The organism is Streptomyces sp. NPDC023838 (assembly GCF_040639555.1).
Lineage (GTDB): Bacteria > Actinomycetota > Actinomycetes > Streptomycetales > Streptomycetaceae > Streptomyces.
In genome coordinates this window covers 1-56,720 of record NZ_JBFAAD010000030.1, presented here as the reverse complement: position 1 = coordinate 56,720, position 56,720 = coordinate 1, and the positions used below count along the sequence as shown (strand labels likewise).

The 56,720-nt window shown below is 72.5% G+C and carries 51 protein-coding genes and 1 riboswitch (1 of these 52 running past the window's edge); of the genes, 31 read left to right on the top strand and 20 right to left on the bottom strand.

The window, feature by feature from the left end:
- A protein-coding gene (locus AB0G17_RS28905) for a GDSL-type esterase/lipase family protein (protein ID WP_361389075.1) crosses the window boundary here: on the bottom strand, positions 1–620 show its 5' portion. It extends 364 nt beyond the left edge of the window; the window shows 620 of its 984 coding nt (coding positions 1–620); it begins with the start codon at positions 618–620; its stop codon lies beyond the left edge, outside the window.
- 357 nt (positions 621–977) lie between these two features.
- On the opposite strand from AB0G17_RS28905, the gene AB0G17_RS28900 reads away from it, so the two are divergent.
- From AB0G17_RS28900 to AB0G17_RS28885, 4 genes are all read left to right on the top strand, one after another.
- Positions 978–2,474 (top strand): amino acid permease, encoded by a 1,497-nt coding sequence (locus AB0G17_RS28900; protein WP_361389072.1) that lies wholly within the window; start codon positions 978–980, stop codon positions 2,472–2,474.
- 10 nt (positions 2,475–2,484) lie between these two features.
- Positions 2,485–2,940, top strand: coding sequence for an Lrp/AsnC family transcriptional regulator (locus AB0G17_RS28895; RefSeq protein WP_358835061.1), 456 nt, complete (start codon positions 2,485–2,487; stop codon positions 2,938–2,940).
- Positions 2,941–3,123: 183 nt separating this feature from the next.
- The gene (locus tag AB0G17_RS28890; protein WP_361389069.1) at positions 3,124–3,921 is read left to right on the top strand and encodes a carbon-nitrogen hydrolase family protein; all 798 of its coding nucleotides are present in this window, start codon (positions 3,124–3,126) and stop codon (positions 3,919–3,921) included.
- Positions 3,922–3,982: 61 nt separating this feature from the next.
- Positions 3,983–5,692 (top strand): NAD(P)/FAD-dependent oxidoreductase, encoded by a 1,710-nt coding sequence (locus AB0G17_RS28885; RefSeq protein WP_361389066.1) that lies wholly within the window; start codon positions 3,983–3,985, stop codon positions 5,690–5,692.
- Positions 5,693–5,750: 58 nt separating this feature from the next.
- On the opposite strand, the gene AB0G17_RS28880 is transcribed toward AB0G17_RS28885, so the two are convergent.
- Together AB0G17_RS28880 and AB0G17_RS28875 are read right to left on the bottom strand one after the other, a co-directional pair.
- Positions 5,751–6,680 carry an LLM class F420-dependent oxidoreductase gene (locus AB0G17_RS28880; protein WP_361389063.1) on the bottom strand — a complete coding sequence of 310 codons (930 nt, stop codon included), beginning with the start codon at positions 6,678–6,680 and terminating at the stop codon, positions 5,751–5,753.
- A complete protein-coding gene (locus AB0G17_RS28875) occupies positions 6,644–7,411 on the bottom strand; it encodes a DUF5995 family protein (RefSeq protein WP_361389060.1) in 768 nt (255 codons plus the stop codon). The genes AB0G17_RS28880 and AB0G17_RS28875 overlap by 37 nt, the downstream gene beginning before the upstream one ends.
- A gap of 207 nt (positions 7,412–7,618) precedes the next feature.
- Here AB0G17_RS28875 and AB0G17_RS28870 point away from each other — a divergent pair, with 207 nt between their 5' ends.
- Positions 7,619–8,722 carry a glycoside hydrolase family 6 protein gene (locus tag AB0G17_RS28870; protein WP_361389177.1) on the top strand — a complete coding sequence of 368 codons (1,104 nt, stop codon included), beginning with the start codon at positions 7,619–7,621 and terminating at the stop codon, positions 8,720–8,722.
- Here the strand turns inward: AB0G17_RS28870 and AB0G17_RS28865 are convergent.
- A complete protein-coding gene (locus AB0G17_RS28865) occupies positions 8,704–10,146 on the bottom strand; it encodes a solute carrier family 23 protein (protein ID WP_361389057.1) in 1,443 nt (480 codons plus the stop codon). The genes AB0G17_RS28870 and AB0G17_RS28865 overlap by 19 nt on opposite strands.
- A gap of 175 nt (positions 10,147–10,321) precedes the next feature.
- Positions 10,322–11,545, bottom strand: a complete 1,224-nt coding sequence (locus AB0G17_RS28860) for an MFS transporter (RefSeq protein ID WP_361389054.1) — start codon at positions 11,543–11,545, stop codon at positions 10,322–10,324.
- 157 nt (positions 11,546–11,702) lie between these two features.
- Here AB0G17_RS28860 and AB0G17_RS28855 point away from each other — a divergent pair, with 157 nt between their 5' ends.
- Positions 11,703–12,845 carry an ROK family transcriptional regulator gene (locus AB0G17_RS28855; RefSeq protein ID WP_361389051.1) on the top strand — a complete coding sequence of 381 codons (1,143 nt, stop codon included), beginning with the start codon at positions 11,703–11,705 and terminating at the stop codon, positions 12,843–12,845.
- Between the two features lie 144 nt (positions 12,846–12,989).
- Here the strand turns inward: AB0G17_RS28855 and AB0G17_RS28850 are convergent, their stop codons facing one another.
- On the bottom strand, positions 12,990–15,350 hold the full coding sequence (locus AB0G17_RS28850; protein WP_361389174.1) for a chitinase C-terminal domain-containing protein: 2,361 nt from the start codon (positions 15,348–15,350) through the stop codon (positions 12,990–12,992).
- Between the two features lie 299 nt (positions 15,351–15,649).
- A riboswitch (FMN riboswitch) is annotated at positions 15,650–15,780 on the top strand.
- Positions 15,781–15,940: 160 nt separating this feature from the next.
- Between AB0G17_RS28850 and ribD the strand changes: the two genes are divergently transcribed.
- From ribD to AB0G17_RS28800, 10 genes are all read left to right on the top strand, one after another.
- Positions 15,941–17,023, top strand: coding sequence for a bifunctional diaminohydroxyphosphoribosylaminopyrimidine deaminase/5-amino-6-(5-phosphoribosylamino)uracil reductase RibD (gene ribD / locus AB0G17_RS28845; RefSeq protein WP_361389048.1), 1,083 nt, complete (start codon positions 15,941–15,943; stop codon positions 17,021–17,023).
- Between the two features lie 2 nt (positions 17,024–17,025).
- Entirely contained in the window at positions 17,026–17,652 is a 627-nt protein-coding gene (locus AB0G17_RS28840) for a riboflavin synthase (RefSeq protein WP_361389045.1), read from the top strand.
- Positions 17,649–18,293 carry a nicotinamide mononucleotide transporter family protein gene (locus AB0G17_RS28835; protein ID WP_361389042.1) on the top strand — a complete coding sequence of 215 codons (645 nt, stop codon included), beginning with the start codon at positions 17,649–17,651 and terminating at the stop codon, positions 18,291–18,293. Before AB0G17_RS28840 ends, AB0G17_RS28835 begins: the two co-directional genes overlap by 4 nt.
- Positions 18,290–19,579: a bifunctional 3,4-dihydroxy-2-butanone-4-phosphate synthase/GTP cyclohydrolase II gene (locus AB0G17_RS28830; protein ID WP_361389039.1), complete on the top strand. Its 1,290-nt coding sequence runs from the start codon at positions 18,290–18,292 to the stop codon at positions 19,577–19,579. The genes AB0G17_RS28835 and AB0G17_RS28830 overlap by 4 nt, the downstream gene beginning before the upstream one ends.
- 72 nt (positions 19,580–19,651) lie before the next feature.
- A complete protein-coding gene (gene ribH, locus AB0G17_RS28825; RefSeq protein WP_101387336.1) occupies positions 19,652–20,137 on the top strand; it encodes a 6,7-dimethyl-8-ribityllumazine synthase in 486 nt (161 codons plus the stop codon).
- 35 nt (positions 20,138–20,172) lie between these two features.
- On the top strand, positions 20,173–20,454 hold the full coding sequence (locus AB0G17_RS28820; RefSeq protein ID WP_361389036.1) for a phosphoribosyl-ATP diphosphatase: 282 nt from the start codon (positions 20,173–20,175) through the stop codon (positions 20,452–20,454).
- 56 nt (positions 20,455–20,510) lie between these two features.
- Complete coding sequence (gene hisG, locus AB0G17_RS28815) at positions 20,511–21,359, top strand: ATP phosphoribosyltransferase (protein ID WP_361389171.1); 849 nt, start codon at positions 20,511–20,513, stop codon at positions 21,357–21,359.
- 60 nt (positions 21,360–21,419) lie between these two features.
- The gene (locus tag AB0G17_RS28810) at positions 21,420–21,875 is read left to right on the top strand and encodes a PH domain-containing protein (protein ID WP_361389168.1); all 456 of its coding nucleotides are present in this window, start codon (positions 21,420–21,422) and stop codon (positions 21,873–21,875) included.
- 204 nt (positions 21,876–22,079) lie between these two features.
- Positions 22,080–23,414 carry a hemolysin family protein gene (locus tag AB0G17_RS28805; protein ID WP_361389033.1) on the top strand — a complete coding sequence of 445 codons (1,335 nt, stop codon included), beginning with the start codon at positions 22,080–22,082 and terminating at the stop codon, positions 23,412–23,414.
- Positions 23,411–24,478, top strand: coding sequence for a hemolysin family protein (locus tag AB0G17_RS28800; protein ID WP_361389030.1), 1,068 nt, complete (start codon positions 23,411–23,413; stop codon positions 24,476–24,478). The genes AB0G17_RS28805 and AB0G17_RS28800 overlap by 4 nt, the downstream gene beginning before the upstream one ends.
- A gap of 262 nt (positions 24,479–24,740) precedes the next feature.
- Here the strand turns inward: AB0G17_RS28800 and AB0G17_RS28795 are convergent, their stop codons facing one another.
- Complete coding sequence (locus tag AB0G17_RS28795; protein ID WP_361389165.1) at positions 24,741–26,630, bottom strand: AAA family ATPase; 1,890 nt, start codon at positions 26,628–26,630, stop codon at positions 24,741–24,743.
- 364 nt (positions 26,631–26,994) lie between these two features.
- Positions 26,995–27,624, bottom strand: a complete 630-nt coding sequence (locus AB0G17_RS28790; protein ID WP_361389027.1) for a hypothetical protein — start codon at positions 27,622–27,624, stop codon at positions 26,995–26,997.
- A 188-nt stretch (positions 27,625–27,812) separates the two neighbouring features.
- Between AB0G17_RS28790 and AB0G17_RS28785 the strand changes: the two genes are divergently transcribed.
- Together AB0G17_RS28785 and AB0G17_RS28780 are read left to right on the top strand one after the other, a co-directional pair.
- The gene (locus AB0G17_RS28785; RefSeq protein WP_361389024.1) at positions 27,813–29,198 is read left to right on the top strand and encodes a peptidase C39 family protein; all 1,386 of its coding nucleotides are present in this window, start codon (positions 27,813–27,815) and stop codon (positions 29,196–29,198) included.
- Between the two features lie 107 nt (positions 29,199–29,305).
- Positions 29,306–29,467, top strand: coding sequence for an SCO1431 family membrane protein (locus AB0G17_RS28780; protein WP_361389021.1), 162 nt, complete (start codon positions 29,306–29,308; stop codon positions 29,465–29,467).
- A gap of 122 nt (positions 29,468–29,589) precedes the next feature.
- Here AB0G17_RS28780 and AB0G17_RS28775 read toward each other — a convergent pair whose 3' ends face one another.
- Entirely contained in the window at positions 29,590–29,715 is a 126-nt protein-coding gene (locus AB0G17_RS28775) for a hypothetical protein (RefSeq protein ID WP_361389018.1), read from the bottom strand.
- Between the two features lie 194 nt (positions 29,716–29,909).
- On the opposite strand from AB0G17_RS28775, the gene AB0G17_RS28770 reads away from it, so the two are divergent.
- The 4 genes from AB0G17_RS28770 (at position 29,910) to AB0G17_RS28755 (ending at position 34,453) form a co-directional block, all read left to right on the top strand.
- Positions 29,910–30,539: a TetR/AcrR family transcriptional regulator gene (locus tag AB0G17_RS28770; RefSeq protein ID WP_361389015.1), complete on the top strand. Its 630-nt coding sequence runs from the start codon at positions 29,910–29,912 to the stop codon at positions 30,537–30,539.
- Positions 30,540–30,885: 346 nt separating this feature from the next.
- Positions 30,886–32,058, top strand: a complete 1,173-nt coding sequence (locus AB0G17_RS28765; RefSeq protein WP_361389012.1) for an acyl-CoA dehydrogenase family protein — start codon at positions 30,886–30,888, stop codon at positions 32,056–32,058.
- Between the two features lie 147 nt (positions 32,059–32,205).
- Positions 32,206–33,327 (top strand): hypothetical protein, encoded by a 1,122-nt coding sequence (locus AB0G17_RS28760; RefSeq protein WP_361389009.1) that lies wholly within the window; start codon positions 32,206–32,208, stop codon positions 33,325–33,327.
- A 25-nt stretch (positions 33,328–33,352) separates the two neighbouring features.
- Positions 33,353–34,453 (top strand): phosphotransferase family protein, encoded by a 1,101-nt coding sequence (locus tag AB0G17_RS28755; protein WP_361389006.1) that lies wholly within the window; start codon positions 33,353–33,355, stop codon positions 34,451–34,453.
- Positions 34,454–34,466: 13 nt separating this feature from the next.
- Here AB0G17_RS28755 and AB0G17_RS28750 read toward each other — a convergent pair whose 3' ends face one another.
- Complete coding sequence (locus AB0G17_RS28750) at positions 34,467–34,907, bottom strand: hypothetical protein (RefSeq protein WP_361389003.1); 441 nt, start codon at positions 34,905–34,907, stop codon at positions 34,467–34,469.
- A 203-nt stretch (positions 34,908–35,110) separates the two neighbouring features.
- On the opposite strand from AB0G17_RS28750, the gene AB0G17_RS28745 reads away from it, so the two are divergent.
- The 4 genes from AB0G17_RS28745 (at position 35,111) to fxsA (ending at position 39,075) form a co-directional block, all read left to right on the top strand.
- Positions 35,111–35,551, top strand: coding sequence for an Lrp/AsnC family transcriptional regulator (locus AB0G17_RS28745; protein WP_067155585.1), 441 nt, complete (start codon positions 35,111–35,113; stop codon positions 35,549–35,551).
- Positions 35,552–35,560: 9 nt separating this feature from the next.
- Positions 35,561–37,240, top strand: coding sequence for an amidohydrolase (locus AB0G17_RS28740; RefSeq protein ID WP_361389000.1), 1,680 nt, complete (start codon positions 35,561–35,563; stop codon positions 37,238–37,240).
- 413 nt (positions 37,241–37,653) lie between these two features.
- Positions 37,654–38,421, top strand: a complete 768-nt coding sequence (locus AB0G17_RS28735; RefSeq protein ID WP_361388997.1) for a polyprenol monophosphomannose synthase — start codon at positions 37,654–37,656, stop codon at positions 38,419–38,421.
- Positions 38,422–38,487: 66 nt separating this feature from the next.
- Positions 38,488–39,075, top strand: a complete 588-nt coding sequence (fxsA, locus tag AB0G17_RS28730; protein ID WP_361388994.1) for an FxsA family membrane protein — start codon at positions 38,488–38,490, stop codon at positions 39,073–39,075.
- 155 nt (positions 39,076–39,230) lie between these two features.
- Here the strand turns inward: fxsA and AB0G17_RS28725 are convergent, their stop codons facing one another.
- The 4 genes from AB0G17_RS28725 to AB0G17_RS28710 all read right to left on the bottom strand — a co-directional run bounded on the left by AB0G17_RS28725 (position 39,231) and on the right by AB0G17_RS28710 (position 42,759).
- Positions 39,231–39,605, bottom strand: a complete 375-nt coding sequence (locus AB0G17_RS28725; protein ID WP_067155573.1) for an RNA polymerase-binding protein RbpA — start codon at positions 39,603–39,605, stop codon at positions 39,231–39,233.
- 254 nt (positions 39,606–39,859) lie between these two features.
- Positions 39,860–41,212 carry an MFS transporter gene (locus tag AB0G17_RS28720; RefSeq protein ID WP_361389162.1) on the bottom strand — a complete coding sequence of 451 codons (1,353 nt, stop codon included), beginning with the start codon at positions 41,210–41,212 and terminating at the stop codon, positions 39,860–39,862.
- 57 nt (positions 41,213–41,269) lie between these two features.
- Complete coding sequence (locus AB0G17_RS28715) at positions 41,270–42,034, bottom strand: glycerophosphodiester phosphodiesterase (RefSeq protein WP_361388991.1); 765 nt, start codon at positions 42,032–42,034, stop codon at positions 41,270–41,272.
- Positions 42,031–42,759, bottom strand: coding sequence for a hypothetical protein (locus tag AB0G17_RS28710; RefSeq protein WP_361388988.1), 729 nt, complete (start codon positions 42,757–42,759; stop codon positions 42,031–42,033). Before AB0G17_RS28710 ends, AB0G17_RS28715 begins: the two co-directional genes overlap by 4 nt.
- A gap of 64 nt (positions 42,760–42,823) precedes the next feature.
- On the opposite strand from AB0G17_RS28710, the gene AB0G17_RS28705 reads away from it, so the two are divergent.
- Positions 42,824–44,320 carry a PLP-dependent aminotransferase family protein gene (locus AB0G17_RS28705; RefSeq protein WP_361388985.1) on the top strand — a complete coding sequence of 499 codons (1,497 nt, stop codon included), beginning with the start codon at positions 42,824–42,826 and terminating at the stop codon, positions 44,318–44,320.
- Positions 44,321–44,336: 16 nt separating this feature from the next.
- Here the strand turns inward: AB0G17_RS28705 and AB0G17_RS28700 are convergent, their stop codons facing one another.
- Positions 44,337–45,890, bottom strand: a complete 1,554-nt coding sequence (locus AB0G17_RS28700) for an ATP-binding protein (protein ID WP_361388982.1) — start codon at positions 45,888–45,890, stop codon at positions 44,337–44,339.
- 39 nt (positions 45,891–45,929) lie between these two features.
- Positions 45,930–46,124 carry a hypothetical protein gene (locus tag AB0G17_RS28695; protein WP_067155558.1) on the bottom strand — a complete coding sequence of 65 codons (195 nt, stop codon included), beginning with the start codon at positions 46,122–46,124 and terminating at the stop codon, positions 45,930–45,932.
- A gap of 323 nt (positions 46,125–46,447) precedes the next feature.
- Between AB0G17_RS28695 and AB0G17_RS28690 the strand changes: the two genes are divergently transcribed.
- From AB0G17_RS28690 to AB0G17_RS28680, 3 genes are all read left to right on the top strand, one after another.
- A complete protein-coding gene (locus AB0G17_RS28690; protein WP_361388978.1) occupies positions 46,448–46,840 on the top strand; it encodes an ankyrin repeat domain-containing protein in 393 nt (130 codons plus the stop codon).
- 258 nt (positions 46,841–47,098) lie between these two features.
- Complete coding sequence (locus AB0G17_RS28685; protein ID WP_361388975.1) at positions 47,099–48,517, top strand: HEAT repeat domain-containing protein; 1,419 nt, start codon at positions 47,099–47,101, stop codon at positions 48,515–48,517.
- A 61-nt stretch (positions 48,518–48,578) separates the two neighbouring features.
- Entirely contained in the window at positions 48,579–52,154 is a 3,576-nt protein-coding gene (locus tag AB0G17_RS28680; RefSeq protein ID WP_361388972.1) for a hydantoinase B/oxoprolinase family protein, read from the top strand.
- On the opposite strand, the gene AB0G17_RS28675 is transcribed toward AB0G17_RS28680, so the two are convergent.
- Genes AB0G17_RS28675 through AB0G17_RS28660 form a run of 4 tightly spaced genes read right to left on the bottom strand, consistent with a single transcriptional unit; the run spans position 52,142 to position 55,756 of the window.
- Positions 52,142–53,035: a biotin-dependent carboxyltransferase family protein gene (locus tag AB0G17_RS28675; protein WP_361388969.1), complete on the bottom strand. Its 894-nt coding sequence runs from the start codon at positions 53,033–53,035 to the stop codon at positions 52,142–52,144. The two genes, AB0G17_RS28680 and AB0G17_RS28675, sit on opposite strands and share 13 nt — an antisense overlap.
- Entirely contained in the window at positions 53,032–53,652 is a 621-nt protein-coding gene (gene pxpB, locus AB0G17_RS28670; protein WP_361389159.1) for a 5-oxoprolinase subunit PxpB, read from the bottom strand. Before pxpB ends, AB0G17_RS28675 begins: the two co-directional genes overlap by 4 nt.
- Before the next feature lie 14 nt (positions 53,653–53,666).
- The gene (locus AB0G17_RS28665) at positions 53,667–54,431 is read right to left on the bottom strand and encodes a 5-oxoprolinase subunit PxpA (protein WP_361389156.1); all 765 of its coding nucleotides are present in this window, start codon (positions 54,429–54,431) and stop codon (positions 53,667–53,669) included.
- Between the two features lie 47 nt (positions 54,432–54,478).
- Positions 54,479–55,756, bottom strand: a complete 1,278-nt coding sequence (locus AB0G17_RS28660) for an MFS transporter (protein WP_361388966.1) — start codon at positions 55,754–55,756, stop codon at positions 54,479–54,481.
- A 173-nt stretch (positions 55,757–55,929) separates the two neighbouring features.
- On the opposite strand from AB0G17_RS28660, the gene AB0G17_RS28655 reads away from it, so the two are divergent.
- On the top strand, positions 55,930–56,634 hold the full coding sequence (locus AB0G17_RS28655; RefSeq protein ID WP_361388963.1) for a GntR family transcriptional regulator: 705 nt from the start codon (positions 55,930–55,932) through the stop codon (positions 56,632–56,634).
- Positions 56,635–56,720 lie beyond the last annotated feature (86 nt).

Sequence of the window (56,720 nt, the reverse complement as noted above, 5' to 3'; positions counted from 1 at the left end):
GCGAGCGTCAGGACGTCGGCGGGCAGGGAAGCGAGCTGTTCGGCGGTGGCGAGTTCGCCGCGCGCCGCTCCCGCGTAACCGAGGTTGACGGTGTCCAGGCCGAGCGCGCGCCCGGCCGCCGCGGGCCAGGCGTGGGCGGGGCGGGTCGACCACCAGCCCTCGGTGATCGAGTCGCCGTGGACCAGCCAGCGCGGCCCGCGCGGGGCGGGCGCCAACGTGCCGCCGACCCCGCGCAGGGCGAGGATCCGGGGCGAGCGGTCCTGCGGCGGATGGACCGTGAACGGGCCGCCGCCGGGCGGGAGTCGGAGCACCGCGACCGCCTCCTCGGCCGGTGTCACCGCCGTCTCGTGGACGCGGCGGCCGTCCGCCCACAGCGCGAAGGTGTGGGCGAGCGCGCGCATCCTCTCGGTGGGCGCGGGCACCTCGGCGCGGTAGCGGATCTCCACGGCTGACGCGCCGGCAGCGGTGAATTCGAGGCGCACCCCGATCGGCAGTCCGGCCCGTTCCGCGGTGTCCCAGGGCAGGCGGGCCAGGTCGGCCGGGTCGGCGCGCACCGGCCTCCCCTTGGCGTCCCGCCACGCCACTCCGCGCAGAAACGGTTCCGGGTCCAGCCAGGTCATCGGGCCTCCGATCGTGGGGGCGGGCGGGGTCTCGGGGAGGTGTCGGGGACCTCACTCCTACCCCGCCGCGAGAGGGTCGCGCACACCGTTGACGCACGGATCGAACGCTGATGCGCAACAAACACCCATCCGTCGCGGTTGTGCGCAATGATCATTCGGCGATGCGCAAGGTTGCTGCATTACGAGCGGGAAGCGGAACCCTTTACTCTTCTCGCGATACGTGGAGTGGCGGCGACCGCCTGCTCGGCGGTACCGGCCACGGTGTGCTCAGTCATGCCCGGATTGCCCCTTCGTACGGGAAGGGCCGGACCGTCGCGGTCGTCGGCTTCCGAAGGCAGCGACAAGGAGCCCACTGAAGTGTTGGACCACGGCACAGCGCCCCCCACCGCAGCAGCACCGGCCACCGGGGCGCAGCGCCCCGGCAACCCGCTGCTGCGGCGCAAGCCGGTAGAACTGCTGGTCGCCGAGGGTGGCCAGGGCGAGGGCGGCACTCTGCGCCGCACCCTCGGCGTGTGGCAGCTCACCATGATCAGCATCGGCGCCACGCTCGGCACCGGCATCTTCGTCGTCCTCGGCGCCGCCGTCCCCAAGGCCGGACCGGCGGTCACCCTGTCGTTCGTCCTCGCCGGGCTCACCGCGCTGTTCTCCGCGCTCTCCTACGCCGAGCTGGCGGGCTCCATCCCGGTCGCGGGTTCCTCGTACTCGTACGCGTACGCAACGCTGGGCGAACTCGTCGCCTGGGTCTGCGGCTGGTGTCTGATCCTCGAGTACGGCGTCTCGGTCGCGGCCGTGGCCGTCGGCTGGGGCCAGTACCTCAACGAGCTGCTCGACGGGACCATCGGCGTCACCATCCCGGACGCGCTCTCCGCGCCGCCCGGCGACGGCGGGATATTCAACCTGCCCGCGCTGATCGTCGTGCTGCTCGCGATGGTCTTCCTGCTCGGGGGCGCCCGTGAGTCGGCCCGCGCCAACACCATCATGGTGGCGGTGAAGATCGTCACCCTGGTGCTCTTCTGCTCCATCGGCATCATGGGCTTCAAGTCCGGCAACTACTCCGACTTCATGCCGCTCGGCATGGCCGGTGTCAGCGCCGCGGGCTCCTCGCTCTTCTTCTCCTACATCGGCTTCGACGCCGCCTCCACCGCCGGTGAGGAGGCCAAGAACCCGCAGCGCGACCTGCCGCGCGCGATCATGCTCTCGCTGATCATCGTCACCGCGCTGTACGTCCTGGTCGCCGCGGTCGCCGTGGGCGCCCGCCAGTGGAAGACCTTCGAGGGCAGCGAGGCGACCCTCGCCGCGATCATGAACGACGTCAGCGGCCAGACCTTCTGGGGCACGCTGCTCGCGGCCGGCGCCGTCATCTCCATCGCCAGCGTGGTGCTGACCGTGCTCTACGGCCAGACCCGCATCCTGTTCTCGATGTCCCGCGACGGCCTGGTCCCCAAGATCTTCGGCAAGGTCGACCCCAAGACCGGCACCCCCCGCGCCAACACGGTCATCGTGTCGCTCTTCTGCGGTGTGCTCGCCGCGGCCGTCCCGCTCGGCGACCTCGTCGACGCCACCAGCATCGGCACGCTCTTCGCCTTCGCGCTGGTCAACATCGCGGTCGTCGTGCTGCGCAGGACCCGCCCGGACATGCCGCGCACCTTCCGCGCCCCGCTCGGTTGGCTCTGCCCGATCCTCGGCTTCTTCTTCTGCGGCTACATGATGAAGGACCTCGGTACGTCGACCTGGACCGTGTTCGGAGTCTGGATGGCCATCGGTCTCGTGATCTACTTCGGATACGGCATCCGCCGCTCCCGACTGGCCACGGCCTCGGCCCCGGCCACGGAGACCGCATCCGCAGAGAAGTGATCCACCCGCAGTGCGACTCAATGACCTCGACGAGCGCATCGTCCACGCGCTCGCTGAAGACGCCCGCCGCTCCTACGCCGACATCGGCTCGCTGATCGGCCTCTCCGCGCCCGCCGTGAAGCGGCGCGTGGACCGGCTGCGCGCCGAGGGGGCCATCACCGGATTCACCGTCCGGGTGGACCCCGCGGCGCTCGGCTGGGAGACCGAGGGCTTCATTGAGCTCTACTGCCGCCGCAACACCTCGCCCGACGCCATCAAGCGCGGCCTGGAGCGGTACCCCGAGGTCGCGTCCGCCTCCACCGTCACCGGTGAGGCGGACGCGATCGTCCAGGTCTTCGCCTCGGACATGCGCCACTTCGAGCGCGTCCTGGAACGGATCGCGGGCGAGCCGTACGTGGAGCGCACCAAGTCGGTCCTCGTGCTCTCGCCCCTGCTCAGGCGCTTCTCCTCGGGCTCGCCCGCCTGATCCCCCGCCCGGGAAGCGGGGGCGTACGGGCCGCGTCCACCGGCGCGCAACGAATCGCCGCCGATGGCCCCCGACGCGCAACGAATCCTCCTCCGGCGCGCAACAGTCGTGCCTTGTCGGCGTCGAGCGGCGGAACGTACCGTCTAGGTGACCCCTTCAACCACTTTCGCCCCGAGGACCGCCATGCCCCCGCTGCGTACCGCCCTGCTCCAGAGCTCCGGCCGTCCGGGTGACGTCGCCGCGAACCTGAAGGTGCTGGACGAGGCGGCCGAGCGGGCCGCGGCGACCGGGGCGGGCCTGCTGGTCACCGCGGAGATGTTCCTCACCGGCTACGCCATCGGCGACGACGTGCCCAAGCTGGCCGAGGCCGCCGACGGGCCCGGGGCCCGGGCCGTCGCCGAGATCGCCGTGCGCCACGGCCTCGCGGTCCTCTACGGCTACCCGGAGCGGGACGGCGAGACTGTCTACAACTCGGCCCAGCTCGTCGCCGCCGACGGGCAGCGCCTGGCGAACTACCGCAAGACCCACCTCTTCGGCTGCTTCGAGCAGAAGTGGTTCACCCCCGGCGACCAGCAGGTCGTCCAGGCCGAGCTGAACGGACTGCGGCTGGGCATGATGATCTGCTACGACGTGGAGTTCCCCGAGAACGTCCGGGCGCACGCGCTGGCCGGCACCGACCTCCTCCTGGTGCCCACCGCGCAGATGCACCCCTTCCAGTTCGTCGCCGAGTCCGTGGTGCCGGTGCGCGCCTTCGAGAACCAGATGTACATCGCGTACGTCAACCGGACCGGCCCCGAGGGCGAGTTCGAGTTCGTCGGGCTGAGCTGCCTGGCCGGGCCCGACGGCACCGCCCGGGCCCGCGCGGGCCGCGAGGCCGAACTGGTCGTCGGTGACGCCGACCCCGAGTTCCTGGCCGCCTCGCGCGCGAACAACCCGTATCTGCGGGACCGCCGCCCCGGCCTCTACACCTCCCTCGTCTGACCCGGACCCCTTCCGGCCGCCCCCACCCCCCCCCTCGTACTGTGCAAGGAGTCCGTACCCCATGACGTCCACGGTGCCCACCGCCGTCCCGCACACCGACGGCCAGCCGCCGATCACCATGTTCGGTCCGGACTTCCCCTACGCGTACGACGACTTCCTGGCCCACCCGGCCGGGCTCGGCCAGATACCCGCGACCGAGCACGGCACCGAGGTCGCCGTCATCGGTGGCGGTCTGTCCGGCATCATCTCCGCGTACGAGCTGATGAAGATGGGCCTCAAGCCTGTCGTGTACGAGGCCGACCAGATCGGCGGACGGCTGCGCACCGTCGGCTTCGACGGCCCCGGCACGGACGGGCTGACCGCCGAGATGGGCGCGATGCGCTTCCCGCCCTCCTCGACGGCGCTTCAGCACTACATCGACCTGGTCGGCCTGGTCACCGAGCCGTTCCCGAACCCGCTCGCCGAGGCCACCCCCTCGACGGTGGTCGACCTCAAGGGCGAGACGCACTACGCCGAGACCATCGCCGACCTGCCGCAGGTCTACCGCGACGTGGCCGCCGCGTGGAACGCCTGCCTGGACGAGGGCGCCGACTTCTCGGACATGAACACCGCGATGCGCGAGCGCGACGTCCCGCGCATCCGCGAGATCTGGGCGAAGCTCGTCGAGAAGCTCGACAACCAGACCTTCTACGGCTTCCTCTGCGAGTCGGAGGCCTTCAAGTCCTTCCGCCACCGCGAGATCTTCGGCCAGGTCGGCTTCGGCACCGGCGGCTGGGACACCGACTTCCCCAACTCCATCCTGGAGATCCTTCGCGTCGTCTACACCGAGGCGGACGACCACCACCGCGGCATCGTCGGCGGCTCCCAGCAGCTGCCGCTGCGGCTGTGGGAGCGCGAGCCGGAGAAGATCGTGCACTGGGCGCAGGGCACCTCGCTCTCCTCGCTGCACGAGGGCGCGCCGCGCCCGGCGGTGACCCGTCTGACCCGCACGGCGGGCAACCGGATCACCGTGACCGACGCGTCCGGCGACATCCGCACCTACCGCGCGGCGATCTTCACCGCGCAGTCCTGGATGCTGCTCTCCAAGATCGAGTGCGACGACTCGCTCTTCCCGATCGACCACTGGACGGCGATCGAGCGCACCCACTACATGGAGTCCTCGAAGCTGTTCGTCCCGGTGGACCGGCCGTTCTGGCTGGACAAGGCCGTCGACGACAGGGGCAACCCGACGGGCCGTGACGTCATGTCGATGACGCTGACGGACCGGATGACGCGCGGCACCTACCTGCTGGACGACGGCCCGGACAAGCCGGCCGTGATCTGCCTCTCCTACACCTGGTGCGACGACAGCCTGAAGTGGCTGCCGCTCTCGGCGAAGGAGCGCATGGAGGTCATGCTCAAGTCGCTCGGCGAGATCTACCCGAAGGTCGACATCCGCAAGCACATCATCGGCAACCCGGTGACCGTGTCGTGGGAGAACGAGCCCTACTTCATGGGCGCGTTCAAGGCGAACCTGCCCGGGCACTACCGCTACCAGCGCCGTCTGTTCACGCACTTCATGCAGGACTCGCTGCCCGAGGACAAGCGGGGCATCTTCCTCGCGGGCGACGACATCTCCTGGACGGCCGGCTGGGCCGAGGGCGCGGTGCAGACCGCCCTGAACGCGGTGTGGGGCGTCATGCACCACCTCGGCGGCACGACGGACGGCACCAACCCCGGCCCGGGCGACCTGTACGACGAGATCGCGCCGGTCGAGCTGCCGGAGGACTGACCGGACCGCGGCACGGAGCGAGGAGGGCTCGGGGGCTTCTGCCCCCGGGCCCTTCCGTCTACAGCCCCGCCGCCCGCGCCAGCCCATACACCTCCGCCGCCACGTCCTTGAGCTCCTCCGCGTCGCGCGGGGTGCCCTGGAGGTCGAGCAGGAACTCGCCTATGCCCTCGTGGGCATGGGCCACCAGGTCCTCGACGATCTGGGCCGCGCTTCCGGCGAACGGGGGGCGCCCCTCGCCCTCGTACGGCTTCGGGGTGTATCGCGCGTTGACGCGCACGCAGACCTCTATCGCGCGCTCCCGGCCGCGCTCGGCGGCCGTTTCCCGCACCCCGGTCCACGCCCGGGCGAGCTGGGCCGCGCCCTGGGCCACCGGCATCCAGCCGTCCGCCCGGTCCACCACACGGCGCACCGCCTTCGGGCCCGCCGCCGCGAGGTACACCGGGATCGGCCGGGCCGGCTTGGGGCCGACCTCGGAGGGGGTGATGGTGGTCAACTCGCCCTCGTACGCGACCGGGTCCGGGCCCCAGACCGCCGCGCACACGTCCAGCGTCTCGTCGAGCACCTTGCCGCGCCGCTCGAACGGCGCCACGGCCGCCGCCGCGTACTCGTCGAGGGACCAGCCCGTGCCCATCCCCGCCAGAACCCGGCCGCCGCTCGCCGCGTCCAGCGAGGCGAGCGAACGGGCCAGCTGGAACGGCACGTGCAGCGGCGCCACGAGCACGCTCGTGCCCAGGCGTGCCCGCTCGGTGGACGCCGCCGCGAGCGTGAGGGAGACCAGCGGGTCGGCCACCGACCGGTAGGTGTCCGGCCAGGCCAGGCCCGGTATCCCGTACAGCCCCTGGGCCGCGGGGGTCGGGAAGATCACCCGCTCGAAGACCCACAGGCTCTCGTAGCCCACCTCCTCGGCGGCGCGCGCGACCGCGGGGATGTCTCGGCCGATGTCGTACTGCCTCATCTGCGGGAGGCCGAGTCCGAGCCGGATTGCCATGAGTGAACTCCTCGTGCGGAAGCAGGGCCTGCGTACGGCGTCAGCAGGCAGCGCCCCACCAGGCCGACACCCGCGTCCATCCGCTCCCTGAACTCCCGGGACAGGTCCGGAAGTTCCCGCAGCCTCCACAGCAACCGGGCCGACGACCAGGCCGCGTCGCGCGCCCGCTCCAGGCTCCACGACGCCAGCAGGTGCGTGAGCGGGTCCGCGACCTCCAGCAGGTCGGGCCCCGGCATCAGCTCCTCGCGCACCCGCTCCTCCAGCGCCACCAGCATGTCGCCGACCCGTTCGAAGTCCCGCTCCAGTTCGTCCGGTTCGCACTCCAGGGCGCGGCAGCTGTCCACGACGGCGAGCGCCAGGTCGTGCCCGATGTGGGCGTTGATGCCGCAGAGAGCGAACTGGAGGGGCCGCACGCCCGGGTGGCGCCGGTACTGGAAGAGCGGCCGCCAGCAGGCGGGCGGCCGCCGCCCCGCCGCCACCGCGTCGACCGCCCGCAGATAGCGCCCGGCGAACAGCACGTCCAGGGTCGCCGCCGCCCGTGGGTCCTCGAACGCGCCCCGGGTGAGGGACCGGTCGATCTCCTCGGTGACCGCCAGATAGACCCGGTTGAAGACGGCCAGCCCGTCCTTGGGCGGGAGGCTCGCGCGCAGCGCCCGCATCCGCGCCGCTACGGTGTCCACCGACACCTTGGCGAGCCCCGTGCCACCTGCCCGCTGTTCGATCCGCACCATGAGGGCAGCGTCCCAGCCCTACGCTTTCCGGGACGCCGCCGGGCCCGGGGCTTCCCCGGAACGGGTGAACACGAGGCCGTCGGGGCCGTGCGGGATCATGGGGGCTTTGGGGGAGGGGAGTTCACGGTGCCGGGAACACCGCCGTCACGCGCGCGTAGGCGCCGGGACGACAGAGCCGCGCGCCGCTCGGCCGCGCGGCGCGCCGCCATGGTGGCGCTGGCCTGCGCGGTCGTGGCCGCCGGCGTGGTCTCGGGCGCGGTGGCGGCCCTCGGGGGCGGGGGCGACGACGCCGCCCGGCCCACCGCGACCGCCTCGCCCGCCACGGTGACCCTGCCCGCCGTGCCCACCTCGGCGCCCACGGCCCCGTCCGCCACGCGCGCGACGCCACGCACGACCCCGCCGTCCCTCGCCCCCAAGCCCTCGGCCACCCCGTCGCCGTCGCGGGCGGCGGTCTCCGCGGCGCTCTACCGCTCGCCCGACTCCCAGGCCCTGGACTGGGTCCGGGACCACCCCGACGACCCCCGGCGGTCGCTGATAGAGCGGCGGATCGCGGACCAGCCGACGGCCGTCTGGTTCACGGAGTACGACCCCGGCACGATCACGCGCGAGGTGCGGGCGGTGACCTCGGCGGCGGCCGGAGAGGGCCGGGTGCCGGTGCTCGTCCCGTACGCGATTCCCGGCCGGGACTGCGGCGGCGCCTCGCAGGGCGGCGCGCCGAGCCTGGACGCGTACGACAGCTGGATCGGGAACTTCGCGGCGGGGCTCGGGCGTTCACCGGTCATCGTGGTCCTGGAGCCGGACGCGATCGCCCAGTCGGACTGCCTCTCCGAGGGCGAGCGCGCCGCCCGGTTCGCCTCGCTGGCCAGAGCGGGGCGGGCGATCCACGCCGCCGACGCCCGGGCCAGGGTGTACTTCGACGCGGGCCACTCCGGATGGCGCGGCGCCGAGGAGATGGCCGGTCTGCTGCGTGCGGCGGGCGCGGCCACCAGCGGCGACGGCATCTTCACCAACGTCTCCAACTTCCACCGCACGGCCGACGAAGTGGCGTACGCGCGGCGGGTGCTCACGGCGCTGGGCGGTCCCGCGCGGCTGGGCGCGGTGATCGACACCAGCCGCAACGGGAGGGGAGCGCCGCCCGGCGGGGAGTGGTGCGACCCGGCCGGGCGGGCGCTGGGCCGCGCCCCGACCACGAACACCGGGGAGGCGCGCATCGACGCCTATCTGTGGGTGAAGCTGCCCGGTGAGTCCGACGGCTGCCGGGGCGCGGCGGGCAGCTTCACCCCGGACTACGCCTACGACTTGGCGCGCTGAGCCCCGTCGGCCGCCTCGCGCTTGTCGCCGCCCTTGTCGCCGACCTCCGCGCCGCCGTCGTCGTACGACGACGTGCCCTCGTCGAGCAGCGGCTCCTGCTCCTTCATATGGGCCGGGGCGAAGGCGCGCAGCACGTGGTAGCCGGTGATGACCACGATGGTGCCGAGGGCGATCCCGCTGAGGCGGAAGTTGTCGGTGAACTTCAGGGTGACGCCGCCGATGCCGATGATGATGCCCGCGGCCGCCGGGACCAGGTTCAGCGGATTGCGCAGGTCCACCTTGGCGTTGATCCAGATCTGGGCGCCCAGGAGGCCGATCATGCCGTACAGGATGACCGTGATGCCGCCGAGGACGCCGCCGGGAATGGCCGCGACGATCGCGCCGAACTTGGGGCAGAGCCCGAAGAGCAGCGCGAATCCGGCGGCGGCCCAGTAGGCGGCGGTCGAGTAGACGCGGGTGGCGGCCATGACGCCGATGTTCTCGGAGTACGTGGTGTTGGGCGGGCCGCCGACGGCGGTGGAGAGCACGGAGGCGGCGCCGTCGGCGGCGATCGCGGTGCCCAGCTGGTCGTCGAGGTCGTCGCCGGTCATCTCGCCGACGGCCTTGACGTGTCCGGCGTTCTCGGCGATCAGCGCGATCACGACGGGGAGGGCGACCAGGATGGCGGACCACTCGAAGTGCGGGGCATGGAAGGAGGGCAGGCCGATCCAGTCCGCCCTGCCGACGCCGGAGAGGTCCAGGCGCCAGTGGTCGGTGGCCTCGCCCGCGCCCGGAATCGAGTGGATCTTGCCGAAGACGCGGTCGAAGAGCCAGGAGATGCCGTAGCCGAAGAGCAGGCCGAGGAAGATCGCGACCCGGGACCAGAAGCCGCGCAGACAGACCACGGCCAGCCCGGTGAAGAACATGACCAGGAGCGCGGTCCACTGGTCCTGCGGCCAGTAGGTGGCCGCGGTGACCGGCGCCAGGTTGAAGCCGATCAGCATGACCACCGCGCCGGTCACGATCGGCGGCATGGCGGCGTGGATGATCCGCGCGCCGAACCGCTGCACCGCGAGGCCCGCCGCGAACAGCGCGACGCCGACGACGAGGACGGCGCCGGTCACGGTGGCGCTGGTGCCGCCGGTGGCCCGGATCGCGGCCGCGACCCCGACGAAGGAGAGGGAACAGCCCAGATAGCTGGGCACCCGGCCCTTGGTGGCGAGCAGGAAGATGACCGTGGCGACGCCGGACATCATGATCGCGAGGTTGGGGTCGAGGCCCATGAGGACCGGCGCCACGAAGGACGCGCCGAACATGGCCACCACGTGCTGGGCGCCGAGGCCGATCGTCCGGGGCCAGGACAGCCGCTCGTCCGGACGGACGACGGCGCCGGGGGCGGGGGTCCGCCCGTCACCGTGCAGGGTCCAGCGCACGCCGAGGCCCATGAGTTCGCTCCAGTTCGTTCCGTGCTGAGAAGAATCAGCGCAATGGTAGTGGGGCCCGTGATCCCGGGTCCCATCCGTGAATCCTGCGCGAGGCATGGTCACCCGGAACTGCTGGCCCTACGCTCCAATCGCCTTATTCGTGAACTGAGTTCAGATATGTGAAGACTCTCGGCGGCTACTGGGCGGCGTCGGTGGACCGCACCGGCGCCGCCTCCGTCGCACCGCCGACGGCCCGGGCGCGCCCTCCCGTACGCAGCACGTCCGCCCCCGCCACCAGCCCCAGCGCCAACAGCGTGACCAGGCCGAACGACACCAGGAGCGAGGTCAGATCGGCGATGCCGCCGATCGTCGAGGGGGCGATGAGGCCCGAGGTGTAGGTGATGGTGGCGACGCCCGCGATGGCCTGGCTGGGGTTGGGGCCGCTGCGCCCGGCCGCCGCGAAGGCCAGCGGCACCACGACCGCCACGCCGAGGCCGATCAGGGCGAACCCGCCCACCGCCACCGCGGGTCCGGGCGCGAGGACCACCGCCAGCCCGCCCGCCGTGGCGAGGACGCCCCCGCAGCGGACCGTCCGTACCGCGCCGAACCTGTCCACGGCCTTGTCGCCCGCGATCCGCGCCACCGCCATGGTCAGCGTGAACGCGGTGGTCGAGGCGGCGGCGAGACCGGCGGAGGCGTCCATGGTGTCCCGCAGGTACACCGCCGACCAGTCCAGGCTCGCTCCCTCGGCGAACACCGCGCAGAACGCGACGAGCCCGATGACCAGCGCCGTCCTGGGCGGCCGGGCGAAGCGCGGCGGCGGGGCCTCGTCGGGCGCGCTGCGCAGGTCGAGTACGCCGCCACAGGCGAACGCGCCGAGCGCGGTGAGGACGCCCGCCGCGACGAGGTGGTGCACGCGCGCGTCGGTGCCGAGGTGCGCGGCCAGCGTGCCCGCGGAGGAGCCGATCAGGGCGCCCGCGCTCCACATGCCGTGCAGCCCGGACATGATGGACCGGCCGAGCCGGTCCTCGGTCTGTACGCCCAGCGCGTTCATGGCCACGTCCGACATGCCGGCCGTCGCCCCGAACACGAAGAGCGCGGCGCAGAGCGTGTAGAGGTTCGGTGCGAGCGCCGGGAGCGCGAGGGCGAGGGTCCACAGGGCGAGCAGCCCGCGCAGCGCCCGGCGGGCGCCGAAGCGGTGGGTGATCGCGCCGGAGAGCGGCATCAGCAGCGACGAGCCGATGGCGGGGAACGCCAGCGCCAGGCCGAGCAGGCCGGTGGAGATGCCGGTGTGGTCCTGGATCCACGGGACCCGGGTCGCGAAGTTCCCGGTGACCGTGCCGTGGACGCAGAACACGGCGGCGATCGCGATCCTGGCCCGCCTCAACTCCCGTATGACGTCGCCCGTTTCGTTCGCCATCAGCTCGGTCCTCCCCTGGATGCCGGTACGCGATGCCGGTATGCGATGCCTTGGTACGCGATACCGGGCGCGCGATAAGCTATCAGAACTATCAGGAACCCTGCCTGATAAATAATCCGCCGTCCACCGGGTCCCGGTCGTCTGGAAGGATCCCGGCATGCCCGCATCACCCAGCACCGCCCGGGTCATCAACGACCGCCTCGCCCTGCGCCTGCTCCAGGACGAGGGCCCGTTGACGGCGGGTCAGCTCAAGAAGCTCACCGGCCTGTCCCGCCCCACCGTCGCCGACCTGGTCGAACGGCTCCAGGACTCGGGGCTCGTCGAGGTCGTGGGGGAGTCCGGCGCCGAGCGGCGCGGCCCCAACGCCCGGCTGTACGGCATCGTCGCGGACCGGGCCCATCTCGCCGCCCTCGACGTGCGCACCGACAGCGTCACCGTGCTCGTGGCCGATCTGCTCGGTGCGCCCCTGGCGCAGGCCGCCCTCCCGATCGGAGCCGACGCCGGGACCGGCCCCGCCGTGGAGCAGGCGGTGGCGCTGCTGGAGCGGACCGCGAAGGAGGCGGGCGCCGAGCGGCTGCACAGCATCGGCGTCGGGGCGCCCGGCCTGATCGACCCGGCGACGGGCGAGCTGCGCGACAGCGCGGGGCTGCCCGCCTGGCACCGCGAGCTGGTCCCGGCCCTGCACCGGCGGCTGTCGGCCGCGGTCCTGGTGGAGAACGAGGTGAACCTGGCGGCGATGGCCGAGCACCGGCTCGGCGCCGCGCGCGGTCAGGACGACTTCGTGCTGTTCTGGCTCGGCCAGGGCGTGGGTGCGGCGGTCTTCCTGGACGGGAAGCTGCGCCGTGGGGCCTCCGGCGGCGCGGGCGAGATCGGCTTCCTGCCCGTCCCGGGCACCGGAGCGCTGCCGTCCGCGACCGGCTGTGAGGGAGGGTTCCACGCGCTCGCGGGCGCCGACGCGGTGGTGCGGCTCGCCGCCGAGCACGGACTGACGGGCAGCGCCGAGACCCTGGTGCGCGAGGCGACCGGCCCCTTCCTCGACGCGCTGGCCGAGCGGATCGCCATCGGCGCGGCGGCCGTGGTCTCCGTACTGGACCCGGGCCTGATCGTGCTCGGCGGCGAACTGGGCCACGCGGGCGGCGCGTTGCTCTCCGCCCGGGTGCTGAGCCGGCTCGCCGCCCTCACCCCGCTGGGTGCCGAGGTCCGGCCCAGCGAGCTCGGGGACCGGGCTGTGCTGCGCGGCGCGCTGCTCGCGGCGCGGGACGCGGCGCAGGACGAGCTCTTCGCGCCCCCCGCGCCCTGACAGACCGCGCCCCGACGCACCGAACGCTGACGCACCGCACCCCGGCCGGGAGGATCCGGCCGGGGTGCGGGCGCTTCACAGCAGGTGCCCGGCGGCTGCGGCAAGGGCCTGAGTCGCGCCGCCGGGCGTCTCGGGGGGCGGGGATCAACAGGCGCCGAGGTCCTGCCAGACGCCCCAGTCGCCGGTGGTTCCGGGCTCCTCGCCCTTCGTCCACCACTTCGACTTCCAGATGTGGGACTTGTACGAGACGGTCGTGGAGCCACCGTACTCGGCCGCGGCCGTCCAGGCGGGCGCGGTGCAGGAGCCGCCCCCTGTGGAGCCGCCCGTGGAACCGCCCGTCGTACCGCCGGACGGCGACGGGGACGGGGACGGCGGCGGGGTCCCGGTCTCCGGCTCGGTGACCGTCGCGCCCCGGGTGAGGTCCCCGGCCAGCGCATACGTACGGCCGCCGAAGGTCACCGTCCAGTTGGAGGGCGTCGACACCGGCAGGTAGTAGACGAAGTCCAGCGTCACCGAGGCGCCCGGGGCCAGCGACTGCCAGCCCGGGAGCTTCAGCGACACCCGGTTGTAGTCACCCTTCAGACCGCCCACGTTGCTGCCGCTGTGGTCGCTGCGCACGATCGTCGTGCCGAAGCCGGACTGGTCCTTGGCGTTCGCCGGGGCCGAGGTCCCGTAGTCGAACTGGAACTCCGTGCCGCCCGGCAGCGTCGCCCTGGTGTTGTTGGTGAGCGTCACCTTGGGGCTGATCGGGTAGTTGGAGTCGCCGAGCGGGAACCGCCCGAAGTCCACGCCGATGTCGAGCGCCTGGGTGGGCAGGGTGACGGAGGAGCGCCTGGCGCCGTACGGGGCGGCCGACTTGAACTTGTCGTACATCGCGGAGGTCAGTGTCGAGCCCGGCTCGTACTGGCCCTTGGCCGCGTTGTACTTGTAGTCGCCCGCGAGCTCCCAGACCATCGTGCCGCCGATGCCCTTGTCGACCACGTAGTCGGCCTTCGCGTTGACCGACTGCTCGTCCTCGGTGGACAGGAACACCTTCTTCTGATCGTTCCACAGCCAGGGCGCCACCAGCGTCGAGTCGTACTTGCGGGCATAGGCGCCGGTCAGCTTGGTGTCGGCGGGGAAGCCGTACTTGGTCACGTAGTCGCCGACGACGCCCTTCTCCAGGTTCTTGGCGTGCCACATCGGGTTGGAGCCCGCCGGGGCCTCCTTGCCGGTCTCGTCGAGGTCGTGCCAGAGGTTGTCGATGCCGGTCGCGCCGTCACCGCACTTGGTGAGCCCGGACCCGGCCGGGCAGGTGGTGGTCGCGGCCCTGCCCCACAGCCCGTCCGTGCCGCCCGTCACGTTCTGGAAGCCCCGGGTGTAGTACGGCAGGCCCATGTTGATGCGCCCGGCCGGCATCGAACCGCGGAAGTAGTGGTAGGCCCAGTCCGCGTTGAGATAGCCGATTCCGCCGTACTGCGAGGCCGAATAGACGCCCGCCGCCGCGAGTTCCGCGTCCTTGCCGTCGTCGAAGAGCGAGGCGTTCGGGCCCACGTATTCGTTCCAGGCGCCGTGCAGGTCGTACGACATGATGTTGACGTAGTCCAGGTACTTCTGGACCTGGAAGGTCTCCATGCCGCGCAGCAGATAGCCGGACGAAGGTGCGGCAACAGACAACAGATAGTGTTTTCCGTCAGCTGCTCCCGCGCGGTCCAGCTTCTCGCGCAGCGACTTCATCAGCGCGGCATAGCCCTTGACCAGGCCCGCCCGGCGCGCGTTGGACAGGCTCCAGTCCAGCGGGTTGCCCGCGTCCTTCATCGTCGTGGGGTACTCGTAGTCGATGTCGACGCCGTTGAACCCGTACTTCTTGATGAAGGCGACGGCCGAGTCCGCGAAGGTGTCGATGCCCGGCTGGTTCACCGAGCCGTCGGCGTTCGTGGCCATCGAGTAGAAGCCGCCCGAGGCGACCCGCTTTCCGTCGTCACCGAAAGAGCCGCCGGTCTCGGCCCAGCCGCCCACGGAGATCAGCGTCTTGACATTGGGGTGCTGCTTCTTGAACTTGTTCAGGAGGTTGAAGTGGCCCTTGTAGGGGAGCGCGGGATCCATCTCGGCCCCGGCCACGCCCGGCCAGGTCATTCCGGTCGCCGCGTTCTTCTCGCCGTCGGTGCCGACGGAGATCTTGTTGTCGGAACCGATGTGCGCGAAGGCGTAGTTGACGTGGGTGACCTTGTCCCACGGGATGTCGGAGGCCAGATAGGCGGGGGTCCCGTCCTGGCCGGTGCGCCAGCCGGTGAAGTACCCGATGACGCGGCGCTGGTGGTCGGCGCCCATCTTCTCGCGGCCGTCCGTGTCGTACACGGAGCAGTAGGGGACGTCGACGCCGGGCGTCCTGTAGAGCCCGTCGGGGCGACAGGACTCGGGGTCGGCGGCGTGCGAGACGCCCGCGGCGAGCGAGGAGAGCAGCAGCCCGGCGACCGCGGCACCGGTCGCGAACAGCGTGGCTCTCGTACGAGTGGGGGACAGCACCATTTGTTCCTCCTGGGGGAGGTCGGTGTGACACAGGACTGCGGGCGGTCGTGCGGCGGCCCAGGGCGTGCGCACACCGGCGGGCCTCACCTCGGAGGTGACACGGAGATTAAGAGGACTAGACCAGAGCGTCAATAGGTATGGACCAATGCCGGGCTCACGGCCTGATGCGCGGTGAAGTGGAGGATGGGCCTCCGCTACGGAGCGCGACGGCGCGGGGCTCGCACTGTGACCCAGGCCATAGACGTTCGCCCGTATGGCCGACGATCAGTCGTGGCACACTGACCCTGTACCAGCAGCAGCGCACTCCGGGGTCGGTGTAATTCCGAACCGGCGGTAATAGTCCGCGACCCGGCCGCATCCAGTGGCCGGTTGACCAGGTGGAATTCCTGGACCGACGGTGAAAGTCCGGATGGGAGGCAGTGCGCGGCGGGCGGGCCCTCAGGGCTCATGCCGGCCGTTCCGCTGATCGTCCCCCGCGACGATCGGCGTCCTTCGGCCATGCGTGAGCTGTATGTACGGCCCTGTTCCCGCTCTCTGTCGTTCATCGACAGCCCCGGAGTCCGTGCCCGAAGAGGCAGGAGGACCCGGTGGCCACCGCAGCCGACGCAGACGCGATGCGTCGAGCCATTGAGCTCGCCGCGCGCGGACTCGGCTTCACCAGCCCCAACCCGGTCGTCGGGTGTGTCATCACCGACGCCTCCGGCGCCGTCGTCGGCGAGGGCTTCCACCAGAAGGCCGGCGGCCCGCACGCCGAGGTCCACGCCCTGTCCGCCGCGGGCGAGCGGGCCCGGGGCGGCACCGCGTACGTCACCCTCGAACCCTGCAACCACACCGGTCGCACCGGCCCCTGCGCCCAGGCGCTCGTCGAAGCCGGGATCGCACGGGTCGTGTACGCGGTCGGCGACCCGAACCCGCAGGCCACCGGCGGCGCCGACACGCTGAGGGCGGCCGGGGTCGAGGTCGGGCAGGGACTGCTCGCCGAAGAGGCCGAGGCGGGCAACGCCGCCTGGCTCACCTCCGTGCGGCTCGGCCGCCCCTATGTCCTGTGGAAGTACGCGGCGACCCTGGACGGCCGGATCGCGGCCGAGGACGGCACCAGCCGCTGGATCACCTCGCCCGAGGCCCGCGCCGACGTCCACCGGCTGCGCGCCGAGGCAGACGCCGTGGTGGTCGGCTCCGGCACCGCCCGCACCGACGACCCCCACCTCGCCGCACGGGGGATCGAGGGCGCCGTCCAGCCGCTGCGGGTCGTCGTCGACACCGAGGCGAAGGCCGTGCGGCCCGGCGCCCGGGTCCTCGACGACGCCGCGCCGACCCTGGTCGCGGTCGCCGAGGACGCCGACGCCGCCCATCTGGCGGACACCGACGTCGTGCGCCTGCCGCGCGCCGCCACAGGTCTGGACATCCCGGCGCTGCTGGCCGCCCTGCACGGCCGGGGCGTCCGTTCCGTACTCCTCGAAGGCGGCCCGGCCCTCGCCGGGGCCTTCGTCGCCGCGGGCGCCGTCGACAAGGTCGTCGGCTACCTCGCGCCCGTCCTGCTCGGCGCGGGCCCGGCGGCTCTCACCGGCGCCGGAATCACCACGATCGCCGAAGCGTTGCGGCTCGAACTGACCGAGAGCGTCCGCATCGGCCCCGATCTCCGTATCAGTGCCACTCCCAAGGAGCGATAAGCGTGTTCACCGGAATCGTCGAAGAGCTGGGTGAGGTCACCGCCGTCGAGAAGCTCGGCGACTCCTCCCGCTTCCGCCTGCGCGGCCCCGTCGTCACCGAGGGCGCCCGGCACGGCGACTCGATCGCCGTCAACGGGGTCTGTCTGACCGTCGTGGAGACCGGCGACGGAGAGTTCACCGCCGACGTCATGCAGGAGACGCTCCTGCGCTCCAGCCTCGGCGCCCTCGACGTCGGCTCCCGCGTCAACCTGGAGCGGCCCATGGCCGTCGGCGGCCGCCTCGGCGGACACATCGTCCAGGGCCACGTCGACGGCACCGGCGCCGTCGTCGAGCGCACCCCCTCGGAGAACTGGGAGATCGTCAAGGTCTCGCTCCCCGCCGAGCTGACCCGCTACGTCGTCGAGAAGGGCTCGATCACCGTCGACGGCGTCAGCCTCACGGTCGTCGACGCGGGCCCCGACTACTTCACCATCAGCCTCATCCCCACCACCCTCGCGCTGACCACGCTCGGCCACAAGCAGCCCGGCGACCCGGTCAACCTGGAGGTCGACGTGATCGCCAAGTACGTCGAGCGGCTGCTCGGCGCGCGCGGCCAGGAGGGCCCCAGCGGCCAGGAGGACCCCAAGTGAACTGGCTCAACTCCGAGGCCTTCACCGCCTTCGACCAGCACATCATGTGGTCCGACATGATCGGCAACACGGTCGGTCTGGCCGCCCTCGCGCTCGGCTGGCGGCGCTCCATATGGACCTGGCCCGCCCAGTTCCTCTCCGGCGTCATCCTGCTGGCCGCGTTCACCACCGCCCACCTCTCCGGCAGCGCCGGCAAGCAGGTCGTGGTCATCGTGGTCGCCCTGTGGGGCTGGTACCAGTGGCGCGGCGGCAAGGGGCAGGGGCAGGACGGCTCGATCGCGGTGCGGTTCGCCACCTGGCGCGAGCGGGGCCTGCTCGTCGCGGGCGCGGCGCTCGGCACCCTCGCCGTCGGCGCCCTGTTCACCGCTTACCCGACGCTGTCGTGGGACCCGTGGCCGGACGCGTACATCTTCGTCGGCACGATCGTCGCCATGTACGCCCAGGCGCGCGGCATGGTCGAGTTCTGGCTCGCCTGGCTGCTCGTCGACGCCGTCGGCGTGCCGCTCAACTTCGCCAACGGCTTCGCCTTCTCCGGCTTCGTCTACGTCATCTACGGCGCAATCGTCCTGTGGGGCCTGCGCGACTGGTGGCTGCGCTCCCGTACGAGCGCGCAGCCCGTCCTGGAAGGAGCGGCGGCATGAGCGCCACCACACCCACCTGGTACTCCACCGACAATCGCGAGGACCTCTCCCTCGACCCCGTCGAGCAGGCGATCCGCGACATCGCGGCCGGCCGGCCGGTCGTGGTCGTGGACGACGAGGACCGCGAGAACGAGGGCGACCTCGTCATCGCCGCCGAGAAGGCGACCCCCGAGATCGTCGCCTTCATGATGAGCGAGTGCCGCGGGTTGATCTGCGCGCCCATGGAGGGCGAGGCGCTCGACCGGCTCCAGCTGCCCCAGATGGTCGACCACAACACCGAGTCCATGAAGACCGCGTTCACCGTCTCGGTCGACGCCTCCGCCGCGCACGGCGTCTCCACCGGCATCTCCGCCGCCGACCGCGCCACCACGCTGCGGCTGCTGGCCGACGGGCACTCCGAGGCCGGGGACTTCGTCCGCCCCGGGCACATCTTCCCGCTGCGCGCCAAGCCCGGCGGCGTCCTCGTCCGCAACGGCCACACCGAGGCCGCGGTCGACCTCGCCCGGCTCGCCGGGCTCGCCCCGGCCGGCGCGATCGTGGAGATCGCGGGCGAGGACGGCGTGATGCTGCGGCTGCCCGAGCTCATTCCGTTCGCCCGCAAGCACGGCCTGACGATCATCTCCATCGAGGACCTGATCGCCTACCGCCGTTCCTCCGAGCCCACCGTGCGCCGCGAGGCCGAGGTCCACCTCCCCACCTCCTTCGGGGAGTTCACCGCCTACGGCTACCGCTCCACCGTCGACGGCGTCGAGCACGTGGCCCTGGTCCACGGCGAGATCGGTGACGGCGAGGACGTGCTGGTGCGCGTCCACTCCGAGTGCCTGACCGGCGACATCTTCCACTCGCTGCGCTGCGACTGCGGCCCCCAGCTGCAGGCCTCCATGGAGCGCATCACCGAGGCGGGCCGCGGCGTCGTCGTCTATCTGCGCGGCCACGAGGGGCGCGGCATCGGACTGCTCTCCAAGCTGCGCGCCTACGAGCTCCAGGAGCAGGGGCGCGACACGCTCGACGCCAACCTGGAGCTGGGGCTGCCGGCCGACGCCCGCGACTACGCGGCCGGCGCGCAGATCCTGGAGAACCTGGGCGTGCGCAGCGTGCGGCTGATGACCAACAACCCGGAGAAGACCACCGCGCTGGTCCGCCACGGCCTCAAGGTCAGCGGCCGCGAGCCGATGCCCGTCCAGGCGGGCGAGCACAATCTGCGGTACCTGCGCACCAAGCGCGACCGGATGGGACACGACCTGCCCTGGCTGGACGCGACCGCGTCGGCCTGCGGCAACCAGTAGCGACACCGGTAACCAGCGACACCCGTAACCAGCGACACCCGTAGCAGCTGAAAGAGCACCGAGGAGTAGCACGTGAGTGGCAAGGGCGCACCCGAACTGTCCGTACGCAACTGCGCAGACCTCCGGGTCGCGGTCATCGCGGCGCAGTGGCACGAGAAGGTCATGGACGGACTCGTCGACGGCGCCCTGCGCGCCCTGCACGAGCTCGGCATCGACGAGCCGACGCTGCTGCGCGTCCCCGGCAGCTTCGAGCTGCCGGTCGTCGCCAAGGTGCTCGCGGGCCGCGGGTACGATGCGGTGGTCGCCCTCGGCGTCGTCATCAGGGGCGGTACGCCGCACTTCGATTACGTGTGCCAGGGTGTCACCAACGGTCTCACCCAGGTCAGCATCGACACCGGCGTACCCGTCGGCTTCGGCGTGCTGACCTGCGACACCGAGGAGCAGGCCCTGGACCGGGCCGGCCTCGAAGGGTCGAACGAGGACAAGGGCCACGAAGCGGTCACCGCCGCCGTCGCCACGGCCGCCACGCTGCGCACCGTCAGCGAACCCTGGCGCTGAGTGGCAGGGACGCACCCCTTACCCTGAGAAGCATCATGGCGAACAAACCCTCCAAGAGTTTCGAAGAGCTCTTCGCGGAGCTCCAGCTCAAGGCCGCCAACGGCGACCCGTCCACCTCCCGCACCGCCGAGCTGGTGGACAAGGGCGTGCATGCCATCGGCAAGAAGGTCGTCGAGGAGGCCGCCGAGGTCTGGATGGCCGCCGAGTACGAGAGCAAGGACGCCGCCGCCGAGGAGATCTCGCAGCTGCTCTACCACGTCCAGGTGATGATGGTCGCGCGCGGGATCTCGCTCGACGAGGTCTACAAGCACCTCTGAGCACACTCCCCGTACATCCCGCCCCCCGCATGTCCTCACGTAAGGAAGCCGACCTCATGCTGCGCATCGCCGTCCCCAACAAGGGTGCACTGTCCGGACCCGCGGCGGCGATGCTCCATGAGGCCGGCTACCAGATGCGCAAGGAGTCGAAGGAGCTCGTCCTCGTCGACCCCGCGAACGAGGTCGAGTTCTTCTACCTCCGCCCCAAGGACATCGCGATCTACGTCTCGGCGGGCAAGCTCGACATCGGCATCACCGGCCAGGACCTGCTGATCGACTCGGGCGCCGACGCCGAGGTGATCCTGCCGCTCGGCTTCGCCCGTTCCACGTTCCGGTTCGCGGCCAAGCCCGGCACCGTCTCGGGCATCGAGGGCCTGGCGGGCAAGACGATCGCCACCTCCTACGAGGGCATCGTCGCCAAGCACCTGGCCGAGTCCGGCGTCGACGCCTCCGTGGTGCACCTCGACGGGGCCGTGGAGACCGCCATCGAGCTGGGCGTCGCCCAGGTCATCGCGGACGTGGTGGAGACCGGCACCTCGCTGCGCAACGCCGGCCTCGAGGTCTTCGGCGAGCCGATCATGAAGTCCGAGGCCGTCGTCATCCGCCGCACCGGCGAAAACGGCGACGACCCCAAGGTGGCCCAGTTCCTGCGCCGCCTCCAGGGCGTCCTGGTCGCCCGCACCTACGTGATGATGGACTACGACTGCCGCGCCGAGCACCTGGAGAAGGCCGTCGCCCTCACCCCGGGCCTGGAGTCGCCGACGATCTCGCCGCTCCACAACGAGGGCTGGGTCGCCGTCCGCGCCATGGTCCCGGCCAAGGAGGCCCAGCGGATCATGGACGACCTGTACGAGCTGGGCGCCCGGGCCATCCTCACCACGGCCATCCACGCCTGCCGCCTCTGACCGACCGCCTCTGACCGACCCCTCCGGCTCCTTTACTCCCGTACGGAAGTGACGTACCCCGTGTCCGCCCCCGCGCCCCAACTCCCCGCTCTCCCGGTCACGTTCCGGCCGACCCGCACCCGGGCCGTGCTGCTGAGCGTCGGTGCCGTGATGTTCGCCGTGATCACCGGCGTCGCACTGCTCCTGGAGAACATGAGCGGGGGCGAGCGGGCCAGCTTCGTGTTCACCGCGGCCGTCTTCTTCGCGGTCCTCGCGCTGCTGAGCCGCCCCAAGGTCGTCGCCGACGACACGGGCGTCACGGTCGTCAACCTCACCCGGACCCGGCGGCTCGCCTGGGCGGAGATCCTGCGCGTCAACCTCCGCCCCGGCGACCCCTGGGTCTTCCTGGACCTCAGCGACGGCACCAGCCTGCCCGCGCTCGGCATCCAGCCCGGCATCGCCAAGGAGCGGGCCATTCGCGACGCCCGGGCGCTGCGCGCGCTCGCCGAGTCGCACGGCACCCGCCAGGACGGCTGACCCGCCCGTTTTCAGCACCGGGGCAAGCATTGCGGCGACGATCTCAATAGCTACCCTGGTGACGGTGGCGCTCACTGCGCCGGCCCCGCGCACAAGGCGGCACCATCGGCCTGCGGGGCACCAGCGACCCGAGGAGTGACTCCCTCCAGCAATGGACGGATCGTCCGGTAGTACATGCGCCGCCCCCGCGCACGAGGTGGCGGCATGACCATCCCGCTTCTGCTGCTCGCCGCGGCATTCCTTCTCATCCTCGCCAACGGGTTCTTCGTGGCCGCCGAATTCGGCCTGGTCACCGTGGAACGGCCGGACGCCGAGAAGGCCGCCGCCGACGGCGACCGCCGCGCCGGCACCGTCGTCGAGGCCCTGCGCGAGCTGTCCTTCCAGCTCTCCGGCACCCAGCTCGGCATCACCATCACCTCGCTCGTCGTCGGCATGCTCGCGGAGCCCGCGCTCGCCGGACTGCTCGACGGGCCGCTCACCGCGACCGGTCTGCCGGACGGGGTGGCGCCCGGGGTGAGCGTCGTCGTCGGCATGCTGCTCGCCTCCGCCGTCCAGATGGTGATCGGCGAACTCGTCCCCAAGAACTGGGCGGTGTCGCGGCCCCTCCAGGTCGCACGGTTCGTCGCCGGGCCGCAGAGCCGCTTCTCGCGGCTCTTCCGCCCGGTCATCTCGCTCCTGAACACCGTCGCCAACCGGCTGGTCCGGGCGCTCGGTGTGGAGCCCGCCGACGAGCTGGCCTCCGCCCGCACCCCGGGCGAACTGGTCTCGCTGGCCCGCCACTCGGCGCGGGCCGGAGCCATCGAACAGGACACCGCCGACCTCTTCGTACGCACCCTCGCGCTCGGGCGGCTCACCGCGGAGAACGTGATGACGCCGCGCGTGAAGGTCAGCGCGCTGCAGACCTCCGCGACCGCCGCCGACGTCCTCAACCTCACCCGGGCCACCGGGCTCTCCCGCTTCCCCGTCTACCGGGAGCGGATCGACGAGGTCGTCGGCATGGTCCACCTCAAGGACGCGCTGGCGGTACCGCCGCAGGAACGCCACCGCACGCCCGCCGCGCGCATCGCGGTGCCGCCGCTGCTGGTGCCCGAGACCCTGCCGGTGCAGCAGCTCCTGGAGCGGCTGCGCAGTGAGCAGCCGATAGCCGTGGTCGTCGACGAGTACGGCGGTACGGCCGGGGTCGTCACCCTGGAGGACATCGTCGAGGAGCTCGTGGGCGAGGTGCGCGACGAGCATGACGCCGAGGCCGACGCCGGGCCCGACCTCGCCGCCGTGCCGAGCGAGGACGGCCGCCCCGCGTGGGAGGCCGACGGCAGCTGCCGGGTGCTGAGCCTGCGCCGGATAGGGCTGGACGCGCCGGACGGGCCGTACGAGACGGTCGCCGGACTCGTCGCCGATCTGCTCGGCCGCATCCCGGTCCCCGGTGACCGCGCCGAGCTGCCCGGCTGGCGGATCCAGGTCCGCCGGGTCGAGCGGTACCGGGCGGAGCGGGTGCGCTTCGTCCGCACGGCGGACGTCTTGAGCGAGGCCGTGCGATGAGTGTGCTGCAACTCTTCTTCGCCCTGCTCCTGGTGCTGGCGAACGGCTTCTTCGTCGGGGCCGAGTTCGCCCTGGTCTCCGTGCGCCGCAGCCAGATCGAACCGCTCGCCGCCCAGTCGGCGCGGGCGCGGCAGGTGCTGCACGGTCTGGAGAACCTGCCGCAGATGATGGCGGCCGCGCAATTCGGCATCACCCTCTGCTCGTTGACGCTGGGCGCGGTGGCGGAGCCGACGGTGGCCCACCTCCTGGAGCCCGTCTTCGAGGCGGCCCGGGTTCCGGCGGGCCTGATCCACCCCCTCGGCTACACGATCGCGCTCGCCCTCGTCGTCTTCCTCCACCTCGTCATCGGCGAGATGGTCCCGAAGAACCTGGCGATGGCGGCGCCCGAGAAGACCGCGCTGTGGTTCAGCCCGGGGCTCGTCGCCTTCGCCCGGGTGTGCCGCCCGGTGACGGTCGCCCTCGGCGCGTGCGCGCGGCTGGTGCTGCGGGTGTTCCGGGTGGAGCCCAAGGACGAGGTCGAGGCGGTCTTCACCAGCGAGCAGCTCAACCGCCTGGTGGAGGACTCCGGGCAGGCGGGTCTGCTGGACCCGCGGGAGATGGAGCGCCTGGAGGACGCGCTGGAGCTGGGCAGCCGCCCGGTGACGGACGTCCTGCTCGACCGGGCGTCGCTGGTGACGGTGGGCTGTTCGGTGACGCCGCGGGAGGTGGAGGAGCTGACGGTCCGTACGGGCTACTCGCGCTTCCCCGTCTGCGCGGAGGGGGGCGCCTTCATGGGCTTCCTCCACGTCAAGGACGTGCTGGACCTGGAGGACCGGGAGCGGGCGGTGCCGCAGCAGGTGTGGCGGCCGCTGGTCACCCTGCGGGCGGAGCTGCCGCTGGATGACGCGCTCACGGTGATGCGGCGGGCCGCGGCGCACCTCGCTCAGGTGGCGGACGCGTCCGGACGTGTCCTCGGCCTGGTGGCCCTGGAGGACGTCCTGGAGAAGCTGGTGGGTGAGGTCCGCGACCCGTCCCACCGCCCGTTCCCGACGCAGCCGCGCGCGGAACAGGCGCTGGCGGGTTAGCCCACCGGGGTTCCGCCCCCACCCCGCCCCTTGCCGGCCGTGACATGTGCGGCTCCGCCGCGTGGCCTCCGGCGGGCGGCCGGGTGCGTCGTCCGCGGACCGTGGGTGGCTGGTCGCGCAGTTCCCCGCCCCTTACTACCTAGGGGCGCGGGGAACTGCGCGAGCGAGCCAGCACGGTCCGCAGACGAAAAGGCGGGGCGCGGGAGCCGCAGGCCCGCCCGGGGTCCGGGGCCGTAGCCCCGGGGAAACCGCCTTCCGCCGGCTAAAGCGGATCCACCGCCCCGCCCCGCCCCGACAAGACCTCCCCGTACGCCTGCATCAGATCCGGCAGCCGCAGCGTCGACAAATCGTCCCGCCCGGGCGTGCCGGGATACGTCGACAGGCGTAAGTCCCGGTACGCGCAGCTCTTCTCGTACAGTGTGCGCAGGAAGCGGCCGTTGCCCAGTTCGTCGATCCAGCCCTGGTCCACCACATGGCCGCTGATCGAGCGCAGCTCGTCCAGCGCCTCCTCGTCCCAGCAGTCGCCGTTCTCCGCCGCCAGGACCTCGCCGATCGCCGTCAGCTCCAGGGGGCGGTAGGACGGGAAGTCCACCCGGGTGGTGAAGCGGGAGGACAGGCCGGGGTTGGTGGCCAGGAGGCGGTCCATGCCCTCGGGGTAGCCGGCGAGGATGACCACCAGGTGGTCGCGGTTGTCCTCGGCGCGCTTGAGGAGGACCTGGAGCGCCTCGTCGCCGTACGCGTCTCCCTTGCTGTAGCCCGAGTTGGACAGGCTGTACGCCTCGTCCACGAACAGCACCCCGCCCAGCGCCGAGTCGATCAGCTCGTTCGCCTTGACCGCGGTCTGGCCCAGGAACTCGCCCACCAGGTCCGCCCGTTGGGCCTCCACCAAGTGGTCGCCGCCCAGCAGGCCGAGCGCGTAGAAGACGCGGCCCAGGATCCGTGCCACCGTGGTCTTGCCGGTGCCGCTGGGACCGGAGAAGACAAAGTGACGTTTCGGCGGCTGGACGGGCAGGCCCTGGCCGACCCGTAGACGGGCCATGTTGAGCTGGGCTGAGAGCGCCTTCACCTGGCGTTTCACCGGCTCCAGGCCCACCATCCGCTCCAGCTCCGCCAGCGCCTGGGCCAGCAGCGCCGAGTCCGTCGGGCCCGTCGGCACCGGCGGCGGGGACGGCTGGGCCGGAATGCCCGCCTTCTCCCGTACGCCGTCGGTCGGCGGCGGCACCACCACCGCCGGGCCGACGAGCGGCGCCCGCACCTCGCGGCCCTCCGGCGGTTCGAGGGACGTCGCCTCCGGCTCGGCGCCGTCCGCCGTGCCGTCCTGGCCGAACCCGGCCAGCGAGACGGCCGCCAGATCGGCCGGGTCGTCGGAGCCGTACGACCCGTCCAGGCCATCGGACTCGGTGATCGCGGCCAGCCGCGCCGAGGTGTCCATGAACGCCGGGTCGACCCGGTGCACCGCCCGGTACAGCGGCAGCGCGGCGGCTGAGCGGCCGGTGCCCTCGTGGGCGCGGGCCAGCCAGTAGCGCAGCTCCTTGCGCTGCGGCTGTTCGCTGCGGCAGCGCATCAGGGCCGCCGAGAGGAGCGGCTCGGCCTGCCCGAACATCTCCAGCCGCACCCGCGCCATCCCGCCGAAGAGCCCGGCCTCGATCCCGAGCAGCGGATCGCCCAGCAGCGGCTCGGTGTGCCGCACCAGCTGGTCCCAGTCCTTGACCAGATACGCCCGGCAGGCGTGCAGGAAACGGACCTGCGGGTCGGTGTCGACCGGTGACAGCCCCGCCAGCGCGCGGTCCAGCTCCGGCACATGGCGGCCGTCCAGCCAGTGCGAGGCGTGCGCGAGCAGCAGATCGCGCGGGCTCTCCAGCACCGGCTGCACCCACCAGCCCAGCCAGTACCAGGAGTTGAGGGTGCGCCGGTGCCGGGCTCGCTGTTCGCCGAAGCGCTCGCGGTGGCGGTACATGCGCAGCAGCGCGGTGGTGGTGTCCACCCGCAGCGCGTGCAGTCCCAGCCAGCCGTCCACCATGCCCGGATCCATCCGTACCGCGGCCCGGAACTCCTCCTCGGCCTGCGGATACGCGCCCATGGTGTACGCGTCGATGCCCCGCAGCCAGGCGAGATCGGCCGGGGCGTGCGCGCCCTGCGTGCCGAAGTCCATCACGTCCCCCACCACCGTGCCCCCGTGCCGAACCGCCAATTCGCCGATGACAGAACGGAATTGACGGGAATTGAACGCACCAGCTGCATCGTACCCGCGAGGGGGCCCCGGACCGAAGGGTGGCGCGAGGGGAGCGGGAGCACGACGTGGCCGGTGACCGAGGGTGAGCGAAAACCGGCGAAGAGGCACGGTGAGGGGGCCGGAGAGGGCCGGAAAGGCAGAACGAAGCCCCCGATCACGGGGGAACAACCGGGGGCTTCGCGTCTGCGGCGGCTCCGGAAAGCCGCACATTCAGAACGTAAGACCTGTACGGCCCCCGGGTCAAGCGGAGTTGGGGGACTCTGAGGGGTGGTTTTCCGACGGTTCAGCGCGGCGGGGGGAGCTCCTCACTGTCCGTGACCAAATGGTGTGCGAGGGGTGTGGAATGGCGCCTCGGGAGCCACTTGTATCCCTCCTGACACTGCCGTACCAGTGCATCCGCATACGGACGGGACGGATCCGCGGCGAAATGGCGCATCTCCGCCTCCGTCCACTCGTCCCAGAAGCCGGAAAGTGCCGCTCCGTCCCGTCGGCGCCCGCGCGCCCAGGACCCCTCGGCGTCCATTTCCATCCACAGCAGCAACGCCAGCCACGGCCGCACCTCGCGCCGGCCCGCCCCGACGCCCTCGATCAGCACCACGGGCGCGGGCTCCAGCACGCTCGGCGGGCCGAACCGGCGCTGGTTCCAGTCGTACGGTGTGACGCGCCCCGCCTCCCCGCGCGCCAGCGGCCCGATCACCTGCGCGCGCAGCCGGGGCGTCCAGGCGAAGAACTCCTCGTGCGTGGCCAGGTCGTCCAGGCGGACCACCGGCGCCCCGCCGAGTGCGTCGGCGAGCCGCCCGGCGAAGGTGGACTTGCCGGAGCCCGCGTGTCCGTCCACCGCGACCAGCCGGACCGGGCCGCAGGAGGGGGGCAGGGCGCGCACGGCGGCCGCGATTCGGTCGAGTTCTGCCATGCCCCCACCCTAGATCGACAGCGGGGCGGCCTCCGTGAGCGGTGGCGACGCAGGTCATGCCAGTGGTCCAGACCCATATTGGTCGCGCGGCACGGCGCGCATCACTGGCAGAAGTCGCCCGGGACCCGGGATAGTTGGCCCACTGTCGCGCCCGTCGCCCCATCCTCGTCCGACTGGGGGTCCCGATCATGACCAGCTCCACTCCGCGCAGAACCGTCCTGGCCGCCGCACTCGCCGCGGCGGCGGGCACGGCCGTCCCGGCCTCCGCCGCGGCCGCCCCCGCCCCGCAGGCCGCGCGGTCCGCCGCCGGCCGGCCCTCGAAAGGCATCCCCTCCCTGGTGGACAACCGCGCCTGGACCACGCACTCCGACTGGCGCTCGGGCGACGCCGCCGGGGTGCGGGCCGTGTTGCCGGGCCGCCGCCCCGGCCTGGCCATCGCCCGCCCGGCGGGCGTCACCGACTACACCGACCCGCACACCAAGAAGACGGCCGCCTGGGAGTACGCCACCTGGACCTCGCCGGAGCACCGCTCCGCGGTCCCGGCCACCGAGGTCATCGCCCACTGGAACGCGCACGCCCCCGCCGGGACCTGGCTCCAGGTCGAGCTCCTGGGCACCTACTCCGACGGCACGCCGACCCCGGCGTACGTGATGGGCCGCTGGACGGCGGGCGACGGCGACGGCGACATCCGGCGCACCTCGGTCGACGGCCAGAGCGACGGCAGGAGCACCGTCTACACCGACACCTTCGCCGTCGACCACGCGGCGAGCGGGCTGCGCCTGGCCTCCTACCGGCTGCGCCTGACCCTCTACCGCGCCCCGGGCACCCGTCTCACCCCGACGGTCTGGCGGCTCGGCGCGATGGCCTCCGACATCCCGGACCGCTTCACCGTGCCCGCCTCGACCCCGGCGTACGCGGGCGAGCTGCTCGTACCGCGCTACTCGCAGGAGATCCACAAGGGGCAGTACCCGCAGTACGACAACGGCGGCGAGGCCTGGTGCAGCCCGACCTCCTCGCAGATGATCGTCGAGTACTGGGGCCGCGAGCCGAGCGCCGCCGACCTCGCCTGGGTCGACCCCGCCTACGCCGACCCGCAGGTCTGCCACGCGGCCCGGTACACCTACGACTACCAGTACGGCGGCTGCGGCAACTGGCCCTTCAACGCCGCCTACGCCACCACCTACCGGGACATGAGCGCGGTGGTGACCCGGCTCCGGTCCCTGAACGACCTGGAGACGCTGATCCGGGCAGGCATCCCGGCCATCACCTCCCAGTCGTTCCTCAAGACCGAGCTGACCGGCGCCGGGTACGGCACCTCCGGCCACCTCATGACGGTGATCGGCTTCACCGCCGACGGCGACGTGATCGCCAACGACCCGGCCTCGCCCAGCGACCCGGAGGTGCGCCGCGTCTATCTGCGGCGCGAGTGGGAGAACATCTGGCTGCGCACCAAGCGGTACAACGCCGGCGGCAAGGTCGTCTCCGGAACGGGCGGGGTCTGCTATCTGTACTGGCCGGCGCACCCGAACGGGCGCCAACGCAGGGCCCTGGCCTCGGCGGGCGTGCGGGTGTGAGAGCCCGCCGCAGTGACCAACGTCTCCCCCTCCGGGGCCGCATCCCCTGGCACCCTGAAATGGCACCCGGGGGGACCGTCCACCGCCAGACGACCGAGTGAGTTCCCATGACCCTGCACGCCACCACCGCCGACGACCCGCGCGCCCTGGCCGAGCTCCGTGCCCGCACCGGCGGCCCCGACGACGGTCCCAAGATCCTTGAGCACTTCCTCGGGTGGACCCTCGTGGTCGTCCTGGCGATGCTGGTCACGCAGACCGGTCTGATCTGACTTCCAGGCCGGCCTTCCAGTGCCGGCCGGGCACGCCCACCAGGCTGTAGAGCCACCGCCGGGTGAGCAGCGTCACACCCGCGAGCGCCGCGCGAAGGCCGCGAGACCCAGCGGCCACCCCGTCAGGCGTACGGGGTGGTGGTGACGGTCGGCGGCACGCGCGGCACCTCCACGGCGCCGGGCGCACGGCCGGGCGCGGGGGCCCGCTCCACGGCCGCCGGTCCGCCCAGCGTCAGCAGCAGGGCCACCGGCAGCGCGCCGCCAGCGTGTGCGTGCCGCTCCGCTGTGGCAGCCCCGGCTCCGGTTCGCGCGCCGGGCTCCAGGTGAACCCCATGCCGCTGCCCGCGATGCCCAGCCCCATGCCGATCAGGTGCAGGGGGAGTGCGTGTACAGGTCTGCCATACTGCCGAGATCCTGTGGCAGTTGGAGACTAGGGTCGAATTTGAATAATAGTCAACAGCGAGGCGCGACCGAGAGATCCCAGGTCCGTCGCTCCGAACTCATCGCGACGGGGCGGAAGTTGTTCGCCGACACGTCGTACGACGCCTTGTCGATGGACGACATCGCCAAGCACGCGGGGGTCGCCAAAGGCCTCATCTACTACTACTTCAAGAGCAAACGCGGCTATTACCTGGCCATCGTCGAGGACTCGGTGGCCGACCTGGTCGCCCGGGCCGCGAGCGACACCGAGCTGCCGCGCGCCGACCGCGTCCACCGCACGATGGAGGGCTACCTGCTCTACGCCCAGCACCACCAGGCGGCCTACCGCACGATCGTGACCGGCGGCGTCGGCTTCGACACCCAGGTCCAGGCGATACGCGACGCCGTCCGCGAGGAGCTGATCGCCACCATCGCGGAGGGCGCCTACGGCAGGCGTGACATACCGGTGCTCGCCCGGCTCGCGCTGCTCGGCTGGATGGGCTGTGTGGAGAGCGTGGCCCTGGAGTGGCTGGGAACGCTGGAGCCGGACCGCGCGACCGTACGCGATCTGCTGGTGCGGATGCTGCGGCAGACCTTGGACACGATCGGCGAGCTCGAACCGGCCTGTCCCTCGCCCGAGCCGGACAGCTGACGCGAGAGGGGCGGCCGAGCCACACGAGCCGGCCGCCCCACCCATGGATGCCGGCGTGAACTCGGTGAAGCGGTCAGGGGAACGCCGGGAGGACCGGACCAGTCGGTCAATGGTTTGGACCAGCTTCGGAGCGGGCGGCTCCGGCGGTCCCGCCATGGCCGATTCGTGATCTTGGGCCCAGTGACGGGACGCGTCCGATCGGGCATACTCACAGCGCCACAGCCACCAGCCTGCAGCTTCCGTGATCCGGGAGGGTAGGCATCGGCTGTCAGCAGAGTCACCGGCGGCGCCGCCACACCCTGCGCGCGCGTCCGCCGTAGCGCCCGACAGGGAGGAGAGCGCCGCCATGCCCGACCGCGCCCCGCAGCCGGTGGACCGACAGCTGCCCACCGAGGAGTCCCGGGACCTCGTCGCGCTGGTACGCGACATCGTCCAGCGGGAGATCGCTCCTCATGCCGCCGAGCAGGAGGACGCCGGACGCTTTCCGCGCGAGGTCTTCTCGCTGCTGTCCGAGTCAGGGCTGCTCGGCCTTCCGTACGACTCCGCGTTCGGCGGCGGCGACCAGCCGTACGAGGTGTACCTCCAGGTCCTGGAAGAGCTCGCCGCCGGCCGCCTCACGGTCGGCCTCGGCGTCAGCGTCCACTCGCTGTCCTGTCACGCGATGGCGGGCTACGGCACCAAGCAGCAGCAGGCCGACCATCTGCCCGCCATGCTCGGCGGCGGGCTGCTCGGCGCGTACTGCCTCTCCGAGCCCTCCTCCGGCTCCGACGCGGCCTCCCTGCGCACCAAGGCCGTCCGGGACGGCGACGACTGGGTGATCACCGGGACCAAGGCCTGGATCACGCACGGTGGGATCGCGGACTTCTACACGGTCCTCGCCCGGACCGGCGGCGAGGGGGCCCGGGGCATCACCGCCTTCCTGGTCCCCGGCGACGCCGAGGGGCTGAGCGCGGCCGCGCCCGAGAAGAAGATGGGCATGAAGGGCTCGCCCACCGCCCAGCTGCACTTCGACGGGGTCCGGGTGCCCGACAGCCGTCGCATCGGCGAGGAGGGGCAGGGCTTCGCGATCGCGCTCTCCGCCCTGGACTCCGGCCGGCTCGGCATCGCCGCCTGCGCCATCGGCGTCGCCCAGGCCGCCCTGGACGAGGCGGTGGCGTACGCGACCGGGCGGCAGCAGTTCGGCCGGCCCATCGCCGACTTCCAGGGCCTGCGGTTCATGCTGGCGGACATGGCCACCCAGATCGAGGCGGGCCGGGCGCTGTACCTGTCGGCCGCGCGGCTGCGGGACGCCGGCCGGCCCTTCTCCAAGGAGGCCGCGATGGCGAAGCTGTTCTGCACGGACGCGGCGATGAAGGTCACCACCGACGCGGTCCAGGTGCTCGGCGGTTACGGCTACACCGCCGACTTCCCGGTCGAGCGCCTGATGCGCGAGGCCAAGGTCCTTCAGATCGTCGAGGGCACCAACCAGATCCAGCGGATGGTCGTCGCCCGCCACCTGGCGGGTCCGGAGAGCCGCTGACCTCTCGCAGGGGTCGTACGGGCCGGGGCGCGCGGGTCACCTCCGCGCGCCCCGGCCCGGCTGTGCCCGCGTCCCCCGTTTCACGGGGGCTTGTTTTTCACGGTTTCTGACGTACCGTCAACTTCCCTGTCGTCCAGGAGGTTCGCCGTGTCCCAGGACCGTCCGATCGCACTCGACGAATACCCGATCCACCAGGTCCCCCTCTCCCTGAAACACGTCGCCACCGGCGACCGCAACGCCTACGACCGCTGCATCTTCCACGTCTTCGACCACCACGGCCGGGCGCTGCTGATCGCCGGGCTCGGCGTCTACCCCAACACCGGGGTCATCGACGCCTACGCCACCCTGCGCCTCGGCGACCGGCTGCACGCCGTCCGCGCCAGCGACGCGCTCACCGACGACCGCATGAACCTCTCCGTCGGCCCGCTGCGCATCACCGTCGACGAGCCGCTGCGCCGCCTCACCCTGCACTGCGCCCCCGACCCCGCCGACCCGGCCTCGCTCTCGTACGAGGTCACCTGGCAGGCGGACTTCCCGGCCGTCTGGGAGCCGCACCACGTCCAGCGCCGTGGCGACCGCCTCACCCTCGAAGGCCGCCGCTTCGTCCAGGCGGGCCGCTGCACCGGTTCGATCCGGGTCGCCGGCGAGGAGATACCGGTGACGGCGGGGGAGTGGACCGGCACCCGGGACCGCAGCTGGGGGGTGCGCCCGATCCCCGGCGAGAGCGACGGGCGCGCCGAGGAGACGCGGCCCGAGGGGTTCCACTGGCTCTGGGTGCCGGTCCGCTTCGACGACCGCTTCCTGATGGTGATCGCCCAGGAGGACGCCGACGGCTACCGCACCCTCAACGAGGCCGTCCTCGTCCGCGAGGGCCACCCCGACGCCCAACTCGGCTGGCCCCAGGCCGACATCACCTACCGGCCCGGCACCCGCCACCCCGAACGCGCGGTCGTGCACCTCACCGACGCCGCCCGCAAGCCCCTCGAACTCGGCGTCGAGGTGCTCACCTCCTCGCCGCTGGCCGTCGGCGCCGGATATCCGCCCGCCGACGACTGGCAGCACGGCACCTGGCAGGGGCGCGGCTGGAGCGACCGCCGCGTCTACGACCTCTCCGACCCAGCCGCCCACCCGATGGCCGCCTACGGCGTCACCGACCACGCCGCCCGCTTCACGCTCGACGGGCGGACCGGGTACGGGATCTTCGAGCACGGCAGCTTCGGCCGCCACGACCCCAGCGGCTTCGCCACGTACACCTCCGTCGCGCCCTGACACCGTCTCCGGAAGGGAACCGCCCATGGCCACGGCGCCACGCCCCCGCACCACCACGCGCGACCCCCAGGAGCTCGGCCGCAGGCTCACCGGCTGGCTCGACGCACGGCTGCCCGGCGCCCGCGTCACCGGCGTCGAGGTCCCGTCCTCCAACGGCATGTCGAGCGAGACCCTGCTCTTCGGCCTCGACCACCCGGACGCGCCCGTGCGTGCCTGCGCCCTCAGGCTCGCCGCCGACCCGGCCGCGTACACCGTCTTCCCCGTCTACGACATGGCCCGCCAGCACCGCGTGATGCGCCTGGTCGCCGAGCACACCGACGTCCCGGTGCCCCGGGTGCTGTGGCTGGAAGAGGACCCCACCGCGCTGGGCGCCCCGTTCTTCGTGATGGAGCGCGCCGAGGGGCGCGTACCGCCCGACGTCATGCCCTATACGTACGAGGGGAACTGGCTGCACTCCGCGAGCGACGCCGAGCGGGCGCGGCTCGAGGAAGCCACGGTCGCGGTGCTCGCCAGGCTGCACGACCAGTTCCCGGCCGAGGAGGCCGCGTTCCTGCTCCCGGAGGGCGAGGGCTCACCGCTGCGGCGCCATGTGGAGGCCCAACGGGCCTACTACGCATGGGTGGTCGACGGTCTGGCGCGCTCCCCGCTCATCGAGTCCGCCTTCGACTGGCTCGACGCGCACTGGCCCGCCGACGAAGGCCCGGCGGTGCTCTGCTGGGGCGACGCGCGCATCGGCAACATCGTCTACGACGGGTTCGAGCCCGCCGCCGTCCTCGACTGGGAGATGGCGGCGCTCGGCCCGCGCGAACTCGACCTGGGCTGGACCGTCTATCTGCACCGCTTCTTCCAGGACCTGACGGTGAGTTTCGGCCAGCCGGGCCTGCCCGGCTTCCTGAGACGGGACCACATCGAGGCGCGCTACACCGAGCTGACCGGCCACCGGCCGCGCGCCATGGAGTTCCACACGCTCTACGCCGCCCTGCGACACGCGGTGGTGATGCTCAGGATCGCCTACCGCCAGCTGCACTTCGGCGAGGTCCGGGTCCCCGAGGACCCGGACACGCTGATCCTGCACCGGGCCAGCCTGGAGGCGATGGTGCGGGGAACGTACTGGAGCGGGGTCTAGGTCAGGACAGGCCCTAGGCGGCACGTCGCATGTGCGGTACCCGCATCGGACGTGAGCCCGGACCGCCGACGTGCGAGAAGGGCTGCGTCCGCCAGTCGAGGCCCTGGGGGAGCGTCAGGAGCAGCGCGGTGTCCTGCTCCTGGACGTCCTTGGAGATGTCCGCGGGCCTGCTCTGCGAGGCGGCGCGGCCGGTTCCGGCGCACACCGTCAGCACGAACGGGTTCCAGGGGCTCGGGCACAACGCGTGCTCCGGCAGCACCGTCTCGTCCGCGAGGAGCGCGATCGGCTGGGCGCAGTCCGGGCAGATCACCCGGTACATCTCGAAGGTGTCGTAGGCGTCCGCCGCCTCGTCGTCGGTGAGCTCGTCCTCGACGGTGCGATCAACGGGCTCCGGATCGGTGCGTTCGCCGGTGCGTTCATTCGACACACGTCCGCCGCGCTTCATGTTCTGCATTGGGATTCTCCCCCTCGGGTGGGCCGGCAAGGCGCCGTCGCCGCGACCACAGCAAGCAATTCCCGCCACGCACCGGCCGTAACCGCGCGGGCCCACGGCAGGTCGTCACAAACCTGTGGCATTCGTCACATGCCCGCCGCAGGTGCCACTTCCGGTTGCCGTCGACTGTGCCGGAGGGGACCCGGGGGAATAGGTTGATCCGCATGGAGGAGCTGGACCGTCAGATCGTGGATCTGCTCGTCAAGGACGGGCGGATGAGCTACACCGACCTGGGCAAGGCCACGGGCCTGTCCACCTCGGCCGTGCACCAGCGGGTACGCCGTCTGGAGCAGCGAGGAGTCATCCGCGGCTATGTCGCCGTCGTGGACCCCGAGGCGGTGGGGCTGCCGCTGACCGCGTTCATCTCGGTCAAGCCCTTCGACCCGAGCGCCCCCGACGACATCGCCGAACGGCTGGCCGACGTGCCGGAGATAGAGGCGTGCCACAGCGTCGCGGGGGATGAGAACTACATCCTCAAGGTGCGCGTGGCCACGCCCCTGGAGCTGGAGCACCTGCTGACCCGGATCCGCTCGCTGGCCGGTGTCTCCACCCGGACGACCGTCGTCCTCTCGACCCCGTACGAGGCACGGCCGCCGCGTATCTAGGCTGTTCCCATGAGTTCCGAGAGCGCCGCCGCCCTGCCGGCCCGAACCGTCGCCCCGCTGTCCACCGGCGAGCCCGACCACCGCACCGTCCTGCTGCGCGGCGGCGAGGTCCACAGCCCCGCCGACCCGTTCGCCACGGCGATGGTCGTTGAGCGCGGGCACGTCGCCTGGGTCGGCTCCGAGGGCGCGGCCGACGCCTTCGCGGCCGGGGTCGACGAGGTGATCGACCTCGAAGGGGCCCTGGTCACCCCGGCGTTCACCGATGCGCATGTGCACACCACAGCCACCGGCCTGGCGCTCACCGGCCTCGACCTGTCGTCCGCCCGCAGCGGCGCCGAGGCCCTGGCGGCGGTACGGGCGTACGCCGCGTCCCGCCCCGGTGACGACGTGCTGCTCGGTCACGGCTGGGACTGTGCCCGCTGGCCCGAGCGGACCCCGCCCACCCGCGCCGAGCTCGACGAGGCCACCGGCGGCCGCCCCCTCTACCTGCCGCGCATCGACGTCCACTCGGCCGTCGCGACCACCGCGCTCCTCGACCGCGTCCCGGGCGTGACCGGCCTCGACGGCTACCACCCGGACGCCCCGCTGACCGCCGCCGCCCACCACGCGGTACGGGCCGCCGCGCACGCGGCGATCACCCCGCGCCAGCGCGAGGAGGCCCAGCGGGCCGCGCTGCGCCGGGCGGCCTCCCTCGGCATCGGCGCCCTCCACGAGTGCGGCGGCCCCGAGATCTCCGACGAGGACGACTTCACCTCGCTCCTGGAGCTGGCCCGCGCCGAGGCGGGCCCGCGCGTCTTCGGCTACTGGGCCGAGCAGGTCACCGGCCCCAAGGACGCCGATCGCATCCGCGAACTCGGCGCGCTCGGCGCGGCCGGGGACCTCTTCGTCGACGGCGCGCTCGGCTCGCACACCGCCTGTCTGCACGAGCCGTACGCCGACGCCGCCCACACCGGCACCGCCCACCTGGACGCGGCCGACATCGCCGCCCATGTGGCCGCCTGCACCGAGGCCGGGCTCCAGGCCGGGTTCCACGCCATCGGGGACGCCGCCGTCACCGCGGTCGTCGAAGGCGTCCGGGCCGCCGCCGCCAAGGTGGGCCTGGCCCGGATCCGCGCCGCCCGCCACCGCGTCGAGCACGCCGAGATGCTCACCCCCGAGACCATCGCCGCCTTCGCCGAGCTCGGGCTCACCGCCTCCGTCCAGCCCGCCTTCGACGCGCTGTGGGGCGGCGAGGAGGGCATGTACGCCCAGCGGCTCGGCGCCGAGCGGGCCCGCACCCTCAACCCGTACGCGGCCCTGCTGCGCGCCGGGGTGCCGCTCGCCTTCGGCTCCGACTCGCCGGTCACCCCGCTCGACCCCTGGGGCACCGTCCGAGCGGCCGCCTTCCACCGCACCCCCGAGCACCGGGTCTCGGCCCGCGCCGCCTTCACCGCCCACACCCGGGGTGGCTGGCGCGCCATCGGCCGGGACGACGCGGGCACCCTGGTGCCGGGCGCGCCCGCCGACTACGCGGTGTGGCAGACCGACGAGCTCGTCGTGCAGGCGCCGGACGACCGGGTGGCCCGCTGGTCGACCGACCCGCGCTCGGGCACGCCGGGACTGCCGGACCTCAGCCCGGGGGCGGCGCTGCCGGTCTGCCTGCGCACGGTGGTGTTCGGACAAACGGTCTTCCTCCGGCCGAACGAGTGACGTAAGGACATTCCGTACGGCCGTCAGGCTGCCCTCCGGCCGCCCGCGCCACCTGCGGAGCTGCCGCCCTGACCTGCTGGTTTCGGTCGACGCCGCAGGTCAAACGACTGTTGACAGGGAGCGGCGGGGGGCCGGTAGGTTCGGCCGGGTCCACCACAGGACGTCCGGCCGACAGAAGGTTTCTGCCGTCCGGGGGGTCCCCCCTGCTCCGCGGGAGCTCGGGGGAGGGTGCGACCCGGATGGGGTCCGGACGTTCAGTAGACAACGGCTCCAGGCAACCCGCAGCCAGCGGGTCCCGAGGCCGGCCCGAAGGGCGCCGGGCCCCCATTCCGACACCCTGGGACCTCGACGTACGGCAGCGCTCCGGCCGCTCGCTATGGTGGTGCCCTGCGTACGGACAATAAGGGGCAGCAGTGAACGACGGCGGTCAGAGGCGGTACGGCCCGCTCGGCAGAGCCTTGGTGATCATCCCGACCTACAACGAGGCGGAGAACATCAAGCCGATCGTCTCCCGTGTCAGGGAGTCGGTCCCCGAGGCCCACGTCCTGATCGCCGACGACAACAGCCCCGACGGCACCGGCAAGATCGCCGACGAGCTGGCCGCCGAGGACGAGCACGTCCACGTGCTGCACCGCAAGGGCAAGGAGGGCCTGGGCGCCGCCTACCTCGCGGGCTTCCGCTGGGGCGTCGAGGAGGGCTACGGCGTCCTGGTCGAGATGGACGCCGACGGCTCCCACCAGCCCGAGGAGCTGCCCCGGCTGCTCACCGCGCTCAAGGGGGCCGACCTGGTCCTCGGCTCGCGCTGGGTGCCGGGCGGCCGGGTGGTGAACTGGCCCAAGCACCGCGAGTTCATCTCCCGCGGCGGCTCCACCTACTCCCGGCTGCTGCTCGGCGTGGACATCCGCGACGTCACCGGCGGCTTCCGGGCCTTTCGCCGCGAGACCCTCGAAGGCCTCGGCCTGGACGAGGTGGCCTCGCAGGGCTACTGCTTCCAGGTCGACCTGGCCCGCCGCGCCGTGGCTGCCGGCTACCACGTCGTCGAGGTGCCCATCACCTTCGTCGAGCGCGAGCGCGGCGACTCCAAGATGAGCAACGACATCATCGTCGAGGCGCTCTGGCGGGTCACCGCCTGGGGGGTTGGCTCGCGCGCCAACAAGCTCCTGGGCCGCAAGCCCTCCTGACCGCCCAGGCGGTGAGCCGACACGGCCCTTACGCCGTCCTGTCATGCTCCCAGGCACACTGGGAGCATGACGACCGGCACACAGCCTTCCGCCCCGCCCGAGCGCTCCCGTGCGCGCACCCTCGTCCCGCTGGGGATCGCCGCCTGGCTCCTCGTGGAGATCTGGCTGCTGATGATGGTGGCGAGCGCCGCCGGCGGGTTCACCGTGCTGGCCCTGCTGGTCGGCGGCGTCGTGCTCGGCGCGTATGTGATCAAGCGGGCCGGCCGCCGCGCCTTCCGCAACCTCACGGAAACGCTTCAGCAGCAGCAGTCCGGGACGGCCGCCCCGGGGGCCGGGCCCCAGCCCGGCAGTGAGGGCAACACGCTGACCATGCTGGGCGGCCTGCTCCTGATCGTCCCGGGCCTGATGTCGGACGTGCTGGGGCTGCTGTGCCTGGTCCCGCCGGTGCGCAAGGTCGCGACCAGGTTCGTCGAGCGCTCGCTGGAGAAGCGGATGCGCGCGGCCCGGCCCGGCAGTCTCGGCGACGCCTTCCAGCAGGCCCGTATGCGTCAGCCGGACGGCAAGGTGGTGCAGGGCGAGGTCATCCGCGACGACGGCCGGGCCTCGTCCCCGTACGGCGAGGACGGCGGCCCCCGGCCGCCGCTGACTCCCTGAGACCGCACGGCTGACTCCCTCCTGAGACCGCACGGCTGACTCCCTGAGACCGCACGGAAGAGCGGCCCGAGGAGCGGCACACAGCAGAGGGCCGGTCACACCGAAACGGTGTGACCGGCCCTCAACTCTTGCGATCCTCCTGAGCGCTGACGCGCCTAGGCGGACTTACGGCTGTCGCGCGGATGCACGGCAATGTTCATGGCGCCGGAACGCAGGACCTCCAGCCTCTCGGCCAGAACCTCCTCCAGCTCCTCGCGGGTGCGCCGCTCCATGAGCATGTCCCAGTGCGTACGCGCGGGCTTGCCCTTCTTCTCTTCAGGACCTTCGCCATCCACCAGGAGTGCCATGGCGCCACACGCCTTGCACTCCCACTCCGGCGGGATGTCCGCCTCCACCGAGAACGGCATCTCGAATCGATGTCCGTTCTCGCATGCGTACTCCACCGCCTGGCGCGGGGCCAGATCGATGCCGCGGTCGGTCTCGTAGCTGGTCACCACGAGGCGCGTGCCGCGAAGAGCTCGCTCACTCATGAATCGTGCCTCCCGGGCTTGTCGCCCACAGGACAGGTGTCGCTGTCGTCGTCATCCGGTCAACGTCCGGTCGGCGTTAAAGATTCCCGTTGTGGGTCATGTGTCGCCGTCGTGCCGCCCCTTGTTGTACCCACCAGTGCCCGGTTTGTCACATCTGGCAGCAGATGTCACCCAGCGTCTTCACTACTTGAGCACGCAGTAACGGTCCGCCTGGCAGGCCAAAGGCGTACACTACCGGCCTTTCACTTCAACGTCTAAATCCGCGCCGGAACAGGGTTCCCGGCGGCCGCCACCGCGGCCCGCACCGGCACCCGGGCGAGCAGCACGAAGCCCACCGCGAAGAAGATCACGAGAGAGATGATCGCATCCCGGTAGCTCCCGGTCAGCTGATACGCGAGCCCGAACACCAGTGGCCCCAGCCAGCTCAGCCCGCGGTCGCTCATCTCGTAGGCCGAGAAGTACTCGGCCTCCTTGCCGCTCGGCACCATGTGTGAGAAAAGCGACCGCGACAGCGCCTGGCTGCCGCCCAGGACCGTGCCGATCGCCGCGGCCAGCACGAAGAAGAGCGCGGGCGAGTGGGCGGGCAGGAAGTACCCGGTGCCCAGGATCAGTGCCCAGACCGCCAGCGAGCCGAGGATCGTGCGCTTGGCGCCGTACGTCTGCGCGAGCCGCCCCATCCCGAGCGCCCCGGCCACCGCCAGCACCTGCACGAGCAGCACGGCCACGATCAGCGTGTTCTGGTCGAGCCCGAGCTCCTCGGAGCCGTACAGCGACGCCTGCGAGATCACCGTCTGCACGCCGTCGTTGTAGATCAGGTACGCGAGCAGGAAGGCGAGGGTCAGCGGACGCGCGCGCATGTCGCGCAGGGTCGCCACGAGCTGGCGCCAGCCCGCGCCCACCCTGCCCTCGGCCGGGGCGTGCCCGTCGGGTGCGCCCCGGTCGCGCAGCCGCCGCAGCGGTACGAGCGTGAAGGCGCCCCACCACACCCCTGCCGAGGCCAGACAGATCCGCACGGCCGCGCCCTCGGAGAGCCCGAAGGAGTCGTGGCCCGAGTACAGGATCAGGTTCAGGACCAGCACGAACGCGCCCGCCGTGTAGCCGAAGGCCCAGCCGCGCGAGGAGACGCGGTCGCGCTCCTCGGGGCCGGCGATCTGCGGCAGATAGGCGTTGTAGAGGACCATCGAGACCGACAGCGCGGCATTGGCGACGATCAGCAGCACCGCGCCGAGCAGATAGCGGTGGCCGTCCAGGAAGAACATGCCCGCCGTCGCCGCGGCCCCGGTGTAGGCGGCCGCCGCGAGCAGGGGCTTCTTGCGGCCGGTGCGGTCCGCGGCGGCGCCCACCATGGGCATGAGGACGACGGCGAGCACCACTGAGGCGGACACCGCGTACGCGAAGAGGGAGCCGGCTCGCACCGGAACGCCCAGCGGGTGCACGAAGCCGTCCGTGTCGGCGGCGTCCTTGGCGATCGCCGTCAGATAGGGCCCGAGAAACACGGTCAGGACGGTCGTCGAGTAGACCGAACACGCGAAGTCGTAGAAGTACCAGCCGCGTTGCTCGCGGCGGCGGTCGGTGTCCGGTGCCGTCTCGGCGGCGGCCCGGCCCATGGTCTCGGCGGTCAAACTCCGCGCCCTTCCGTTCGTCCCTTGGGCGCCCGCCGGGTGTCAGAACCCGGTTCCCCGGTCGGTCAGTACCGTGCGCAGCGTCTCCAGATGATCGGTCATGATGCCATCCACGCCGAGGTCCAGGAGTTTCGTCATCCGATCGGGATCATTGATGGTCCATACGTGTACCTGCAGGCCCAGGGCGTGCGCGGTCTCCACGAAGCGCCGGTCCACCACCGGGATCCCGCTCTGGATCTCGGGCACCTGCGCGCACACCGCGCCCCGGCGCAGCGGCACGGGGACGCCGAGCGAGCGCAGCCTGAGGGCCGCGACGCCGCGCACGCCGTACGAGGTGGCCAGGCGCGGGCCCGCCAGCCTCGCGGCCCGCGCCACGCGGGCTTCCGAGAACGAGCCCACGCACACCCGGTCCCAGGAATCGGTCCGGCGGATCAGCTCCACCAGGGGGACGAGCGCCGACTCGGCCTTGAGGTCCACGTTCCAGCGCGCCTCGGGGAACGCCTCCAGGAGCTCCTCGAAGAGCGGCAGCGGCTCGCGGCCCGCGACCCGGGCCTGCGACACCTCGGCCCACGGCAGATCCGCGATCCGGCCCACGGCGTCGGTGACCCGTTCCAGGGTGGAGTCGTGGAAGGCGACGAGACGGCCGTCCACGGTGGTGTGGACATCCGTCTCGAAATAGCGGAAACCGGCGGCCGCGGCCCGGCCGAAGGCGGCCGCGGTGTTCTCGATGCCGTCGGCCGCCCCGCCCCGGTGGGCGAAGGCGATCGGCGTCGGGTGGTCCAGATAGGGGTGGCGTACGCGAGTCACCCGCGCAGTATCGCCTGCGCCGATGCCGCTTCGGCGACGGGATCGGCGGCGACGGGATCCGCCGCGACGGGCTCCGGGGCGGCCCCGGGCGTGGGCTCCGGCTCGGGGACGGCGAAGAAGCGCAGGAAGAACTGGGCGAGCGGGCCGATGGCGAGGGCGTACGCGACCGTGCCGACGCCCAGTGAACCGCCCAGCAGGAAGCCGGTCACCACGACCGCCACCTCCAGCGAGGTGCGCACCAGCCGGATGGAGCGGCCGGTGAGCCGGTGCAGCCCGGTCATCAGGCCGTCGCGCGGGCCGGGGCCGAACCGCGCCGAGATGTACAGACCGGTCGCCACGCCGTTGAGCAGGATTCCGCCGGCCAGCAGGGGGATCTGGGCGGCGAGCCCGTGCGCGTCCGGCACCAGGGCGAGCGTGGAGTCCATCGCGATGCCGATGGCGAAGACATTGGAGACCGTGCCCAGGCCCGGGCGCTGCCGGATCGGGATCCACAGCAGCAGGACCAGCGCACCCACGATGATCGAGACGACGCCGATGGTCAGCCCGGTGCGCTCGGCGATCCCCTGGTGCAGCACGCCCCACGGTTCGAGCCCGAGTCCGCTGCGCACGAGCAGCGAGGAGCTCACCCCGTACAGCGTGAGGCCGACGTAGAGCTGGAGCAGCCTCCGGGTGAGATGCGTGGACACGTGAGTGCCCCCCTGTCTGGTGGTAGTGGACCGGCGCATGACACTCTGTGGCTGGGAAACCCATCCCAACCATGGCCAATTCGGGGAAGGTGGACTGACTTCCATGGCGCAGTGGACCTCGGCGGTCGGGCCGGCACAGCTCGCCCGTCAGCTCAACGCACAGCAGCAGCCCCACCCGGCGGGGGCCCGCAAGCCGCCCGCCTACCGGGCGCTCGCCGACGGGATCCGCCTCCTCGTCCTGGAGGGGCGGGTGCCGGTGGCGGCCCGCCTGCCCGCCGAGCGGGAGCTGGCCCTGGCGCTCTCGGTCAGCCGCACGACGGTCGCCGCCGCCTACGAGGCGCTGCGCGGCGAGGGCTTCCTGGAGTCCCGCCGGGGCGCGGGCAGCTGGACGGCCGTCCCGGCGGGCAACCCGCTGCCCGCGCGCGGCCTGGAGCCGCTGCCGCCGGAGTCGCTGGGCTCCATGATCGACCTGGGATGCGCGGCGCTGCCCGCGCCCGAGCCCTGGCTGACCCGTTCGGTCCAGGGCGCCCTGGAGGAGCTGCCGCCGTACGCGCACACCCACGGCGACTATCCGGCCGGGCTGCCCGCGCTGCGGCAGATGCTCGCCGAGCGGTACACCGCGCGCGGCATCCCCACCATGCCCGAGCAGATCATGGTCACCACCGGCGCGATGGGCGCCATCGACGCCATCTGCCACCTCTTCGCCGGGCGCGGCGAGCGGATCGCGGTCGAGTCACCCTCGTACGCCAACATCCTCCAGCTGATGCGCGAGGCCGGGGCCCGGCTCGTGCCCGTCGCCATGGCCGAGGGGCTGACCGGCTGGGACCTGCCCCTGTGGCGCCAGGTGCTGCGCGACTCCGCGCCCCGGCTCGCCTATGTGGTCGCCGACTTCCACAACCCGACGGGAGCGCTGGCCGACGAGGACCAGCGCCGCGCCCTGGTGGACGCGGCCCGCTCGGCCGGGACCGTGCTCGTCGTCGACGAGACCATGTCCGAGCTCTGGCTGGACGAGGGCATCGACATGCCGCGCCCCGTCTGCGCCTTCGACCCGGGGGGCGCGACCGTGCTCACGGTGGGCTCGGCGAGCAAGGCGTTCTGGGCGGGCATGCGCATCGGCTGGGTGCGCGCGGCCCCCGACGTCATCCGCTCCCTCGTCGCCGCCCGCGCCTACGCGGACCTGGGCACCCCGGTCCTGGAACAGCTCGCCGTCAACTGGCTGATGGCCACGGGCGGTTGGGAACAGGCGGTCGACCTGCGCCGCACCCAGGCGCGCGAGAACCGCGACGCGCTGGTGTCGGCGGTCCGCCGGGAGCTGCCGGAGTGGGAGTTCGACGTGCCGGTCGGCGGGCTGACCCTCTGGGTGCGCACCGGGGGGATCTCCGGCTCGCGCCTGGCGGAAGTGGGCGAGCGGGTCGGCGTACGGGTGCCGTCCGGCCCCCGGTTCGGCGTGGACGGCGCCTTCGAGGGATACGTACGGCTGCCCTTCACCGTGAGCGGCCCGGTCGCCGAGGAGGCGGCGGCGCGGCTCGCGGCGGCGGCGCGGCTGGTGGAGAAGGGGGCGAGCACCGGGGGCGAGGCGCCGCGGACGTTCGTGGCGTGACGCTCCCGGCGTGGGCTCACCCCTCCGCCGGTACCGCCTCCTGGCAGGGCGCCGCCTCCACCGGGAGGTCGCGCTCCGGGAGCAGGTCCAGGACCGCCTGGCGGTGCTGCTCGCTGGTCGCGTCGTCGTACGGGTCCGGCGTCGCCGGGACCTGGAGGCGCAGGACGGGCCCGGTGCCCAGGCGGGCGTAGCCGCGGCCGGGCGGGACCGCCGTGGTCGGGGTGGTGTGCGGCGGGACCCCGAGGACCCACTCGGCCTGCGCCGGGGTGCAGGGGCCCAGCACCACGCGCGCGCGGGTGTGCGTGCGTACCGGCTCGGTCAGCGCCTCCAGGCTGTCGAACTGCTCGGCGACCACCACGGTCACCCCGGCCGCCCGCCCGTGCCGCAGCGGGGTCTGCAGCAGCTGCTGCGGGTCGGTCCGCCCGTCGGCGGCGGCCAGGTGCCCGAAGACGCTCGGCCGGTCGAGCAGGATCCACAGCGGCCGCTTGATGTCGTCCGGAGTCGGGTGGCCCGCCTGACGGGCGCGGTTGGCGGCGATGAGCCGGCGCTCGGTCTCGTGCGCGGCCCACTCCAGCGTGGCCAGCGCCCCGGCGAGCCCGCACTCGACGGCGAGCACGCCCCGGCGCCCGGCCAGGCACGCGTACTCGCCGGTGCCGCTGCCCTCGACCACGAGCACGTCACCGTGCTGGAGCGCCTGCAGGGCGATGGAGCGCACCAGGGTCGTGGTGCCGCTGCCCGGCTCGCCCACCACCAGCAGATGCGGCTCGGTGGAGCGGGGGCCGGTGCGCCAGACGACCGGCGGCGCGTCGCGGACCTCGTCGCCCTCGGTGACCGGCACGGTCCGCTGCACCGCGTCGGCGTCGGTGAACCCGAGCACGGTCTCGCCGGGTCCGGCGACGAACCGCTGGGCGGCGATCGAGGTGGGGAGCGCGTCGAGGACGCGCATGACGAGCTGGTTGCCCTCCTCGTCCCACTCGAACCGGTACTCCCGGCCGCGCCCGGACTTGGTGTGCAGCAGCTGCTCGATGCGGGCGCGGGACTCGGGCTCGCCGTCGGTGAAGTACGCGGGGTAGCGGATCAGGACGCGGGTGACGCGGCCCGCGTCGTCGAACTCGTACTCGCTGAAGGCGTTGGCCCACTCCCCGCCGTGGGCGAAGAGCGGACTGGGGTCCTCCGGCACCGAGAAGTAGGGCACCAGGGCCTCGTAGAGGGCCTGGAGGCGGCCCGTCTCGGCCTCGTCGGGGCCGGTCCTGACGGGGGTGCGCACGCGACCCTTCCAGGCGGCTGCGGCCATCACCTTGATCAGGACGAGCAGCGGCCCGTACGGGATGAGCGCGACCACCAGGACCACGGCCGCCACCAGGAACAGCGCGGGACCACGCCGTTCCCTGGGCGTGGCGGCCCACTTGCCGCGCAGGGCGGCGGCGATCAGCCGCAGGCCGCGGCTGATCGTGATGAGCGGATGGAGGACGTCGGCGGCGCTGTCGGCGGCCGTGCGCGCGATCTCGCGGCTGCGGGCGATCGGCACGCTCGTGCTGCTCAGAATGCGGGGGAGTGGTCGCCGGGCCACGTCGGTCTCCTGGGGGGTGGTCGGGGGGACTGCGGGAGGTCAGAACTTGATCCCGCCCAGCAGGCTGGCCAGGCTCTGGCCGCCGGCCTTGATGCTCGGGGCGATCGCCGTGCCCGCGAGATAGAAGCCGAAGAGGGCGCAGACCATGGCGTGCGACGCCTTGAGGCCGTCTTTCCGGAAGAAGAGGAAGACGATGATGCCGAGCAGGACGACGCCTGAGATGGACAGGATCATGAGGAGTTCTCCTGGTTGATGGGGACAGTCACCATGAGTTCTTCCAGGATCACAGGAAGTATCTATGTGATAAAAGGTGCAATCGAGTGAAATTCTGTGATTTTCACTGGAGTGGCGGATACGGAACCGGGTCGCGGGCGGGACACTGTGCGGCCGCGGGCCGGATGCCGTCACTCGCGGTGAGCTTTGCCCCCGGAGGGTCGAGTCATGTCGGTGCCACGGGCAGTACCCTGTCGATTCACTCGTACGGCGCTTTAGTCGTACGTGCCAGGTCAGGGGCGCTCACAGGGGCGCCGTACGCGGTGTGAAAGGCGGTCCGTGCGATGAGCGATGCCCTCGATCCCGAGGTGATCGAGCTGGCGACCAGGATCTTCGATCTGGCCCGCCGGGGAGACACGGAGGCGCTCGCCGCGTACGTCGACGCCGGGGTCTCGCCGGACCTCACCAATGAGCAGGGTCACACGCTCGTCATGCTCGCCGCCTATCACGGGCACGCGGAGGCGGTCTCCGCGCTCCTCGCGCGCGGCGCCGACCCCGACCGCGCCAACGACCGCGGCCAGACCCCGCTCGCGGGTGCCGTCTTCAAGGGCGAGGACGCGGTCGTCAAGGCGCTGCTGGCAGGCGGAGCCGATCCTTCCGCCGGAGCGCCGTCCGCGCTCGACACCGCACGGATGTTCGGCAAGACGGAACTGCTCGCACTCTTCGGCGACCGCTGAGGTTTGCACCGGGTGCCCACTGCGTACCTGGTGAGAGGGGCTCGTAAATGTGGTCGCGGTGGCGAAATGCCTGGGTCATCATGACGACGAGCCCCTTCATCAGGGGCAGGGTCCTTTTACATCGGGGGACACTAAGAGAGGCAGGAAGATGACTCACAGCAAGCGGAAGACGGCGGACGCCCGAACATGTTGGCGCGCGGCCTACTAGGCACGGCACGAATCCCGGTTGCGTCGACAGCTTGATGTGAGGCTACTTCCATGTTTGATCCGGTCATAGCGCCGAGCGGCACGCTGCTCGGCCTGCTGCAGCGGGGCCGCGGCGACGGCACCCTGCACGCGCTCGCCGCCCCCCGCCCAGAAGCCCTGGCGGCCCTGAACCACTGTGTACTGAGCGACCCCCGCCGCGACTGGCAGGTGGAGAACCGCTCCCTGTACTACGCGCGCCTCTACCTGGATCTCGACGGCGGACTCGACGAGATCGAGGCCCATCTCTTCAGCGCCGAGGACGTCCTGGACGCCGACGAGCACCGCACCGGTCTCGCGCTCGCGGTCCTCGGCCACCTCGCCTCCTACGGCAGGGACGACGCGCTGCTGCTGCTGCGGCGGTACGCGGTGCGCGGCACCAACTGGAGCTGGGCCCTGGACGAGCTCGCTCTGCGTGACGACGACGCGGGCCTGCGCGGCCTCGCCGAGCCCGTCCTGGCCCGGTTCCCCGGCACCCCCGAGGGCGACGCCGAACTGGCCGCCACCGTGCGGGACGCCTTCGAGCCCCGGCCCTGGCGGCTGTGGGCCGAGGACATGCGGGACGCGGTCGGCGCACGGGTGCGCGCCGCCCAGGAAGCCGGGTCCTTCGACCGCTGGCAGCGCCAGATGCGGCCGTCCGGGCCCCGTCCGGGCTGGAGCGTCCAGGCCGTCTTCGACTGGGCCGAGGAAGGCCTGGCTCGCGGCGCCGACCTCACCCTGCCCGCCGCCCGCTGCCTGGGCGCGGTGGCCGGACCCGACGACCGCGACCTCATCATCGAGGCCGCGCGGGCCGGCTCGGACGGTGCCCGCTGCGCCGCCCTGCACTACCTCACCGAGTCGCGCGATCCCCGCGTCCTCGACCTCATCGAGGCCGCCGTCGGCGGCGGCTCCCGCACCGTGGCCGAGACCGCCGTCCAGGCCTACGAGCGGATGTGCGGGCCCGAGGCCGTCGACCGGGCCCGCGGCTGGGTGCACCGGCCCGACGCCCTTGGCGCCGCCGCCGCGGGCGTACTCGCCTGCCGGGGCGAGGCCGATGACGCCCAGCTGGTCCTGGGCGCACTGCGCGAGTGCGTGCGCTCCGAAGGGCCCGACGCGCCCCTGCTGCGCCCCCTCGTCGACGGGGCGGGACGGCTCGGCATCGGCTGCGCCGCCCCCGTACTGAGGCACCTCTACCGGGAGACCGCCTCCTCCGAGCTGCGCGGCCGCACCGCCCGCGCGCTCGCCGCCACCGACCCCTCCTTCGCCACCGGTTTCGCCGTCGAGTGCCTGTGGGACTGCGAGGAGACCACCCGCGAAGTCGCCGCGCAGTACGCCGAGCTCGTGGACGCGCGCGTGGCGGAGCGGCTGCGGCGCCTGGCGGACGACCCGGCCGAGGAGGCCGAGGTACAGAGCGCCATCCACAACCGGATGGGCCCGGACGCACCGGTGATATGAGCCGCGAGGCTCGCGGCCGCCGGCGCGCTCCCCGCGGGCCCCGCCTTGCCAGAATGGGGGGATGACAGGGCGCTGGGAGTTCTGGATCGACCGTGGCGGCACCTTCACCGACGTGGTGGGCCGCCGGCCGGACGGGCGCCTGGTCAGCCGCAAGCTCCTCTCCCACGACCCGGAGCGCCACCGCGACGCCGCGGTCGCCGGGATCCGGCTGCTGCTCGGGCTCGGGCCCGACGAGCCGGTCCCGGCCGACCGGATCTCCGTCGTCAAGATGGGCACCACCGTCGCCACCAACGCCCTCCTGGAGCGGCGCGGCGAGCCGACCGTCCTGGTCGTCACCGAGGGCTTCCGGGACGCCCTGCGGATCGCGTACCAGAACCGGCCGCGCCTGTTCGACCGGCACATCGTGCTGCCGGACGCGGTGTACGAGCGGGTCGTCGAGGTCGCCGAGCGGGTGGACGCGCACGGCGTCACCGTCCGCCCGCTCGACCTCGCGGGCGTCACCGAGGGGCTGCGGGCCGCCCACGCGGACGGCTTCCGCAGCGCCGCCGTCGTCCTGATGCACGGCTACCGCCACCCGGACCACGAGGTGGCCGTCGCCGAGGCCGCCCGCGAGCTCGGCTTCACCCAGGTCAGCTGCTCGCACGAGGTGAGCCCGCTCATCAAGCTGGTGCCGCGCGGCGACACCACCGTGGTGGACGCCTACCTCTCGCCGATCCTGCGCCGCTATGTCGACGAGGTCGCCGAGGAACTCCACGGCGTACGGCTGATGTTCATGCAGTCCAACGGGGGTTTGCGGGAAGCCGCGCACTTCCGGGGCAAGGACGCGGTGCTCTCCGGCCCGGCCGGGGGCGTCGTCGGGATGGCCCGTACGTCCGGACAGGCGGGCCACGCGCGCGTGATCGGCTTCGACATGGGCGGCACCTCCACCGACGTCTCGCACTACGCGGGCGCCTTCGAGCGGGACTTCGCCACCCAGGTCGCCGGGGTGCGGATGCGCGCCCCGATGATGAACATCCACACCGTCGCGGCAGGCGGCGGCTCGGTGCTCCACTACGACGGCCAGCGCTACCGGGTCGGCCCCGACTCGGCGGGCGCGGTTCCCGGCCCGGCCTGCTACCGGCGGGGCGGCCCGCTCACCGTCACCGACGCCAATGTGATGCTCGGCCGGATCCAGCCCGCCCACTTCCCGGCGGTGTTCGGCCCCGACGGAGATCTGCCGCTGGACGCCGAGGTGGTACGGGAACGTTTCGCCGCCCTGGCCGAGCGCACCGGCGGCGGGCGCACCCCCGAGGAGGTCGCCGCCGGATTCCTGGAGATCGCCGTGCTCAACATGGCGAACGCGGTCAAGAAGATCTCCGTGCAGCGCGGCCACGACGTCACCCGCTACGCCCTGACCAGCTTCGGCGGCGCCGGCGGCCAGCACGCCTGCGCGGTCGCGGACGCGCTCGGCATCGACACCGTCGTCGTACCGCCGCTGGCCGGAGTCCTCTCCGCCTATGGCATCGGCCTCGCCGACGCGACCGCGATGCGCGAGCGATCCGTGGAGGCGGAGCTCGACGAGGCCGCCGCCGGGCGGGTGCGCGAGCTGTGCGACACACTCGCGGCACGCACGCGTGCCGAACTGCGCGCCGACAGCATCCCGGACGACTCGATCACCACCCACGCGCGCGTACTGCTCCGCTACGCCGGTACGGACGCGAGCCTGCCGGTCGCCCTGGACACGGCGGACGCCATGAGGGAGGCGTTCGAGCGCGACCACCGCGCGCGGTACGCCTTCACCATGGACAAGCCGCTGGTCGTGGAGGCGGTGTCGGTGGAGGCCGTCGGCGCAGCGGGCCCGCACGGCGCCCCCGAGGTCGAGGAGTACGCGCGCGAGGGCGCGGCCGGGCCCTCCGACACCGTGGGCATGTTCGTGGCGGGCGAGCGCCGGGACGTCCCGCTGCACCGGCGCGCCGCCCTGCGGCCGGGCGACACCGTCACCGGGCCCGCGATCGTCGCCGAGGCCGACGCCACCACCGTGGTGGACGACGGCTGGCAGGCCGCCGCAGGGGACCTGGGGCATCTGCTGCTCACCCGGGTGCGCCCCCGCCCCGGCCGCACCGCCGTGGGCACGGACGTCGACCCGGTGATGCTGGAGGTCTTCAACAACCTCTTCATGGCGATCGCCGAGCAGATGGGCGTACGCCTGGAGAACACCGCCCACTCCGTCAACATCAAGGAGCGCCTCGACTTCTCCTGCGCGCTCTTCGACGCCGAGGGCAACCTGATCGCCAACGCCCCGCACATCCCGGTGCACTTGGGCTCGATGGGCGAGTCCATCAAGGAGGTGCTGCGCCGCAACGCGGGCGCCATGCGGCCCGGTGACGTCTACGCCATCAACGACCCGTACCACGGTGGCACCCATCTGCCCGACGTCACCGTGGTGACGCCCGTGTTCGACGGCGAGGAGCTGCGGTTCCTGGTCGCCTCGCGCGGCCACCACGCCGAGATCGGCGGCATCACCCCGGGCTCCATGCCCGCCTTCAGCCGCACCGTCGACGAGGAGGGCGTGCTCTTCGACAACTGGCTGCTCGTACGGGACGGGCGGCTGCGCGAGGCCGAGACGCGCGAGCTGCTCACCGGCGCCGCCCACCCCTCGCGCGACCCCGACACCAACCTCGCCGACCTGCGTGCCCAGATCGCCGCCAACGAGAAGGGCATCGCCGAACTGCGCCGCATGACCGACGAGTTCGGGCTCGACGTCGTCCAGGCCTACATGGGGCACGTGCAGGCCAACGCCGAGGAGTCCGTGCGGCGGATCGTGGCGCGGCTGAGCGACGGCTCGTACGCCTACGAGACCGACGGCGGCGCCGTCATCCGGGTCGCGGTCACTGTGGACCGCGAGAGCCGCGGCGCCGTACTGGACTTCACCGGCACCTCGCCACAGCAGCCGGGCAACTTCAACGCGCCCAGGTCCGTGGTGATGGCGGCCGTCCTTTACGTCTTCCGGACGTTGGTGGACGACGACATCCCGCTCAACAGCGGCTGTCTGAAGCCGCTTGAGGTACGGGTGCCGCAGGGTTCGATGCTGGCGCCGGAGCACCCGGCCGCGACCGTCGCGGGAAACGTCGAAACCTCCCAGGCCGTCACGGGCGCGCTGTACGCGGCCCTGGGGATCCAGGCCGAGGGCTCGGGGACGATGAACAACGTGACCTTCGGCAACGACCGGGTGCAGTACTACGAGACGGTGGCCAGCGGCTCGGGAGCGGGCGACGGCTTCGACGGCGCGGACGCCGTGCAGACCCATATGACCAACTCGCGCCTCACCGACCCGGAGGTGCTGGAGTGGCGCTACCCGGTGCGCGTGGACGCCTTCGCCGTACGGGAGGGCAGCGGCGGGCGGGGCCGGTGGACGGGCGGGTGCGGAGCCGAGCGCCGGATCCGTTTCCTGGAGCCGATGACCGTCGCCCTGCTGACCGGCCACCGGCGCGTCCCGCCGTACGGCATGGCGGGCGGCGCTCCGGGCGCGCTCGGCGAGAACCTGATCGAGCGCGCGGACGGCCGCAGCGAGCCGCTGGGCGGCGTGGACACGCTCGAGGTGGGCCCCGGGGACGTCCTGGTCGTCCGTACGCCAGGAGGCGGCGGCTACGGCTCCTGACGGTTCCGGAAGGCGGACCGCCGTACGGGCGCGAACCGCAGCGGTGTGCCGGGCGCGGCCTGTGCGGCGGCGGCCAGGTCCGCCCCGGCGACCACGCCCACCACCGGATAGCCGCCGGTGGTCGGATGGTCGGCCAGGAACACCACCGGGCGCCCGTCCGGCGGCACTTGGACCGCGCCCCACACCATGCCCTCGCTGGGCAGCTCGCCGTGGACCGCGCGTTCCAGCGCCGGGCCCTCGGTGCGCAGGCCGATGCGGTTGCTCGCGGACGAGACCCGGTAGCGACCGGCGGCGAGGGCGCCGAAGGCCTCCGCCGTGAACCAGTCGGCGCGCGGGCCCGGCAGCATCCGCAGCACCAGCTCCCGGGGCGGCCCCGGCGCCGGAGCCGCGTCCACGCGCGCGTGGGGCCCGGCCGGACGCCCCAGGGGCAGGACGGCGCGGTCCGTGAGCGGCGCCGGGCCCAGCCCCGAGAGCAGGTCGGTGGAGCGGCTGCCGAGGACCGGCTCGACGGCGACCCCTCCGGCGAACGCCACATAGGAGCGCACCCCGCGCACCGCGGCGCCGACCTCCAGGACGGCCCCTGCGGGCACCCGCACCGGCGCGCCCCACGCCGCCGGGCACCCGTCGACGGACACCGGGCAGGGCGCCCCCGTCACCGCGACCGTGACGGCACGGCGGGGCCGCACCGCGCACCCGTTCAGCGTCGTCTCCAGAATGGCGGCGCCCGGCGGGTTGCCCACCAGCCGGTTGGCGAGGCGGCTCGCGGGCAGGTCGAGCGCCCCCGAACGCGGCACGCCCAGGTGGGCGTGGCCGGGGCGCCCCTCGTCCTGGACACAGGTGAGCGCGCCGGCCCGGACGACACAGAAGGCCCGGTCCGTCATGCCCCGCCCCGGGGGACGAAGCGCACCCGGGTGCCCGGTGCGAGCAGGGCGGCGGGCTCCCGGCCCGGGTCCCAGAGCATGGCGTCCGTGGTGCCGACGAGCTGCCAGCCGCCCGGCGACGAGCGCGGATAGACACCGGTGTACGGGCCCGCCAGAGCCACCGAACCGGTCGGGACCGTTGTCCTCGGGGTGGCGCGGCGGGGCACCGCGTACCGCTCGGGCAGGCCCGTCAGATAGCCGAAGCCGGGCGCGAACCCGCAGAAGGCCACCCGGAATTCGGCCGCGCGGTGGATCCGTACCGCCGCCTCGGGCGAGACGCCCCACACGGCCGCGACCTCGGCCAGGTCGGGGCCGTCGTAGCGGACCGGGATCTCCACCACCGCGCCCACGTCCGCGCGCGGCGGCGGCACCTCCCAGCCGGGCAGCAGCGCCGCGAGGCGCGCGGGGTCGTCCAGCCCGTCGAGCAGGACCGTACGCGCCGCCGGGACGATCTCCCGTACGGGAGGCAGGCTTCCGGCGGCGCGGCGGCGCAGCAGCTCGGCGTGGAGGGCCTCGGCGTCCTCGCCGCTCTCCAGCTCGACGAGGAGCGCGCGGTCACCGGCCGGCAGCGTCCGCATCGGCAGCACACGTCTCACGCGAACGCCTCCACCCGCACACCCGCGCCCTCCAGGACCTGTCGCACCCGCCGGGCCAGGGAGGCGGCGCCGGGGGTGTCGCCGTGCAGACAGAGGGAACGCGCGCGTACGTCGACGCTCTCGCCGGTCGCGGCGACGACTTTCCCGGTCCGGGCCAGGGCGAGCGACCGCTCGACGACCGCGTCCGGGTCGGTGACGACCGCGCCGTCCTCGCCGCGCGGCACGAGCGTGCCGCGCGCGGTGTACGCGCGGTCCCCGAACGCCTCGGTGACGACGGGCAGTCCGGCCTCCCGGGCCCGCGCCAGGAGCCGGGAGCCGGGCAGCCCGAGCACCGGCAGCGCACCGCCCGCCAGGCACACCCCCTCGACGACGGCCGCCGCCTGCTCCTCGTCGTGGACGACGCGGTTGTAGAGCGCGCCGTGCGGTTTGACGTAGGCGACCCGGCTGCCCGCGGCCCGCGCGAAGACCTCAAGCGCGCCTATCTGGTAGGCGACCTCGGCCGCGAGCTCGTCCGGCGGGACGTCCATGGAGCGCCGTCCGAAGCCGGCCAGATCGCGGTACGAGACCTGGGCGCCGATGCGCACCCCGCGCTCGGCAGCCAGCGCGCACACGCGCCGCATGGTGGCCGCGTCGCCCGCGTGGAAGCCACAGGCCACATTGGCGCTGGTGACGACCGACAGCAACTGTTCGTCGTCGGTCAGCCGCCAGCGGCCGAAGCCCTCGCCCAGGTCGGCGTTGAGGTCGACGGGGGACGGGGGCACGGCCACGCGCGCGTGGGCGACGGGCGGGGGCAGGGGTTCGACGGCGCTCACTTCAGCTCCTGTCCACGGGTCTCGGGCAGCCCGAACAGGGCCACCACGGCCAGCGCGTAGCCGATCGCGCCCAGCGCCAGCGCGCCGCCCACGCCCCAGCTGTCGGAGAGGTAGCCCACGAGAGTGGGCAGGAAGGCGCCGACGGCCCGGCCGCTGTTGTACGTGAAACCCTGGCCCGTGCCCCGTACGGCTGTCGGATAGAGCTCGCTGAGGAACGAGCCGAACCCGCTGAAGATCGCGGACATGCAGAAGCCCAGCGGGAAGCCGAGGACGAGCAGCAGGGTGTTCGCACCGGACGGGATGTGCGTGTACACCAGGATGCAGAGCGCGGACAGGACGGCGAAGAGCTGGATGTTCCGCTTGCGGCCGAGCCGGTCGCTGAGCACGCCGCCGGTGAGATAGCCGAGGAAGGCGCCCGAGATCAGGAACGTCAGATAGCCGCCGGTGCCGACGACGGTGAGCCCGCGCTCGGTCTTCAGGTAGGTCGGCACCCAGGTGGCGAGCGTGTAGTAGCCGCCCTGGACACCGGTGGACAGCAGCGTCGCGAAGAACGTGGCGCGCAGCAGGTCCTTCTTGAAGATCGCGGCGAAGGAGCCACGCTGTTGACTGGCCGCGCGCTGCTCGGCGGCCTGAGGGGCGTCGCTGACGTTGCGGCGGATGTAGATCACCAGGAGGGCGGGCAGCGCGCCCGTCCAGAACATCACGCGCCAGGCGGTGTCCGCGTCCACGTAGTGGAAGACCAGCGTGTAGACGATGACGGCCAGCGCCCACCCGGCCGCCCAGGCGCTCTGCACGGCGCCGAGGGTACGGCCCCGGTCCTTGGCCGAGGCGTACTCGGCGACCAGGATCGCGCCCACCGCCCACTCGCCTCCGAAGCCGAAGCCCTGCAGGGCGCGGCAGACCATCAGCGTCTCGTACGTGGGCGCGAAGCCGCACGCCACGGTGAACACCGCATAGGTGATCACCGTGATCATCAGCGCCTTCACCCGGCCGATACGGTCGGCGAGGATCCCGGCGAGCGCGCCGCCGACCGCCGAGACCACCAGGGTCACGGTGGTGAGCAGGCCGGTCTGGCCGTGGTCGAGCCCGAAGTACGCGCCGATCGCGACCATGCTCAGCGGCAGCGTGAAGTAGTCGTAGGAGTCGAGGGCGTAGCCGCCGAACGCGCCGCCGAAGGCGCGGCGGCCGCGGGGGCCGAGCGCCCGCAGCCAGCCGAACGGGCCGCCGCTGCCGGGGAGTTCGCCCTGTACCGGCTCTGCCTGGGTCGTGCTCATCTGCACCTCGCAGGGGGCGTGTGCGTGGAGGGGAGCTGTGCGGTGACGCCCAAGCTAGAGGATCGTTGAACAATCCGACAAGAGTCATGTCGAGACGTCCTGCGTCGTGTGATCGCGTTCTACGATGGGAGCCGCGCGCCGACGGCCGTGGTCGGCGGGGGAGTGAGGATGCCGTGGGGACGACGGAGTCCGAGGCCGGCGGGCTGGCGGACGACCGCCCGCTGCTCGGCCGCACCAGTACGGCCGAGCGGGTCGCGGACATCCTGCGCGGCCGCATCGCCGAGGGTTACTTCCCGCCGGGGGAGCGCCTCGCGGAGGACGCCATCGGCAAGGCGCTCGGGGTCTCGCGCAACACGCTGCGCGAGGCGTTCCGGCTGCTGACCCACGAGCGGCTGCTGGTCCACGAACTCAACCGCGGGGTGTTCGTGCGGGTCCTGGCGGTCGAGGACGTCGAGGACATCTACCGGACCAGACGCCTGGTCGAGTGCGCCGTCGTCCAGGGCCTGGGCGGACCCCCGTACGCGCTGGAGACGCTGGACGCGGCGGTGGCGGGCGGGGAGCGGGCGGCCCGCCGGCACGACTGGCAGGGCGTCTCCACCGCCAACATCCACTTCCACCGGGAGCTTGTGGGCCTCGCGGGCAGCGCGCGCACGGACGAGCTGATGCGCGGCGTCCTGGCCGAACTGCGGCTCGCCTTCCATGTGGTGGACGACCCGAAACGGCTCCATCAGCCCTATCTCATACGGAACCGGGAGATTCTGGAAGCGCTGCGGGCGGGCGAGCGGAACGGGGCCGTCCGGCTGCTCGCCGACTATCTCGACGACTCCCGCAGGCAGTTGGTGGAGGCGTACGCGGGACTGGTGGCGGACGGGGACTAGTGACCTGGTTTGGAGATCCTGTCGCAGTAGCGGCAGATGCGGTCGAGGATCTGGTCGGCGGTCTTGGTCCATTTGAAGGGCCGGGC

Excerpts from the sequence above, each read along its gene's own strand:
- AB0G17_RS28890 (WP_361389069.1), top strand. The coding sequence starts at position 3,124 with ATGCCCCCGCTGCGTACCGCCCTGCTCCAGAGCTCCGGCCGTCCGGGT.
- AB0G17_RS28885 (WP_361389066.1), top strand. The coding sequence starts at position 3,983 with ATGACGTCCACGGTGCCCACCGCCGTCCCGCACACCGACGGCCAGCCG.
- AB0G17_RS28880 (WP_361389063.1), bottom strand. The coding sequence starts at position 6,680 with ATGGCAATCCGGCTCGGACTCGGCCTCCCGCAGATGAGGCAGTACGAC.
- AB0G17_RS28875 (WP_361389060.1), bottom strand. The coding sequence starts at position 7,411 with ATGGTGCGGATCGAACAGCGGGCAGGTGGCACGGGGCTCGCCAAGGTG.
- AB0G17_RS28870 (WP_361389177.1), top strand. The coding sequence starts at position 7,619 with ATGGTGGCGCTGGCCTGCGCGGTCGTGGCCGCCGGCGTGGTCTCGGGC.
- AB0G17_RS28865 (WP_361389057.1), bottom strand. The coding sequence starts at position 10,146 with ATGGGCCTCGGCGTGCGCTGGACCCTGCACGGTGACGGGCGGACCCCC.
- AB0G17_RS28860 (WP_361389054.1), bottom strand. The coding sequence starts at position 11,545 with ATGGCGAACGAAACGGGCGACGTCATACGGGAGTTGAGGCGGGCCAGG.
- AB0G17_RS28855 (WP_361389051.1), top strand. The coding sequence starts at position 11,703 with ATGCCCGCATCACCCAGCACCGCCCGGGTCATCAACGACCGCCTCGCC.
- AB0G17_RS28830 (WP_361389039.1), top strand. The coding sequence starts at position 18,290 with ATGAGCGCCACCACACCCACCTGGTACTCCACCGACAATCGCGAGGAC.
- AB0G17_RS28820 (WP_361389036.1), top strand. The coding sequence starts at position 20,173 with ATGGCGAACAAACCCTCCAAGAGTTTCGAAGAGCTCTTCGCGGAGCTC.
- hisG (WP_361389171.1), top strand. The coding sequence starts at position 20,511 with ATGCTGCGCATCGCCGTCCCCAACAAGGGTGCACTGTCCGGACCCGCG.
- AB0G17_RS28805 (WP_361389033.1), top strand. The coding sequence starts at position 22,080 with ATGACCATCCCGCTTCTGCTGCTCGCCGCGGCATTCCTTCTCATCCTC.
- AB0G17_RS28800 (WP_361389030.1), top strand. The coding sequence starts at position 23,411 with ATGAGTGTGCTGCAACTCTTCTTCGCCCTGCTCCTGGTGCTGGCGAAC.
- AB0G17_RS28795 (WP_361389165.1), bottom strand. The coding sequence starts at position 26,630 with ATGGACTTCGGCACGCAGGGCGCGCACGCCCCGGCCGATCTCGCCTGG.
- AB0G17_RS28790 (WP_361389027.1), bottom strand. The coding sequence starts at position 27,624 with ATGGCAGAACTCGACCGAATCGCGGCCGCCGTGCGCGCCCTGCCCCCC.
- AB0G17_RS28785 (WP_361389024.1), top strand. The coding sequence starts at position 27,813 with ATGACCAGCTCCACTCCGCGCAGAACCGTCCTGGCCGCCGCACTCGCC.
- AB0G17_RS28780 (WP_361389021.1), top strand. The coding sequence starts at position 29,306 with ATGACCCTGCACGCCACCACCGCCGACGACCCGCGCGCCCTGGCCGAG.
- AB0G17_RS28765 (WP_361389012.1), top strand. The coding sequence starts at position 30,886 with ATGCCCGACCGCGCCCCGCAGCCGGTGGACCGACAGCTGCCCACCGAG.
- AB0G17_RS28755 (WP_361389006.1), top strand. The coding sequence starts at position 33,353 with ATGGCCACGGCGCCACGCCCCCGCACCACCACGCGCGACCCCCAGGAG.
- AB0G17_RS28750 (WP_361389003.1), bottom strand. The coding sequence starts at position 34,907 with ATGCAGAACATGAAGCGCGGCGGACGTGTGTCGAATGAACGCACCGGC.
- AB0G17_RS28745 (WP_067155585.1), top strand. The coding sequence starts at position 35,111 with ATGGAGGAGCTGGACCGTCAGATCGTGGATCTGCTCGTCAAGGACGGG.
- AB0G17_RS28740 (WP_361389000.1), top strand. The coding sequence starts at position 35,561 with ATGAGTTCCGAGAGCGCCGCCGCCCTGCCGGCCCGAACCGTCGCCCCG.
- fxsA (WP_361388994.1), top strand. The coding sequence starts at position 38,488 with ATGACGACCGGCACACAGCCTTCCGCCCCGCCCGAGCGCTCCCGTGCG.
- AB0G17_RS28725 (WP_067155573.1), bottom strand. The coding sequence starts at position 39,605 with ATGAGTGAGCGAGCTCTTCGCGGCACGCGCCTCGTGGTGACCAGCTAC.
- AB0G17_RS28720 (WP_361389162.1), bottom strand. The coding sequence starts at position 41,212 with ATGGGCCGGGCCGCCGCCGAGACGGCACCGGACACCGACCGCCGCCGC.
- AB0G17_RS28710 (WP_361388988.1), bottom strand. The coding sequence starts at position 42,759 with ATGCGCCGGTCCACTACCACCAGACAGGGGGGCACTCACGTGTCCACG.
- AB0G17_RS28705 (WP_361388985.1), top strand. The coding sequence starts at position 42,824 with ATGGCGCAGTGGACCTCGGCGGTCGGGCCGGCACAGCTCGCCCGTCAG.
- AB0G17_RS28695 (WP_067155558.1), bottom strand. The coding sequence starts at position 46,124 with ATGATCCTGTCCATCTCAGGCGTCGTCCTGCTCGGCATCATCGTCTTC.
- AB0G17_RS28690 (WP_361388978.1), top strand. The coding sequence starts at position 46,448 with ATGAGCGATGCCCTCGATCCCGAGGTGATCGAGCTGGCGACCAGGATC.
- AB0G17_RS28685 (WP_361388975.1), top strand. The coding sequence starts at position 47,099 with ATGTTTGATCCGGTCATAGCGCCGAGCGGCACGCTGCTCGGCCTGCTG.
- AB0G17_RS28680 (WP_361388972.1), top strand. The coding sequence starts at position 48,579 with ATGACAGGGCGCTGGGAGTTCTGGATCGACCGTGGCGGCACCTTCACC.
- AB0G17_RS28675 (WP_361388969.1), bottom strand. The coding sequence starts at position 53,035 with ATGACGGACCGGGCCTTCTGTGTCGTCCGGGCCGGCGCGCTCACCTGT.
- pxpB (WP_361389159.1), bottom strand. The coding sequence starts at position 53,652 with ATGCGGACGCTGCCGGCCGGTGACCGCGCGCTCCTCGTCGAGCTGGAG.
- AB0G17_RS28660 (WP_361388966.1), bottom strand. The coding sequence starts at position 55,756 with ATGAGCACGACCCAGGCAGAGCCGGTACAGGGCGAACTCCCCGGCAGC.